At 55.5% G+C, this 57,671-nt stretch carries 34 protein-coding genes (1 of these 34 running past the window's edge); 22 read left to right on the top strand and 12 right to left on the bottom strand.

Annotation, left to right across the window (positions count from 1 at the left end):
* From HY011_07915 to HY011_07990, 16 genes are all read left to right on the top strand, one after another.
* The coding region (locus HY011_07915) for a transposase (GenBank protein ID MBI3422851.1) at window positions 1–244 on the top strand (244 nt) is incomplete at its 5' end.
* The gene (locus HY011_07920) at window positions 229–741 is read left to right on the top strand and encodes a transposase (GenBank protein MBI3422852.1); all 513 of its coding nucleotides are present in this window, start codon (window positions 229–231) and stop codon (window positions 739–741) included. The genes HY011_07915 and HY011_07920, both read left to right, overlap by 16 nt.
* Window positions 689–976 carry a transposase gene (locus HY011_07925; protein ID MBI3422853.1) on the top strand — a complete coding sequence of 96 codons (288 nt, stop codon included), beginning with the start codon at window positions 689–691 and terminating at the stop codon, window positions 974–976. The genes HY011_07920 and HY011_07925 overlap by 53 nt, the downstream gene beginning before the upstream one ends.
* Window positions 977–1,073: 97 nt before the next feature.
* Complete coding sequence (locus HY011_07930; protein MBI3422854.1) at window positions 1,074–2,504, top strand: ABC transporter substrate-binding protein; 1,431 nt, start codon at window positions 1,074–1,076, stop codon at window positions 2,502–2,504.
* A gap of 9 nt (window positions 2,505–2,513) precedes the next feature.
* Window positions 2,514–2,936: a TIGR03618 family F420-dependent PPOX class oxidoreductase gene (locus HY011_07935; GenBank protein ID MBI3422855.1), complete on the top strand. Its 423-nt coding sequence runs from the start codon at window positions 2,514–2,516 to the stop codon at window positions 2,934–2,936.
* Between the two features lie 95 nt (window positions 2,937–3,031).
* Window positions 3,032–4,246 carry an ROK family transcriptional regulator gene (locus tag HY011_07940; GenBank protein ID MBI3422856.1) on the top strand — a complete coding sequence of 405 codons (1,215 nt, stop codon included), beginning with the start codon at window positions 3,032–3,034 and terminating at the stop codon, window positions 4,244–4,246.
* Window positions 4,247–4,740: 494 nt separating this feature from the next.
* Complete coding sequence (locus tag HY011_07945; GenBank protein ID MBI3422857.1) at window positions 4,741–6,969, top strand: TonB-dependent receptor; 2,229 nt, start codon at window positions 4,741–4,743, stop codon at window positions 6,967–6,969.
* On the top strand, window positions 6,966–8,603 hold the full coding sequence (locus HY011_07950; GenBank protein ID MBI3422858.1) for a DUF5597 domain-containing protein: 1,638 nt from the start codon (window positions 6,966–6,968) through the stop codon (window positions 8,601–8,603). The genes HY011_07945 and HY011_07950 overlap by 4 nt, the downstream gene beginning before the upstream one ends.
* Window positions 8,604–8,751: 148 nt before the next feature.
* Window positions 8,752–10,872 (top strand): alpha-glucuronidase, encoded by a 2,121-nt coding sequence (locus tag HY011_07955; GenBank protein MBI3422859.1) that lies wholly within the window; start codon window positions 8,752–8,754, stop codon window positions 10,870–10,872.
* A gap of 256 nt (window positions 10,873–11,128) precedes the next feature.
* Window positions 11,129–12,373, top strand: coding sequence for a mandelate racemase (locus HY011_07960; GenBank protein ID MBI3422860.1), 1,245 nt, complete (start codon window positions 11,129–11,131; stop codon window positions 12,371–12,373).
* Between the two features lie 59 nt (window positions 12,374–12,432).
* Complete coding sequence (locus HY011_07965) at window positions 12,433–13,680, top strand: MFS transporter (protein ID MBI3422861.1); 1,248 nt, start codon at window positions 12,433–12,435, stop codon at window positions 13,678–13,680.
* A gap of 21 nt (window positions 13,681–13,701) precedes the next feature.
* Window positions 13,702–14,217: a GNAT family N-acetyltransferase gene (locus HY011_07970; protein ID MBI3422862.1), complete on the top strand. Its 516-nt coding sequence runs from the start codon at window positions 13,702–13,704 to the stop codon at window positions 14,215–14,217.
* A gap of 53 nt (window positions 14,218–14,270) precedes the next feature.
* Window positions 14,271–15,917: a glycoside hydrolase family 43 protein gene (locus HY011_07975; GenBank protein MBI3422863.1), complete on the top strand. Its 1,647-nt coding sequence runs from the start codon at window positions 14,271–14,273 to the stop codon at window positions 15,915–15,917.
* 15 nt (window positions 15,918–15,932) lie between these two features.
* Window positions 15,933–18,146 carry a glycoside hydrolase family 3 C-terminal domain-containing protein gene (locus HY011_07980; GenBank protein MBI3422864.1) on the top strand — a complete coding sequence of 738 codons (2,214 nt, stop codon included), beginning with the start codon at window positions 15,933–15,935 and terminating at the stop codon, window positions 18,144–18,146.
* Window positions 18,147–18,211: 65 nt separating this feature from the next.
* Window positions 18,212–19,105 (top strand): Nif3-like dinuclear metal center hexameric protein, encoded by an 894-nt coding sequence (locus HY011_07985; protein ID MBI3422865.1) that lies wholly within the window; start codon window positions 18,212–18,214, stop codon window positions 19,103–19,105.
* Window positions 19,106–19,324: 219 nt separating this feature from the next.
* Window positions 19,325–20,560, top strand: a complete 1,236-nt coding sequence (locus tag HY011_07990; GenBank protein MBI3422866.1) for an acetylxylan esterase — start codon at window positions 19,325–19,327, stop codon at window positions 20,558–20,560.
* Window positions 20,561–20,695: 135 nt separating this feature from the next.
* Here the strand turns inward: HY011_07990 and HY011_07995 are convergent, their stop codons facing one another.
* On the bottom strand, window positions 20,696–21,169 hold the full coding sequence (locus HY011_07995; protein ID MBI3422867.1) for a tRNA (cytidine(34)-2'-O)-methyltransferase: 474 nt from the start codon (window positions 21,167–21,169) through the stop codon (window positions 20,696–20,698).
* Window positions 21,170–21,231: 62 nt separating this feature from the next.
* Entirely contained in the window at window positions 21,232–24,111 is a 2,880-nt protein-coding gene (locus tag HY011_08000) for an aconitate hydratase (protein ID MBI3422868.1), read from the bottom strand.
* A gap of 64 nt (window positions 24,112–24,175) precedes the next feature.
* On the opposite strand from HY011_08000, the gene HY011_08005 reads away from it, so the two are divergent.
* The 3 genes from HY011_08005 to HY011_08015 all read left to right on the top strand — a co-directional run bounded on the left by HY011_08005 (window position 24,176) and on the right by HY011_08015 (window position 38,171).
* Window positions 24,176–24,409 carry a hypothetical protein gene (locus HY011_08005; GenBank protein MBI3422869.1) on the top strand — a complete coding sequence of 78 codons (234 nt, stop codon included), beginning with the start codon at window positions 24,176–24,178 and terminating at the stop codon, window positions 24,407–24,409.
* A gap of 549 nt (window positions 24,410–24,958) precedes the next feature.
* Entirely contained in the window at window positions 24,959–32,863 is a 7,905-nt protein-coding gene (locus HY011_08010; GenBank protein MBI3422870.1) for a putative Ig domain-containing protein, read from the top strand.
* Between the two features lie 316 nt (window positions 32,864–33,179).
* Window positions 33,180–38,171, top strand: coding sequence for an Ig-like domain repeat protein (locus HY011_08015; protein ID MBI3422871.1), 4,992 nt, complete (start codon window positions 33,180–33,182; stop codon window positions 38,169–38,171).
* Window positions 38,172–38,363: 192 nt separating this feature from the next.
* On the opposite strand, the gene HY011_08020 is transcribed toward HY011_08015, so the two are convergent.
* Window positions 38,364–40,487 (bottom strand): nitrite/sulfite reductase, encoded by a 2,124-nt coding sequence (locus HY011_08020; GenBank protein ID MBI3422872.1) that lies wholly within the window; start codon window positions 40,485–40,487, stop codon window positions 38,364–38,366.
* Between the two features lie 724 nt (window positions 40,488–41,211).
* Here HY011_08020 and HY011_08025 point away from each other — a divergent pair.
* Window positions 41,212–43,815, top strand: a complete 2,604-nt coding sequence (locus HY011_08025; protein ID MBI3422873.1) for a zinc-dependent metalloprotease — start codon at window positions 41,212–41,214, stop codon at window positions 43,813–43,815.
* A 133-nt stretch (window positions 43,816–43,948) separates the two neighbouring features.
* Here the strand turns inward: HY011_08025 and HY011_08030 are convergent, their stop codons facing one another.
* The 6 genes from HY011_08030 to recN form a co-directional block, all read right to left on the bottom strand.
* Window positions 43,949–44,830 (bottom strand): hypothetical protein, encoded by an 882-nt coding sequence (locus HY011_08030; GenBank protein MBI3422874.1) that lies wholly within the window; start codon window positions 44,828–44,830, stop codon window positions 43,949–43,951.
* 599 nt (window positions 44,831–45,429) lie between these two features.
* The gene (locus tag HY011_08035) at window positions 45,430–46,221 is read right to left on the bottom strand and encodes a ParB/RepB/Spo0J family partition protein (GenBank protein MBI3422875.1); all 792 of its coding nucleotides are present in this window, start codon (window positions 46,219–46,221) and stop codon (window positions 45,430–45,432) included.
* A 25-nt stretch (window positions 46,222–46,246) separates the two neighbouring features.
* Complete coding sequence (locus HY011_08040) at window positions 46,247–47,014, bottom strand: ParA family protein (protein MBI3422876.1); 768 nt, start codon at window positions 47,012–47,014, stop codon at window positions 46,247–46,249.
* A gap of 163 nt (window positions 47,015–47,177) precedes the next feature.
* Window positions 47,178–47,663 carry a bifunctional nuclease family protein gene (locus HY011_08045; GenBank protein MBI3422877.1) on the bottom strand — a complete coding sequence of 162 codons (486 nt, stop codon included), beginning with the start codon at window positions 47,661–47,663 and terminating at the stop codon, window positions 47,178–47,180.
* Between the two features lie 76 nt (window positions 47,664–47,739).
* Window positions 47,740–49,134 (bottom strand): tRNA (N6-isopentenyl adenosine(37)-C2)-methylthiotransferase MiaB, encoded by a 1,395-nt coding sequence (miaB, locus tag HY011_08050; GenBank protein ID MBI3422878.1) that lies wholly within the window; start codon window positions 49,132–49,134, stop codon window positions 47,740–47,742.
* Between the two features lie 80 nt (window positions 49,135–49,214).
* Window positions 49,215–50,933 (bottom strand): DNA repair protein RecN, encoded by a 1,719-nt coding sequence (gene recN / locus HY011_08055; GenBank protein MBI3422879.1) that lies wholly within the window; start codon window positions 50,931–50,933, stop codon window positions 49,215–49,217.
* Between the two features lie 224 nt (window positions 50,934–51,157).
* Between recN and HY011_08060 the strand changes: the two genes are divergently transcribed.
* Both HY011_08060 and HY011_08065 read left to right on the top strand, forming a co-directional pair.
* The gene (locus HY011_08060; protein ID MBI3422880.1) at window positions 51,158–52,075 is read left to right on the top strand and encodes a tetratricopeptide repeat protein; all 918 of its coding nucleotides are present in this window, start codon (window positions 51,158–51,160) and stop codon (window positions 52,073–52,075) included.
* A gap of 47 nt (window positions 52,076–52,122) precedes the next feature.
* Window positions 52,123–52,557, top strand: coding sequence for a single-stranded DNA-binding protein (locus HY011_08065; GenBank protein MBI3422881.1), 435 nt, complete (start codon window positions 52,123–52,125; stop codon window positions 52,555–52,557).
* Window positions 52,558–52,633: 76 nt separating this feature from the next.
* Here HY011_08065 and accA read toward each other — a convergent pair whose 3' ends face one another.
* The 3 genes from accA to guaA all read right to left on the bottom strand — a co-directional run.
* A complete protein-coding gene (gene accA, locus HY011_08070; GenBank protein MBI3422882.1) occupies window positions 52,634–53,422 on the bottom strand; it encodes an acetyl-CoA carboxylase carboxyl transferase subunit alpha in 789 nt (262 codons plus the stop codon).
* Between the two features lie 62 nt (window positions 53,423–53,484).
* Window positions 53,485–56,976 (bottom strand): DNA polymerase III subunit alpha, encoded by a 3,492-nt coding sequence (gene dnaE / locus HY011_08075; GenBank protein ID MBI3422883.1) that lies wholly within the window; start codon window positions 56,974–56,976, stop codon window positions 53,485–53,487.
* 101 nt (window positions 56,977–57,077) lie between these two features.
* Window positions 57,078–57,671: the final stretch of a glutamine-hydrolyzing GMP synthase gene (guaA, locus tag HY011_08080; protein MBI3422884.1), read on the bottom strand. It continues 948 nt past the right edge of the window; 594 of the gene's 1,542 nt are visible here — the last part of the coding sequence; its start codon lies off the right edge, out of view — the gene reads right to left on this strand; it ends in the stop codon at window positions 57,078–57,080.

The raw sequence follows: 57,671 nt of genomic DNA on the forward strand, positions 1-57,671 counted from the left end.
GCGGCGCAAGTATGAAGATGCCTACAAACAACAGGCCCTGGATTTGCTGCGGCTCGGCCAATCGGTGCCGACCGTCGCCCACGCCTTGGGGGTCGGGGAGGGCGTGCTCTACAAATGGAAGCAGGCGCAACGGCCGGCCGCGCTTGACCAGGAGTTGGAGCAACTGCGGCAGAAGCTCAAGCAGGTCGAGACCGAGCGGGACAGCTTAAAAAAAGCCTTGAGCATTTTTTGCCGTTCGACGTGAGCCAGGTCTACCAAGTGATCGCCACACAAGCCGCGGCTTTTGCGGTCGCCGATCTTTGGCAAAGCTTGGGGGTGAGCCGCCGCGGTTACTATGCTTGGCGGCAGCGCACGCCCGTGGTTGATCCGCTGACACCGCCGGTGCGCCAGGTGTTTCAGCGCCACGCGCGGCGTTATGGCGTGCGGCGCGTGACGGCGGAGTTGCAAGCGCAGGGCCACGCGATTGGGCGGCGGCGCGTGCGCCGGATGCTGCGGGCTGAGCAATTGCACGCGCTTCAACCCAAAAGCTTTGTGCCACGCACGACGGACTCACGCCACGGCGGGCGGCTGAGTCCGCCTCTGCTGGCGGGGCTAACGGACTCACGCCACGGCCAGGCGTTCGTAAGCGACCTCACGTACTGGCCGCTGCAAAATGGGGGCTGGGCCTTCCTGGCGACCGCGGGTCCTCTTGGCCGCCTGCGGCTGCCAACAGAGTCTGAGCCGCGCGGGCGAGACCTATGACAATGCGGTTGCCGAAAGCCTTTTCTCACGCTACAAAGCGGAGTTGCTGGAAGGCGGGGCCTTCCGCGACTTGGAGGAAGCACAACTGGAAACCTGCGCTTACATTGAAGGTTACTACAACCCCATCCGCCGTCACTCGGCGCTGGGTTATCTGAGCCCGGACGAATTCGCACGGGCTTATTTTCAAAGAGCGCAAACTGAACCGCGCCCTAACCAAAAAAGGATCGAGCGCTAAGAGAATTTGGTGTCCACGAAAACGTGACCACCTCAAACAATTACTTCTCGGAAGCAGCCTCGCCTGTAAAAAAAGCGTAGGCGAGAGTGAAATAACGGTGTTAATTGAAAAACGTGTTCCTAGTTTTGATCCACGCGCCAGTTCTGACTCTGCGGCGGAGCGCTTTCGGCAGCTGGTTTTTAATGGCCTCACCCGTAAGGGAGGCAACTTTGAGCCAATACCTGATTTAGCCGAGAGTTTCGAGTGCTCTCCTGATAATAAGGTTTTTACTTTTAAGTTACGCGACAAAATCAAATTTCATGACGGACGTTCCTTTTCTTCATTGGATGTCAAATACACCTTTGAAACTATGTTAAAAGATAAAAGTTTAATCAAAGGAGCTTCATTTGATCAAGATTTGTCGGCCATAGAGGTAGTTGACCCATTAACGATTCGCTTTCATTGTCGAAATCCATTTCCAAGCCTTCCAAACGATTTAATTGCAGTCGGTATTATTCCTGAAGGAACGTCTGGGCAGCAAGCTAAGCTGCCAGTAGGTACTGGCCCATTCAAATTTGATAGCTATATTGAAGAGCAAGAGATTGTCTTAAAAGCCAACGATCAATACTTTGAAGGCCGCCCAGCATTTGATCGGCTACGTATCAAAATTGTCCCTGATAACAGTACCCGCGAAGGGGAATTGCGAAAAGGCTCAGCAGATCTTGCCATAAACGCGGATCTCGACCCCGTTACTATTGAGTCACTGCAAAAAGCTTCGGGGCTAAAAGTGATCATAATAGATGGCACTAACTTAGCTCACCTAGGAATTAATCTGCTTGACCCTATTTTGAAGGACCAGCGCGTGCGCCAGGCTATTGCCTACGCGATTGACCGAGAAACTATCATTCGTGAAGTTTTTCGTGGGCAAGCAAAGCCCGCCGCAAGCTTGTTGCCAGTTACGCAATGGGCTTATGAGCAAAGCACACATGCCTATACACATGACGTGGCCCGAGCAACCCAGTTACTTGACGAAGCTGGTTATATATCTGTCAATGGTCAGCCTAGGCTTAAATTGACGCTCAAAACCTCAACTCTGTCCATTGCGCGTAAGGTTGGTGAAATTTTACAAGCACAACTTAAACAAGCTGGCATTAGCCTCGACTTGCAATCGCTAGAGCGACAGAAGCTGACCCAAGATATGACCGACGGCAATTTTCAGCTTTACTACAACATTATGGTAGGCGGTAATCAAAGTACTGACATGTTCCGCTTTGTGTATCATTCGCGTTCGATTCCGCCAAATGGTCAAAATCGGTCGCGTTATAAGAATCCGCAAGTTGACAAATTGATTGATGAAGCACAGACAGCAACGCGTGAGCGTCGCCAACAAATCTTTTCACAAATTCAAAAAACACTGGCGGACGAATTACCCCAAATTTACCTTTGGTATCAATCTGGCGTTATTGTGGAGAGCGAGCGTCTGTCCGAAATTAAACCTGACCCTTCTGGAGACTGGCGTATTGTAAGTCAGTTGAAAATATTGAAATGAGGCAAAACAATGGGGAAAAAGCTTAGCGGTAAATGGGCGGTTTACGTGGGGCTTGAGAAGCTCGGGCGCTTGGCGACTATTGCAGCGGATGGGATGCCACATAATACACCAGTTTACTACGCTCTTCTTGATGGTGAGATTTTCATTGGCACTCAACGCGGGCGTAAGAAGTTTCGCAACTTGCAACAGAACCCCAATGTTTGCCTTACCATTGATTCAACAGAGCAGCCCTATAGGGGAATCATGATTCAAGGCCAAGCTGAAATCATTACTGACGAGTTGCAGCATACCAGATTTCGGGAAGCCATCATTCATCGTTACTATGGCTCGTCCGACAACCCTGCCTGGCAATATGTGCAAAGCCTCGGTGCCTCGGTGGTATTCAAAATCAATGCCGGGAAGATTTACACCTGGGATTTTTCTCCAAACTAGATTCTTGCAGAAATTAGTATCAAAAGCTTGACGCCGACAGTTGCGAACCATATAGTTCGACCCTCAAACAAAGAATTTATGTTCGACAGTGGATGATGCGAAAGATTGATCTGACTAATTTTCAGATAGCCCGAAGTGAAACTGCGCGCCACATTAACCGTCGTGTTATGCTTAACCTAATCAGGCAGCATCAACCCGTCTCACGGGCTGATTTGGCGCGTCATTCGGGATTGCAGCGCAGTACGGTCTCCATCATTACTGAGCAATTAATCAAAGAACGGTGGGTTACTGAAGGTGCTATTGGCCACGCTTTACGGGGACGCAAACCGCGGTTCTTACATCTAAATAAAGAACGCGTTGGAATCTTCGGGGTCAATATTCGACCCGCCACGACAACGTTCGGCTTGGCTAACTTGGATGCGCATTTTCTTATGCAAGAGTCTATGCCAACGCTGGCAGACTCTCAGCAATTCATTAATGAATTGGGTAAGCGCATACGTCATGTGCTTCAGTCACATCCCGAAATTTCATACGAAGGCATAGGCGTGAGTTTACCTGGTCGAGTGAACTTGGCCACCCAGCAATTGGTCTTTGCTCCCAACTTAGGCTGGGGAACGGTTGATTTGAAAAAAGAGTTGGAATCGGCGACAGGCCTTCCGGTTGAATTGGAAAATGCTGCTAACGCGTGTGCCTTGGCTGAAATTTGGTTCGGTCATCATTCAGACCAAGTACAAGATCTAATTGCCGTCACAGTTTCTGAGGGAATTGGAGCTGGTATCATGGTTAATGGGCAGCTATTACTTGGTTCAAATGGCGCGGCTGGCGAATTTGGGCATGTTACCCTTATCGAAGATGGCTTAACCTGTCGCTGTGGCAATCGCGGCTGCTGGGAAATGTATGCGTCCAACTCTGCTGCCATACGTTATTACATGCAAGCCAATTCCCGTCCGCGCAATGGTAAAGCACACCTTGCTGATGTTGAAACAGTACCAACATTTGAAGACATTTTACGATTAGCTGAGCATGGCGCCCCTAAGGCGATCCAGGCGCTGGAAACAATGGCGAGGCATATCGGTATGGGACTCGCCATCTTAGTGACGGGATTAGCTCCAGATGCAATTGTTGTCGTCGGAGAGATAACACGCGCCTGGCAGCAAGTTGGCCCAATTATCGAAACGGAAATCAAACGGCGTTGTTTTACACACGCCAAGTTGCGTCTTCACCCAACCGATCCTGCCAGTCAGCCACGACTGAGAGGAACAATTGCCTTGGTTTTACAGAAGCATTTTGGGGCACCGTCTGTAGCTTGATTGATGATCCCTCAAAGCTTCTTTGACAAAAAGCCGTTAACCCACGGCATTTACTCGCTCTACCATTTCTAAGTGGGTTGAGTTTAGCCCGGTCTTTACCAAGACCGGGAAAGGGTATGCTTTGACACCGGGGTCGCCGCGAAACTTCTATCAGAAGACATTGATTGTGGTAACGCAGCGGCTCCGGTTTTGTTACAGCAACACTTACCCGATCTTGAAGGGCCAAGCTAAGGTCAACCAAACTGATTTCACCAGAGCGATGGATGTTGGCTATTTTGTTGCAGAGGCAAACTAATCAATTAACCTGCTGCTGCAAAAGCGCCTAAACAACAATTCAATTGCTGGTAGAAACACATTCCATACGAAGGGATGAAAAGAAGGCTGGCAGTACCGCTGACCGGCAAGCCAAAAAACGTCAAGATGAATAATCTGGGATGAATAATCAGGTTGGAGGCAACTGATTCATCGCCATTCCACCGTTCTGGAAGGAGAAAATGATGAAGATGCAATGGCAAAAGATGTTGTTTTTGATGGTTGCTTTGTCTTGCCTGGCCAAGGCGCAGGTTCTTTATGGCTCGCTCACAGGCAACATCACAGACCCGGCCGGAGCGGTCGTGGCAGGCGCCAAAATTGATGTATTGAATATCAGTACCGGTGTCTCACAAAGCGCAAGTACTGATGAGCGAGGCAGTTTTCAGTTCAATAACCTGCAAGCTGGTGTTTATAAGCTGACCGTAACAGCGCCGTCTTTTAAGACGATGGTGCAGGACAATCTTAAGATTGACGCGAATACCTCCCGACGGCTTGATACACAGTTAGAGGTCGGAGATGTGAGCAGTGCCGTTCAGATCAGCTCTGATGCACCTGTGCTACAAACTGAGCGCGCCGACATCAATGTTGTTCAAACGACGCGGCAGATCAATGACCTGCCCTTAACGGGCAGCGTCGGACGCAATTACCAAAGTCTGATGGGGCTGGTGCCAGGGGCGATTAATCAGGGGGAGCAAAACTCCGCAGCCGGTAGCCCGCAGCGTTCCATCTCATTTAATGTAAACGGTGTATCACGCCTGCAAAACAATACTCGTATTGATGGCTCTAGTGTCATCTATCCTTGGCTACCAACTAATACTGCTTATGTCCCGCCTGCCGAAGGCATTCAAGAAGTCAGCATTGTCACGAATTCTTTCGATGCCGAGCAAGGGCTTGCCGGCGGTGCGGCGGTCAACGTCACGATCAAGACCGGAACCAATGGCGTGCACGGCGCGGGCTGGGGGTACGACACCAATAGTGCGACGGCAGCGCGCAACTATTTTCAGACGACACCGCAAGTGCCCAAGAGTATCGTCGCACAATACGGCTATGCCGTGGGCGGGCCGATCATCAAGAACAAGTTGTTCTTTTTCACTGATCTAGAACGTAGCACTCAGCGGAATTTTGCGCGGGTTCTCTCTTACAGCCTGGCGCCAGCCAGCCTGCGCCCTGGTGCGTCGGGCGCGGTGGATTTCAGCAGTACCGGCGTGACGGTTTACGATCCGGCCTCCAATGCCGACCCCTCGAAGCGGACGCCGTTCGCTAACAACATCGTCCCAGCCAATCGCGTTGATCCGGCGGCGCTCGAATTCATCAAGCGGTTACCGCAACCCACCGGGTCGGGGTTTGTCAACAACTACACCCCGACCGGCGTGGCCGAATTCAACCGCACCAACATTGACAGCAAGGTCAATTACAACGCGGGCGGAAAGCTGACGGCGTTTGGGCGCTACAGCATCTCGCCGACCCTCATTATTGACCCGCCGATTCTGGGCGATGCGGGTGGCGACGCGCTCAACGGCGGTCAATTAGGCACCGCTCCCGGACGCGTACAAATTGCTGGCGCGGGCGGGACCTACACGTTCAGCCCGGCTTTGATTCTGGACGCGAACGTCGGCTACACGCGCCAGCGGCTGGGGGCAGAGGCTTTCGACATTAATTCAAACTTTGGTTTGGATGTATTGAAAATCCCCGGCACGAACGGCCCGGATCGGTTGCAGGGCGGCGCGCCGTTTTTCAACGTCAGTGGTTGGGCCAATATGGGCAATTCCAACACGGGCAATCCGTTCCTGTTCCGCGACAATCAATACGTGGGCACCGCGAACCTGTCGTGGTTTCGTGGCGCACACTCATTGCGCTTCGGCCTGGATTACCAGAATCAACAGATCAATCACTTCCAACCGCAGGGCGGCACGTTTCAGACGGTACGCGGCACGTTCCAATTCAACGGCAACGCTACCCGCTTGCAAAACGGTCCTACGCCGACAGACACACGCTATAACTCGTGGGCGGATTTCCTGCTCGGGTTGCCCAGCGGCGCGGGCAAGGTGGATCAACTGCGCAATCCGAATGCGCTGCGCATACTTTCGTATGCCTTGTATGCGCGCGATCACTGGCAGGTGAATCGCAAGCTGACCGTAACCTATGGCCTGCGTTGGGAGCGCTATCCGTTCCCCGACAAAGACAACACAGGCATCAATCGGTTTGACCCGGCGGACGGGAATGTATACACGGGCGGATTGAGTAACGTGCCGCGTAACACCGGCGCGAGTTCCGGGCCAGGCCACTTCCTGCCGCGCTTTGGCATTGCCTGGCGCGTGAATGACAAGTTGGTCGCGCGCGCAGGGTATGGGATGTCTACCGATCCGCGCCCATTCATTGATTTCCGCAACCCCACTTTTCAAGAATCATGACCAACACACTCTGGCGCAAGCCGCAGGTGATTGTTTTTGCCGCTGTTTGCCTGGCCCTCGCAACTTGTTTCAGCCTTGTCTGCCGCGCGCAATCATCTGCGCTGCCACACCTGCGCCAGCAAGGCACGGCAACGCAACTGATCGTGGATGACAAACCCTTTCTCGTGCGCGGCGGCGAATTGGGCAACTCGTCCTCGTCCAGCCTCGAATACATGCGCCCCATCTGGCCGAAACTCGCCGCCATGAAGCTCAACACCGTTCTCGTGCCGGTGTATTGGGAATTGCTCGAGCCGCTGGAGGGGCAATTCGATTTCACGCTAGTGGATGGCTTGCTGCAAGACGCGCGCAAGCACGGGCTGCGGCTGGTGCCGTTGTGGTTCGGCGCGTGGAAAAACAGCATGTCGTGTTACGCGCCGGCGTGGGTGAAAACCAATCAGCAGCGTTTCCCACGCGCCGAAGACAAAGCCGGCAGCGGCATGGAAATCCTTTCGCCGTTCAGTCAGGCAAACCTTGCTGCCGATGCGCGCGCCTTCGCCGCTTTCATGCGCCACCTGCGCGAAGTGGACAGCCGCGATTACACTGTCATCCTGGTGCAGGTCGAAAACGAGATCGGCATGATTCCCGACGCGCGTGACCGCAGCGCGCTTGCCAACAAGCTATTCAGCCAAGCCGTGCCGCTTGAATTGCTGGGCTACCTCGAACAACACCGCGAATCGCTGAGGCCCGAATTGCGCACCGCGTGGGGCAACTCGCAATTCAAAACGCGCGGCACTTGGGAAGAAGTGTTTGGCGCGGGCGCAGCGACTGACGAGCTTTTCATGGCTTGGCATTTTGCGCGTTACACCAATCGCGTGGCCGAACTCGGCAAGGCTGAATATCCCTTGCCAATGTATGTCAATGCCGCGCTGATTCGTCCGAATTACCAACCCGGGCAATATCCGAGCGCTGGGCCGCTGCCGCATCTGCTGGACGTTTGGCGTGCCGCCGCGCCGCAAATTGATTTCCTGTCGCCTGACATTTACTTCCCGAACTTCATGGAATGGGCGCGGAAATACGACCAGTCCGGCAACCCGCTTTTCATTCCAGAAGTAGGCCCCAGTCCACAGAACGCTGTCCAGGCGCTTTATGCCGTGGCGCAACACGATGCGCTGGGCTTCAGTCCCTTCAGCATCGAAAACCTCGCCGATCCAGCGCGCGGCCTGCTCGCGGGCGGTTACGATCTATTGGCGCAACTCACGCCGTTGCTTCTTGCGCATCAAGGAAAGAAGGAGATGGCCGGACTGTTGACGGAAAGCGCCGAGCAGCGCGTGCCGCAGCAAATACGCTTGGGTGGCTACACGCTGAACGTTACATACGAGCGGGCCTCTGCTGAGGCTATTTCCGGCGGGCTGGCAATCGCCCTAGCGCCCGACGAGTTTCTCTTTGCGGGAACAAGTCTGGTGGTTACGTTCGAGGCTCACACGCCTGGCGCGCCGCTGGTGGGTATTCTGTCCGCGCAGGAAGGCAAATATATCAGCGGTCAGTGGCAACCGGGGCGCTGGCTGAACGGCGATCAGACCCATCAAGGGCGGCATTTGCGGTTGCCGCCGGGCCGCTTCGACATTCAACGCATTAAGCTGTACCGCTACCGTTGAACAGGGCTTTTGCAAAGTCGCAGCGCGAGCGCTCGCGCTGCGACTTTGCAAAAGCCCTTTACCGTTGCTTCCCTCGTGAGTTTGCGGGGAACCAAAGCCCTTGGAAGGGAGAGTGAGAATGAGTCGAGAACAAGCTCGCCAACCGCGTATGTTGGCCACGAGTTTTACGATTGCCCTGTTGCTGCTCGCGGCAACGGCTGCGCGGGCTGAAGATGGCTATCGCCTGTGGTTGCGTTATGAACCGTTGCCCGCGCTGGCGCGCCCGCGCCTCACGGCCATCGTCGTGCCAGGCAATTCGGCCACGGCGCAAGCCACGCGCGCAGAACTGTTGGCCGGTTGCGGCGGATTGCTGGGCCAACCCGTGGCTGCAGCTGAACGCATCGAACGCGATGGCACGGTGCTCGCCGGGACGCCGCAAGCTTCCCTGCTGATTGCCGGTTTGAAATTGCCGCTGTCCCAACTCGGCACAGAGGGCTTTCTGCTGCGCACGGTGAAACTCAACGGTTACGTGGTAACCGTGATCGCGTCCAACAGCGAAATCGGCGTGCTTTACGGCGCCTTTCATTTCCTGCGGCTGCTGCAAACACAACAGCCCCTCGGCAAGTTGAAGGTGAGCCAGCAACCACGGCTGCAAATTCGTATGCTCAATCATTGGGACAATCTCAATGGCAGCATCGAACGCGGCTATGCGGGGCGCTCGTTGTGGGATTGGAACGCCTTGCCGGAAAAAATTGACCCGCGTTTGCATGATTATGCGCGGGCGAATGCTTCGCTTGGCATCAACGGCGCGGCGCTCAATAACGTCAACGCCAGTGCGCAAAGTTTAAGCACCGCGTATTTGCTCAAAGCCGCTGCGATTGCGAATGTTTTTCGCCCTTATGGCGTGCGCGTCTTTCTCTCGGCGCGCTTCTCTGCCCCCATCGAACTAGGCGGCCTAAAGACCGCCGATCCGTTTGATCCGGCGGTCGCGGCCTGGTGGAAGCAGAAGGCCACTGAGATTTACCAACTCATCCCGGATTTCGGGGGCTTCGTCGTCAAGGCCAACAGCGAGGGCCAGCCGGGGCCGCGCACTTACAATCGCAATCACGTGGACGGCGCGAATATGCTGGCCGCCGCCGTTGCGCCGCATCACGGGGTTGTCATCTGGCGCGCGTTTGTTTACGACGCCAAACCCGATTACGACCGCGCGGCGGCGGCCTATGACAACCTGCAACCTTTCGATGGGAAGTTCGCGCCGAACGTGTTGTTGCAGGTCAAAAACGGCCCGATTGATTTTCAGCCGCGCGAGCCGTTCCATCCGCTGTTTGGCGCGCTGCCGAAAACACAGGTGATGCCCGAATTTCAAATCACGCAAGAGTATCTAGGCCAGGCCAACAACTTTGTCTTTCTTGCCCCGCTGTGGCGCGAAGTTTTGGACGCTGACACTTATGCCAAGGGCCAAGGCTCGACGGTCGCCAAAGTCGTGGATGGCAGCTTATACAATCAAAAACTCACCGGCATTGCGGGCGTGGCAAACACCGGTTCCGACCGCAACTGGACGGGGCAGGACCTGACGCAGGCGAACTGGTACGCCTTCGGACGACTCGCCTGGAACCCCGGTCTTAGTTCCAAACAGATCGCTGACGAATGGATACGGATGACGCTGACGAACGATGCCAAAGCCGTCGCCACGCTCACGCGGATGTTCACGGAATCGCATGAAGCGGTAGTGGATTACATGACGCCGCTGGGGCTGCATCACATAATGTGGGGCGGGCATCACTACGGCCCCGCACCCTGGTGGAGCAAAGAGCCACGCCCGGATTGGAATCCGGTTTATTACCATCGTGCCGATGAAAAGGGGTTGGGGTTTGACCGCACGCCGGCCGGCAGTAATTCGGTCGCGCAATATCACGCGCCGGTGCGCGCTCAATTCGCCGAGCTGAAAACGTGCCCTGAAAAGTACCTGGTCTGGTTCCATCACGTGCCGTGGGACTACCGCATGAAATCAGGCCGTATCCTTTGGGATGAACTGGCGTTGCATTATCAACGCGGCGTGGCTTGGGTGCGGGCGGCGCGGCAGGATTGGGAGGCACTAGCCCACGTGATTGACGCGGAGCGTCACGCGGCAGTAACGAAGAAGCTGGCGCTTCAGGAACGCGACGCGGTCTATTGGCGCGATGCCTGTCTTTTATATTTTCAGACGTTTTCAAAACGCCCCTTGCCACCGGGTGTTGAGCAACCGCAAAAGACGCTCGATGAATACAAAGCAACAAGTCTGACTTGGTGAGGCTGCTGTAGCTGCAAATAATCTCAACAGGACTTACGCAAAGATTTGCCACAGAGGCACAGAGACACAGAGCTTTTTTACAGTGTTGGTGGAGTTCTCTGTTTTCCTCTGTGTCTCTGTGCCTCTGTGGCAATCTCGCTCGCGTTTTGCGTAAGTCCTACTCAAGATGCTTTTCTTTATTACCAGACTTCGATAATAAACTTCCCTGTCAGTAGCCCGCGCGTCTGACACGTCCCACCAGAGTCCTTTATCACAAATGAAAATCACCGACATCAAAGCGACCACTGTCACTGTCCCGCTCGAAGCCCCGCTGCGCCACGGCAATGGCTGTCACTGGGGCCGCTTCGTGCGCACGATTGTCGAGGTCGAAACCGATGAAGGCATCGTTGGCCTGGGCGAAATGGGCGGCGGCGGCGAATCGGCGGAAGCCGCCTTGCGCGCGTTGAAAGCTTATCTGGTCGGCCATGACCCGGCGCGGCTGGAAGAGATGCGCTTCCTGATCGCTAATCCGACGGCGTCGCTTTACAACAACCGCACGCAAATGCTGGCCGCACTCGAATTCGCCTGTCTCGACATCCTCGGTCAAAAGTGGGGCGTGCCGGTTTCTGAAATCCTCGGCGGACGGTTGCAGGAGCGCGTGCCCTTTGCCTCGTACTTGTTCTTTCGCTATCCAAATCCGCAAGACGGCAGCGGCGAAACGCGCACGGTCGAGCAACTCGTCGCGCACGCACGGGATTTGAAGGCGCGCCACGGCTTCACGTCGCACAAACTCAAAGGCGGCGTCTTTCACCCTGATTACGAATTGGAGTGTTACCGCGCGGTCGCTGAGAGTTTGCGGGGCGACCGTTTCCGTTACGATTGCAACGGTGTGATGTCCACGGAACAGGCGATTCGTTTTGGGCAAGCCATCGAAGACCTCAACAACGATTATCTGGAAGACCCCGTGTATGGGCTGCACGGTATGCGCCGCGTGCGCGAGAAAGTGCGCATGCCACTCTCGACCAATACCGTTGTCGTCAACTTTGAACAACTCGCCGCCAACATTCTCAACACTGCCGTAGATGTGATCCTGCTCGACACGACCTTCTGGGGCGGCATTCGACCTTGCGTTAAAGCGGCGGGCATTTGCGAGACGTTCCAATTGGGCGTGGCCGTGCATTCGTCAGGCGAACTCGGCATTCAATTGGCGACGATGCTGCATCTGGGCGCGGTGCTTCCGAATTTGTCCTTCGCAGCGGATGCGCATTATCACCATCTGGTGGACGACATCATCGTGGGCGGCAAGCTGAAATACGAAGGCGGTGCGATTGCAGTCCCGACCGCGCCGGGCCTGGGCGTCCAACTCAACCGCGAAAAGCTGGCCGAATACAGCGAACTGTACCAACGGCTGGGCGGCTATCCTTACGATCAAGACCCACTGCGGCCCGGCTGGGCACCGACGATTCCGAATCATCGCTGGGCTGATCCCAATGATGCGCGCAGGCCCGCAATACCTTTCTAAACGCGCTGGCGGCAGCAAAAGCTGGCAAGCAATCTCGTAACTAAAGGAACTCGTCCGGAATGCCCAAAATCAAAGGTCTCAGATGGTGGATGATTGGGCTGATTATGCTTGGCTCGATTATCAACTACCTCACTCGCAGTTCGCTGTCGGTGGCGGCGCCCACGCTGAAAACGCAGCTTGGCATTGACGAGCAACATTACTCGTGGATTGTCAGCACGTTTCAGGGCGCGATCATGTTGCAACCGTTATGCGGTTATGCGCTGGACGTGATCGGCTTGAAATACGGCTACGCGCTATTTGCCGTCGCCTGGTCAATCATCAGCATGTCGCACGGGCTGGCGAGCAATTGGCAAATGCTGGCGGGTTTGCGCGGGTTGCTGGGCTTGGCGGAAGGCTCGGCAAATCCGGCGGGCATGAAAGCCACGTCGGAATGGTTTCCGGCGCAGGAACGCGGTTTGGCGGGCGGTGTTTACAACATCGGCGCTTCGTTCGGTTCGATGCTGGCGCCGCCGCTCGTGGGCTGGGCGATTTTGGCGTACAACTGGCAAATGGCGTTTGTGATTACAGGCGCGCTGGGTTTCGTTTGGGTCGTGGCGTGGTTGTGGCTTTACGAGTCGCCAGAAAAACACAAAGCGCTTTCCGCTGAAGAGGCCGAATATATTTCTTCAGGACAGGAAAAGCATTTGCGGCACGATGGCACGCGGCCTTCGATCTTGGCAGTGCTCCGGCAGAGAAATTTCTGGGGTATCGCTTTGCCACGGTTTTTGGCTGACCCGACATGGGGCACGCTGACTTTTTGGATGCCGCTGTATCTGTCGCAAACGCGCGGCTGGGATTTGAAACAGATTGCGCTGTTCGCCTGGTTGCCCTTCCTGGCAGCGGACATCGGGTGCCTCTTTGGCGGGTCGTTCTCGCTGTGGTTGCAAAAACACTGGCAGATTAGCCTTATCAATGCGCGGCGGGCGGCCTTTACGCTGGGGGCTGTCACGATGTTGGGTGTCGGGTTTGTGGGCGTGGTGAAAAGCCCTTACGCCGCCATCGCACTGCTAAGTCTGGCGGGTTTCGCGCATCAAACGTTATCTGTCACTGTCATCACGATGTCGTCGGATTTATTCAAGAAAAACGAAGTCGCCACCGTCGCGGGAATGGCGGGAACCTTTGGTAATGCCGGTTTACTGATCTTTTCGCTGTTGATCGGCGCATTGGTCGTGAAGATCGGCTATACACCATTTTTTATATGCCTTGGCTTGTTGGACATCGTTGGCGCAACGATTTTGTGGACGGTGGTCAGAGAGCCGCACACTTGAAACCGCGCACTTGAAACAAGGATGCCTATGCCGGTACAGCTAGTCGTAGCCACCGCTGAACAGGAGCCCGTGGTTGCCAACTTGATGGAATTGTATGCGCACGATTTTAGCGAAATTGCCGATCTGCATCTGAACGCCAACGGACGCTTTGGCTATCCGCCGTTGCCGTTGTATTGGCAGGAGAGCAACCGTTACCCTTTTCTGATAACGGTTGACGGTCAACTCGCCGGGTTTGTGCTGGTGAAGCAGGGTTCAGAAGTTTCCGGCGACAAAGCGGTTTGGGATGTGGCCGAATTCTTTATTGCGCGGGGACACCGCCGGCACGGTGTTGGAATGAACGCCGCGCACGAAGTATGGCGGAAATTTCCGGGGCGATGGGAAGTCAGAGTTACACCACGCAATCAGGCGGGACGAGCGTTTTGGCAACGCGCGATAGCGGCCTTTATGGGCGTTACGGTTCAGTCTGCCGCGCGCCAGATCAAAGGTAAGAACTGGCACGTCTTTTCTTTCGATACAGCCTTGGCCAAGTCGCATTGAATGTGGTTCTTCAACGCGCCGAAATGCGCCGGCTGCATAAATCATTTCACGGTATGTCTGAAATCAGTCCTAAAATTCAAAACCCAATCCTGCGCGGCTTTAACCCTGATCCATCCATGGTGCGCGTAGGCGATGATTACTACATTGCCACTTCGACGTTTGAGTGGTTTCCCGGTGTGCAGATTCATCACTCGCGCGATCTGGCGCACTGGCGTTTGTTGACGCGCCCGCTAAACCGTCCAAGCCAGTTGAACATGCTTGGCGATCCTGACTCGTGCGGGGTTTGGGCACCCTGCCTGACGTATGACAAAGGGCTGTATTATCTGATTTATACGGATGTGAAGCGTTACGGGCGCACGTCGCAACCGGGCAGCGTGGGCGCGGGCTTGCGCGACATGCACAACTATCTGGTCACGAGTCCAACGATTGACGGCGCATGGTCAGACCCGATTTTTCTGAACAGCAGCGGCTTTGATCCATCGCTCTTTCACGATGATGACGGGCATAAATATCTGGTGAACATGCTCTGGGATCAGCGCCCGGGGCAGAATCGTTTTGGCGGCATCGCGTTGCAGGAATACTCGACTGCCGAAGGCAAACTCATTGGCCCGCGCCACAACATTTTTAAGGGCACGGCGCTTGGCTTCACCGAAGCGCCGCATTTGTACAAGCGTAACGGCTATTACTACCTGATAACAGCCGAAGGCGGCACCGGCTGGGGGCATGCCGTAACGATGGCGCGTTCGCGTGAGTTGTTAGGGCCGTATGAACTGCATCCTGACAAGTATGTTCTGACTTCGCGCCATCGCCCGGATGCCAAATTGCAACGTGCTGGACATGCCGATCTAGTTGAAACACAGAGCGGCGACACCTATCTGGTTTATCTGTGCGGACGCCCGCTGCCCAATCGTGGACGCTGCACGCTGGGGCGCGAGACGGCGATTCAACGGATGGTTTGGGGCACGGACGATTGGCTTTACACCGAACAGCGCGATGCGTTGCCAGCGGGTGAAACCGTTGCGCCTGATTTGCTGGCGCAGCCGTTTCCGCCAACTTCGACGCACGAAGATTTCGATAGTCTGAAGCTGCCGATTGATTTTCAATGGCTGCGCTCGCCGTGGCCGGACGAGTTGTTTAGCTTGACCGAGCGGCCTGGTTATTTGCGCCTGTTCGGACGCGAAACGCCGGGCAGTATGTTTCGCCAAGCTTTAGTCGCCCGACGGCAACAAGCGCATTGTTACAGCGCTGCTACCGTCGTCGAATTCGAGCCGCAGTATTATCAGCAGCAGGCCGGGTTGATTTGTTATTACAACGGCTCGAAGTTTCACTATCTCTACATTTCAACAGATGAAAGCATCGGTAAACACCTACGTGTGATGACCTGTCACCCCGAATTGTCAGATATGTTCACGGCTCCAGTCCCAATCGCCACGAAGGCTCCGGTGCAGTTGCGTGTGGAAGTAGATTACGAGCGGTTGCGCTTTGCCTATCGCGTTGGCAACACAGGCTGGCAATGGTTACCGGAGCAATTCGACGCCAGCATTTTGTCCGATGAAGCTGGCCCGCCCGGGCCGCCGAATTTTACGGGCGCATTTGTTGGGATGTGCTGTCAGGATTTGGCAGGCACGGCGCACCCGGCTGACTTTGATTACTTTGAATATCGTGAGCGGGAGTTTTGCACTGTCGTGGGTGGAGAGTAAGCAGAAGGAATGAAGATGAAAAATACAGCCCAACCCAATTTCACTCGTAAGTTCATGTTTTCTTTCATTGCCGTTACCCTGTTGTTGGCGGTTGGAGGCGCTTTGCGCAACAGCAGCGCGCAAGCACCTGATTATCGCAATGCCACTCTGCCCATTGAACGCCGTGTCGGCGATTTGCTCAGTCGCATGACTATCGAAGAGAAAGCCGCACAGATGCAGACGCTTTGGGTCAGGAAGCCGCAGCAGCGTCGTCCCAATGGCAACTTCGGTGATCGCGGCGACTTCTCGCCGGAAGAGGCCGCTATCGTGCTGAAAAACGGTATCGGCGAGATTGCCCGCCAACGTGAGCGCACCGATGCGCGACGCGGCGCTGAATACGCCAATGCCGTACAGAAGTGGCTGAAGGAAAACACACGTCTCGGCATCCCGGTGATGCTACACGATGAAATCTTGCATGGATTGATGGCGGTGGGCGGCACGAACTTCCCTACTCCAATCTCGCTGGCTTCCAGTTGGGATACGGAACTTATCACGAAAGTCTTCACTGCTGCCGCGCTCGAAACGCGCCTGCGCGGCAGTCAGCACGTGCTAGGACCAAACCTCGATCTGGCGCGTGATCCGCGCTGGGGCCGCACGGAAGAAACCTACGGTGAAGACCCCTATCTCGTTGCGCGCATGGGCGTCGCGGCGATCAAAGCGATTCAAGGGACTTCATTAGGAATTGGCGCGCCGATCATTGATGGCGAGCACGTCATGGCCACAGCCAAGCATTTCGCCGCGCACGGCCAGCCCGAAGGCGGCACGAACACCGCGCCCGGTAATTTCTCCGAACGTATCTTGCGCGAAGTCTTCTTGCCTTCGTTTGAGGCTGCCGTGAAAGAAGCGGGGGTGTTGAGCGTGATGCCCTCTTACAACGAGATTGATGGCGTGCCGTCGCATAAGAACACTTGGTTGATTGAAAAGCTGCTGCGTCAGGAATGGGGCTTTCGCGGTTTGGTCGCGGCGGATTACAACGGCATCTCAGAACTCGTCTCGCGTCACAGAGTCGCGGTAGATCGGGCCGATGCGGCACAGCAAGCCTTGCGTGCTGGCGTAGACATTGAATTGCCCGATCCGTCTTGTTACCCGCTGCTGCCGCAACTTATCAGCGAAGGCAAAGTTTCCCTCGCGGATATTGATAAATCTGTCGCTCGCGTGTTGCGCGCTAAATTCCAGCTTGGTTTATTCGAAAACCCTTTCGTGGAGGTCGAGCGCGCCATCAAACTGACCAACAGCCCGGCGCATCAGCAACTCGCGGCCGAGGCCGCGCGCCGTTCCATCGTACTGTTGAAAAACGTAGGTAATCTGTTGCCGCTGGATGTTGGTAAGCTACAGTCTTTTGCCGTTATCGGACCCAACGCAGCGGGGGTGCATTTAGGTGGTTACAGCGACGATCCGCAACACGGCGTCAGCGTATTGCAAGGCGTGCGTGACAAGGTCGGCAGCAAGCTCAAGATCAATTACGCCGAAGGCTGCAAGATCACCGAAGAGGATGGCAAGTGGTGGGACGATAAATCAAACCTTGCCGATCCAGTGGAAGACGCCAAGTTGATTGCCGAAGCCGTCGCCACGGCCAAAGCCTCTGATGTGGCCTTGCTGGTCGTAGGTGGCAACGAAGACACCAGCAAAGAAGCCTGGGCCGACAATCACATCGGCGACCGCGATACGCTGGATTTGGTGGGCCGCCAAAACGATCTGGTCAAAGCCATTGTCGAAACCGGTAAGCCGGTCGTCGTGCTGCTCATCAACAGCGCGCCGCTTTCGATCAACTACATTGCCGAAAATGTCCCGGCCATCTTGGAAGGCTTCTATCTAGGACAGGAAACGGGCGTGGCCGTCGCTGACGTCCTGTTCGGGGATACCAATCCGGCGGGCAAGCTGGCGGTCAGCATTCCGCGCTCGGTCGGGCAGTTGCCGATTTACTACAACCACAAACCGACGGCGCGCCGCGGCTATCTGTACACCAGCAAGGAGCCGCTGTTTCCGTTTGGTTTTGGGCTGAGTTACACGACGTTTGAATACTCCGATTTGAAAGTCGCGCCCACGCAGATCGGGCCGCATGGACAAGCCGAAGTCAGCGTGACGGTCAAAAACACCGGTAACCGCGCGGGCGATGAGATCGTCCAGCTTTATATCCGCGATGTAGTCAGTTCCGTCCACGAAGTCACACGAAGAGAACACGAAGAATAAGTGAAATCGCTTAACGGCCTCTTCGTGTTCTCTTCGTGTGACTTCGTGGGAAACGATTTCCATTTATGAACATCCACGATACATCACGCCGCAACTTCCTGCTTGCTTCAATAGGACTGGCAGCTTCAAAACTGGTGCGGGCACAAGCTGCACCGCTCACCGCCGGGCAAGTGCTTGAGCGCATCAAAGCCAACGTCGGCATCCCCTGGCGCGCGCAAACCGTAGACAACCTCATTGCCGGCGTGCCTGACACGCCCGTTAAAGGCATCGCGACGACAATGATGGCGACGCTCGACGTGGTGCAACGCGCCGCTGCCGCCGGCAGGAACATGATCATCACGCACGAGTCCACCTTCTTCTCACATCAGGATCGCACCGATAACATCCAGCAAGACCCGACGTATCAGTTCAAGCTCGACTTTCTCAACAAGAACAAAATGGCCGTGCTCCACTTCCACGATCATTGGCACGGACACAAGCCGGACGGCATCGCCGTAGGGATGATGCGCGAAGTCGGCTGGGAGAAATTCGCCGACCCGCAAAATCCGAAGAGCTTTACCTTCCCCGGCATCCCGCTCGCACGGCTAGCGAAAGAACTGGAAACCAAGTTGAAGATTCGCACGATGCGCGTCATCGGCGACCCGCAATTGCCGATCAAACACGCGCTGGCGAGTTGGGGCAATTGCAGCTTGATGCCGGGCATTCCCTTTCTCTCCCAACCCGGCGTGGACGTGCTGATTCTGGGTGAAACGCACGAATGGGAGTTGGTCGAGTACGTGCAAGACCAGATTGTTTCCGGCCAAAAGAAAGCCTTGATCGTGTTGGGCCACGTCGTATCAGAGCAAGCCGGGATGAAGTATTGCGCCGAATGGCTGAAAGGCTTCATCAACGAAGTGCCGATTGAATTCATCGCGGCGGCAGAACCGTTCTGGCGTCCTGACAAACCAGTCTCACGTTAATTGTGGTACGGAACAACTGGCAGTTCTGCACAACCAACCGTTAGTCAATAGAGGAACTCAACTATGAAACCATCACTCGCACTCAAGCTCGGTTTTGCGGCTGTCCTAATTTTAGGAGGCGGAGCCGTTTTCGCTCAACAACCCCAGCGGCAAATGACACCGGAGCAACAGGCCGCGCTGCAAGCCCAACAAGCCGCCACCAAAGCTGATCACCAGCGCATGTTGGAACTGCTCAACATCAAAGCGCTGCGGCCCGGCGCGAATGGCAGCAATAAGGACGCGCCGAATTTCGCCAACTATGACGAGTCAAAGGTAATTGCGTATCCGCCTTTGCCCGATCCGCTGGTGTTGAAGAACGGCAAGAAGGTGACTTCGGCCAAACAGTGGTGGGGGCAACGCCGCGCCGAGATCGTCGAGGATTTCGACCGCGAGATGTATGGCCGCGCGCCCAAGGTCACGCCGAAAGTGAATTGGGAAGTCGTCAGCACGATGAATGAAACGAAATACGACATGCCGGTCGTCACCAAACAACTCGTCGGCCACGTAGACAATTCGTCGTATCCGCAAGTCACCGTGGACATCAAGTTGACGCTGACGACGCCCGCCAATGCCAAGGCCGCCGTGCCCGTCGTGATGGAATTGAGTTTTCAATTTCCGCCGCGTCCGGCGAATGCGCCGCCACTTCCAGTACAGCCGGGCACACCGTGGCAGCAGCAAGTGTTGGAGAAAGGCTGGGGCTGCGCGACGCTTGTTCCGACCAGCATTCAGGCCGACAACGGCGCGGGGCTGACGGCGGGCATCATCGGCTTGGTCAACAAAGGGCAAGCGCGCAAGCCGGATGACTGGGGTGCGTTGCGCGCTTGGGCCTGGGGTGTGAGCCGCGCCATTGATTATTTTGAGACTGACAAAGCGGTGAATGCCAAGCAGGTCGCCCTCGAAGGCCATTCGCGTTATGGCAAGGCGACGCTGGTGGCGATGGCTTACGAGCCGCGCTTGGCGGTTGCGTTTGTCAGTTCGTCGGGCGCGGGCGGAGCCAAGATTCACCGGCGTAATAACTACGGCGAGATGGTCGAGAACGTGGCCGCGCCCAGCGAATACCACTGGATGGCGGGCAACTATTTGAAATACGCCGGGCCGCTGACGGCGAATGATTTGCCGGTGGATGCGCACGAATTGGTCGCGCTGTGCGCGCCGCGTCCGGTGTTCATCAGCGCCGGTTCGGTGGCGAATGGCGATGGTTGGGTGGATGCGAAAGGAATGTTTTTAGCGGGCGCGGGCGCGGGGCCGGTGTACAAGCTGCTCGGCAAAAAAGACATGGGCACGAGCGAGTTCCCTGCGATGGAAACGGGATTGATGGACGGCGATGTCGCATTTCGCCAACACAGCGCCGGACATACGCCAGGGCCGAACTGGCCGACCTTTCTGACGTTTGCCAGCCGTTACTTCAAGAAGTAGTCACAGCTATAGCTTTCAAGAAAAAGAAATTCTCCCACGAAGCTACACGAAGAAAACACGAAGCAGGATTGCTGGGTATTTCTTTCTTCGTGGAATCTTCGTGTGGCTTCGTGGGGAAAATCATTATCTTGAAATCTACAACTGGCGTAAGGCTTCGTAGAGCACGATGCCCGCCGAGGTCGCCAAGTTCAGCGAGCGAATGTTTGGGTTGGGCATGGGAATGCGCAGGCAGCGTTCCCGGTTCGCCCGCAACAACTCTTCGGGCAAGCCGCGCGTCTCGCGTCCGAAGACGAGGCAATCGTGCGGCTGATATTGCCAGTCGGTGTAAACGCGCTCGGCTTTGGTGGAGAAATAAAGAAAGCGGCTGTCTGGAAGGCTTTCTTGCAATGCTTCGAGCGAGCGATGGTGAATGATCTCGACGTGTTCCCAATAATCCAGCCCGGCGCGCCGCACATATTTGTCATCGGTGCGAAAGCCGAGTCTGCCGACCAGGTGCAGCGTCGTGTAGGTCGCTCCACACAGGCGGGCGATGTTGCCGGTATTGGGTGGAATTTCAGGTTCGATCAGTGCGATGTGCAGGCGGGAATGTAACTCTGGCGGATAAAGCATCTGATGCAAAAGGCAGAGAGCGGATGGAACACAGCAGTTCCATCTGCTCTTTTTTTGATTGTCTAGTTCTGGGTGATTAACTGGCGCAACACATAAGGCAGGATGCCGCCGTGCTGGTAATAGTCAACTTCGATAGGCGTATCAATACGCAAGATCAATAGGACTTCCTGCTGGCTGCCGTCCTGCCGATGGATGGTCAGCGTGACTTCCAGGCGCGGCTTGAGGCCGGCCTCCAGCCCTGTGATGTCAAACGCTTCGGAGCCATCCAGACCCAATGATTGCGCGTTCGTGCCTTCTTTGAATTGCAAAGGCAAGACACCCATGCCGACCAGGTTGCTGCGGTGTATGCGTTCGAAGCTTTGCGCGACAACTGCTTTGACGCCGAGCAAGGCAGTGCCCTTCGCCGCCCAATCGCGCGAACTGCCCGTGCCATATTCCTGTCCGGCAAAGATCACCAAGGGCGTGCCCGACTCTTTGTACTGCATCGCGGCATCGTAAATCGCCATCAGTTCGCCGCTGGGTTGCAACTTGGTGACGCCGCCTTCGGTGCCTGGCGCCATCAGGTTTTTGATACGGACGTTGGCAAAGGTGCCGCGCGTCATCACCCGGTCATTGCCGCGCCGCGAGCCGTAGCTATTGAAGTCAGCGGGCGCAACGCCGTGCGCTTGCAGATATAAACCCGCCGGTGAAGAAGCTTTGATCGAACCGGCAGGGCTGATGTGATCTGTGGTTACAGAGTCGCCAAAGATGCCCAACGCGCGCGCTTGCAGAATGTTGGCGGCGCTGCCTGCCTCCATCGAGAAGTTTTCAAAGAATGGCGGCGGCTGGATGTAAGTTGAAGATTCATCCCATTCGTAGACATTGCCGACGCTCGCCGGAATGTCGTTCCAGAGCGGGTTCTCAGCGGTGAAATCCGAGTAAAGCCGTTCATAAGTGGCGGCATTCGTCGCGGCGTCCAAAACAGCGGCGATCTCTTGCGAAGATGGCCAGATGTCCTTGAGGAAAACTTCCTGATCTCCCCGGCCAATGCCGAGCGGCTCTTGCGTCATATCAATGTTGACGCGCCCGGCCAGCGCAAAGGCGACAACCAGTGGCGGACTCATCAGGAAATTCGCCTTGATGTTCTGGTGCACCCGCGCCTCGAAGTTGCGATTGCCCGAAAGCACACTGGCGGCGATCAAGTCATTTTGGGTTACAACTTCTTCAATCTTCGGATCGAGCGGGCCGGAGTTGCCGATGCAGGTCGTGCAGCCGTACCCGACAACTTGGAAGCCGAGTTGATCGAGGTATTCTTGCAGCCCTGTTTCATGCAAATACTCCGTGACAACGCGTGAACCGGGGCCGAGCGAAGTCTTGACTTGCGGCTTTACCCGCAGTCCCTTTTCGACAGCTTTCTTGGCCAGCAATCCGGCGGCAAGCATGACGCTGGGATTTGAAGTGTTAGTGCAGGAAGTAATGGCCGCGATCAATACGTCGCCGTGACCAAGTGTCGCCGAAGCGGCAGGAAACGCCTGCGGCGGAACATCCTCCACGCGGTCAGGCGTGGGGCGGTTGTTCATCATTTCGACTTCAGATTGCGTGCTGGTATTTTTTGGACTGAGGTCATTGCCCTTTGCGTGGGGTGCTGTCGCGGGTTCCTGTTCCCCACCTCCGGTCAAGGGTTCAGCAACGCGCCCACGCACACCGATGATCGCTTCGTAACGCTGGTCGAGATCGGCGGCAGATTTGGCGTAGCCGTTTTCTGAGACAGGGCGTTGGAACAGGTCGAGAAACTTTTCTTTGAGCTTAGCCAACTCGATGCGGTCTTGCGGGCGTTTGGGGCCAGCCACGTTCGGCGTGATGGAAGAAAGATCGAGTTCGAGCACTTGGCTGTATTCGATTTGGCCTTGCTTGGGAATGCCAAATAGCCCTTGCGCCTTGAAGTAATTGCGGAAGGCCTCCACCTGCGCCTGCGTGCGTCCGGTGGCTGTGAGGTAGTTGCAAGTCTCTTCATCCACACCAAAGAAACCCATCGTGGCGCCGTATTCAGGAGCCATATTCGCGATGGTTGCGCGATCCGTCAGCGAAAGCGAGGCCGCACCTTCCCCGAAGTATTCAACGAATTTGCCGACGACTTTGGCTTTGCGCAGCAGTTCGGTGCAATGCAAAACGAGATCGGTAGCAGTTACACCTTCTTTCAGTGTACCCGTCATGTGGACACCAACAACATCAGGGGTCAGGAAATAAACTGGCTGCCCTAACATTCCAGCCTCGGCTTCGATACCGCCGACACCCCAGCCAACTACGCCCAGGCCGTTGATCATCGTTGTGTGGGAATCTGTTCCGACTAAGGTATCGGGATAATAAACGCCATCTTTCTCGAGCACGCCTTTGGCGAGGTATTCGAGATTCACTTGATGAACGATGCCGATGCCGGGCGGAACGACTTTGAAGGTATCGAAGGCTTGCATGCCCCATTTTAGGAATTCATAGCGCTGGCGGTTGCGCATGAATTCAATCTCCATGTTTTTCTGCAAGGCGTCGGCGGTTCCCGCGATGTCTACTTGGACAGAGTGGTCTACCACCAAGTCAACGGGCACGAGCGGCTCGATCATTTTCGGGTTCTTCCCCAACGTCGCGACGGTCGAACGCATAGCCGCGAGGTCAACCAGCAAGGGGACGCCGGTGAAATCCTGCAAGACAATTCTGGCGACGACAAAAGGGATTTCGGCGGTGCGCTCAGCCTGCGATCTCCAATTGGCAAGCGCTCGCACATCTTCTTCGCGGACTTTTTTGCCGTCAAAGTTGCGGAGGACTGATTCGAGCACAATACGAATGCTAATGGGCAATTTCGAGATGGGGCCAATGCCTGCCTGTTCGAGTTGCGGGAGTGAGTAATAATGGCCTTGTGAGCCGTTACCCAGCTCAAAGCTTTGTAAAGTGTCAAAGAGATTGTGTGGCATAGATGGGGTTCACCTGATGAATTGTTGATTTGATGGCGGTAAGCCGGGAGTTTACGTGTCGTTCATGGGGAACGTCAAGGTGGTTGGGCGGGTGGGTGTGCGTCAAAGTTTTGCGCAGGCGGAAACGAACGTTTCAGCGCGCGTAGCGCAACCTGCCGAGTTGCGCGGTGTCGCACGTGAAGCCTGGGCCGTAGCTATGACACCGCGCAACTCGGCAGGTTGCGCTACGCGCGCCGCCGCCGCCCGGCTGGCCTTTGTACCAAACTTTGACGCACAGCCGGGGCGGGCCGGACAGTGAAGGTTGTTGTGTGTGAATGATTCCTGGGCTGCTTTCGGTTTTCATCGAGCTTCAATTTTGCGTGAACAATGATGCTAGATTTGTTATCAGCCGCAAGTCTATTCCGCAAGAGGAGCCGGGTTGTTGCACTGAATGTGAGCAACATTATGTTCAGCGTTTTGGGCCGTTGCGCTAGACGAATGGATTCAAAATCCGTACACTCCGTTTGCTTGTTCGACGACCCGGCTAAGTCTTGTGCGAACAACACGCCCGATAACGTGCATTGCCTTTCACTGGAATTTCGCGGCGCGGCACACTTTAACCAAAACAGCAATTACAGGTTGATGAAATTGAAATCAGTTCAGCCATGGGCAGGCGGTTTCTTTCGCAACGGCTGAGTTGAGAGCGCGGGTTGTTCTAGATCAGCGCACATCTAAACTACACATCCGAGGATTGACCATGTTTTTTCGCATCCTTCTATCGTCAATAAATCGCTCGCGCTCACTTGGCCAGACTTATCTACACACGAGCCAGCGGCGTTCACGTGCCGTGTTAGCAGTGGCATGTGTATTGACGACTCTTTTCGCTTGGCACTTGGCAGCGGCATGGGCCGCCTCGGGTACGCCAGTCAGCTTAACCGTCATCAACTCTGCTTATACACAAAACTTCGATACGCTGGCCAATACAGGCACGTCCAGCACAGTGCCGACGGGTTGGGCCTTCAGCGAGTCGGGCACGAATGCCAATACCACCTACACGGCGGGGACAGGCTCAAGCACGACCGGCGACACTTATAGTTTCGGCGCGGCGGCCAGCACTGAGCGCGCGTTCGGCGGGTTGCAGAGCGGTAGTTTAGTGCCGACCATCGGCGCGTGCTTCACCAATAACACGGGCACGACGGTCACCAGCCTGCTCATCAGCTACACCGGCGAGCAATGGCGTTTGGGCACAGCGGGGCGCGCCGACCGCTTGGATTTTCAGTACAGTCTGGACGCGACGAGTTTGACCACGGGCACGTGGACGGATGTGGACGCGCTGGATTTCAACTCGCCGTTCACGACCACGATTGGCGCGCTGGATGGCAACGCGGCAGCCAACCGCACCGCCATCAGTTCTACCATTACCGGACTGAGCATCGCCAATGGCGCGACCTTCTTCATCCGCTGGAACAGCTTCGACGCGACCGGCGCGGATGATGGCCTGAGCGTTGATGATTTCTCGCTCACGCCGCAGGGCGCGGGCGGCGGCGGCAATACGCTCACGCTCACCTGCACGCCTGCAACGTTCTCCGAAGCCGCTGGCGCGAGCGCTTCAACTTGCACGGTCACGCGCACGGGCAGCACGGCCGCGTTGCTGGTGGTCAACCTGGCGAGCAATGACACGAGCGAAGCAACTGTCTCTGCCCCTGACATCGGGATTCCAGTGGGACAGGCGAGCACGACGTTCACCCTCGATGCCGTGGACGATCTGATTTTTGATGGCACGCAAACCGTGACAATCACGGCTGCGGCCAGCGGCTTTACCAGCGGCACCTTCCAGGTGATGGTGACGGATAACGAAACCTTTGCTTGCACGCCGACGCACACGATCGCGCAGATTCAGGGCAGCGGGACGGCTTCGCCCGTGGCCGCGCAATCCGTCACCACCAGCGGCATCGTGACCGGCCTCAGGTCGAATGGCTTTTTCATGCAGATGCCCGCGCCCGGCGATGGCAATGCGGCGACTTCGGACGGCATCTTTGTCTTTACTTCCAGCGCCCCCCCGGCGGCGGCGGCGCTCGGCAACAGCGTTTGCGTCAGTGGGACGGTGCAGGAGTTCGTGCCTTCGGCGGATCCGCTCAGTCCACCGATCACCGAAATTTCAGGCACACCCGTAGTGAATCTGCTTTCCACCGGCAACGCGCTGCCGACGCCGATCACGCTGACTTCCACGGATACGGGCACGGGCGGCGTCAATGTGGGTTCGATTGAAAATCTGGAAAAGTATGAAGGTATGCGCGTCGCAGTTGCCTCGCTCACCGTGGTGGCGCCGACAGGCGGCACGGTCAGCGAAGCCAATGCGACTTCGACCTCGAGCGGCACCTTTTACGGCGTCATTACAGGCGTGGCGCGTCCCTTCCGCGAAGCGGGCATTCAGGCTAATGATCCTGTGCCGGCGGGCAGCGGCGTGACGATTCCGCCGGTGCCGCGCTTCGATTTCAATCCGGAACGCATTCGCGTCAACAGTTTTGGGCAAACCGGCGGCGCGGCGATTGATGTGACCACCGGCGCGACGGTCACGAATCTGGTTGGCCCGCTCGATTATTCCTTCCGCACCTACACGATTCTGCCCGATCCGGGGTCGCCGCCCACCGTCGCGGGCAACGTCACGTTCAGCGCCGTGCCTGCGCCGTTATCGAACGAGTTCACCGTCGCCTCATTCAACCTGGAACGCTTCTTCGATACGGTGGATGATGCGGGCGTCAGCGATGTCGCGCTGACCACGACGGCCTTCAACAATCGTTTGAACAAGGCCTCGCTGGCGATTCGCAATGTGCTACGCGCGCCCGACATCATCGGCGTCGAAGAGATGGAGAACCTCACGACGCTGCAAGCGCTCGCCACCAAGATCAACAACGACGCGGTAGCGGCCAGCCAGCCCAATCCGAATTACACCGCGTTCCTGGTCGAAGGCAACGATGTCGGCGGCATTGATGTTGGCTTCCTGGTCAAAACAGCTTTTGTGGTCGGCAGCACGCCGCGCGTGACCGTCGTGGATGTAACGCAGGAAGGCAAGACCACGACTTACACGAATCCCAACAATGGCGCGCAGGAAACACTGAATGACAGGCCGCCGCTGCGCTTAAGTGCCGTGGTCAATCATGCCGATGGCCGCACGTTCCCCATCACGGTCATCGTCGTGCACCAGCGTTCGCTGAATGGGATTGATGATGAAACGGTGGACGGCACGGGCACAGCGGGCGGGCGTGTGCGCGCCAAACGCCGCGCGCAAGCCGAGTTCCTGGCGAATCTGATTCAGGCACGCCAGGTAGCCACGCCCACCGAACGCATCATTTGCGTCGGTGATTACAACGCCTTCGAGTTCAATGACGGCTTTGTAGACGTCATCGGCACGGTCAAAGGCGCGCCGACGCCCGCCAATCAGGTGGTGCTGGCGAGCAGCGATTTGGTCAATCCCGATCTGACCGATTTGGTTGCGCTGGCGGCGGTGGGGCAAAACTATTCATACAGTTTCGACGGCGATGCGCAGGCGATTGACCACGAATTGGTGAATGCAGCCTTGATGACTTACTTCAGCCACATCAACTTCGGGCGCAACAACGCTGACTTCCCCGAAATCTATCGCAGCGATTCCACGCGCCCCGAACGCATTTCGGATCACGATCCGGCGGTCGCGTACTTCACCTTCCCTGCCGCGTGCCCAACGATCACGGTCACGCCGAGCACCGTTCCGGCGGGCACGGCGGGTTTGGCTTATGGCCCGGTGAATTTCATGCAAACGGGCGGCAGCGGCACGATCACCTGGAGCGTGAGCAGCAATAACCTGCCCGCCGGATTGATGCTCAATTCGTCCACGGGCGTGCTCAGCGGCACGCCAACCATCGCGGCGGGCGTCAACGTGACCATCCGCGCCACCGACGTGAACAACTGCTTTGGCGAAGTCATCGTCACTTTGCAGATCAGTTGTCCGACCATCACGCTCAGCCCATCGAGCGGCTCGCCCACCACATTGAGCAGCGGAACCGTCGGACAGATGTACAGCCAGACGTTCACCGCCGCGCCCGCTGGCGGCAGTTACACCTACTCAATTCCGCTGGCAGCGATCCCGCCGGGCTTGACGTTCAACACTGCCACCGGCGTATTGAGCGGCACGCCAACCACCAGCGGCACGTTCGGTTTCACGGTCACGGCTACTAATTTTGGTACTTGCACCGGACAGCAGACGTATGCACTGCCGATCATTCCAGGTTGCCCCAGCAGCTTCACGGTCAACGATCTGGGCGATGCGCCTGATCAGACACCGGGAGACTTTCTTTGCCAGGCGGCCAGCGGCGCTTGCACCTTGCGCGCGGCAATTCAGGAAGCCAACGCCATTACAGCCTGCACGCCGTTGACGATCAACTTCAGCGTGACGGGCACGATCAATTTGGCGACGGCGCTACCCGCGCTAAATCATCCGAATCTGACCATCAACGGCAATGGCGCGGCGAACAGCATCATCAGCGGCAATGATGCCGTGCAAGTGTTCAGTGTGAATGCGGGCGCGAATGCGACGCTCAGCGGACTGGCCATCACTCATGGGCGAGCCAGCGTTGGCGGTGGCATCCTGAACAACGGCACGCTGACGGTGACCAACTCCACGATCAGCAATAATGCGGCGACCTCATCTGGCGGCGGCTTCGCTAACGACAACAACGCGACGCTGACGGTCACGAACAGTACGATCAGCGGCAATACGGCGGTTTTCGGAGCCGGTGGTATCTATCACTTCTCAGGTACGCTGATCTTGACCAATAGCACGGTCAGCGGAAACACCGCTTCCACCAGTGGAGGCGGCATCTACAATGCCTTTGGGATGGTGACGGCGACCAACAGCACGATCAGCGGCAACTCCTCTGCCACGAGTGGCGGCGGCATCTATAACGACTCAGGCACGTATAATCTCAGTAACACCATCGTTGCAAACAGTGCCAGCGGCATGGACTGCAGTAGATTCGGTGGCACGCTCAACGCCCAGTTCAGCTTGATCAAAGATGGCTTGGGCTGCGTCAACGGAACGAACCTCAATAACCTGACGGGCGACCCTAGACTAAGCCCGCTTGGCAATTTCGGCGGCCCAACCCAAACGCACGCGCTGCTGCCCGGCAGTCCGGCGATCAATGCAGGCACGAACACCGGCGCGCCAGCGACAGACCAACGCGGCATCGCGCGCCCGCAGCAAACGATGGTGGACATCGGCGCGTTTGAATCACGCGGCTTCACGCTCGCCCTTGCGGGCGGCAACAACCAGAGTGCTTTCGTCAATACGGCCTTCGCCAACCCGCTCGCGGTGACGGTCACGGCGATTGATCCGAGTGAACCAGTCAATGGCGGCAAAGTCACCTTCACCCCGCCGGGCAGCGGCGCGAGCGCCAGCATCGCGGGCAATCCGGTCACGATCAGCGGCGGCACGGCATCCGGAACCGCGACCGCGAATGGCACAGTCGGCGGGCCTTACACGGTCGCGGCCAGCGCTAACGGCGCTTCGCCTACGGTCAACTTCACGCTCACCAACACCAACCCGCCGCCGATGATTACGGCGGGCGCGGCACTGACGCGGCAACAAGGCACGGCGGCTGCCAATTCAACGATTGCCACGGTCAGCGATGCCAACCAGACGGCGGGCACGCTGACCGTCACAGCCACGACGGTTCCGGCGGGCCTCACGGTGACGAACATCGTCAATACCAGCGGCACGATCACCGCCAACGTGGCTGCTGCTTGCAATGCCACCGTGGGCGCAAACACCGTCGTGCTGACGGTGACGGATAGCTTCGGCGCAACGGCGACCGCCAATCTGACGGTCAATGTCACGGCGAACACCGCGCCGACTGTGGTATACGCCACACCTCAAAGCGTAACGGCGGGCGGTTCGCTCAACGTCACGCCGACGACCACAACCGACAACGGCTCAATTACCGGCTACACCATCTTCAGCGTCTCGCCCGCGCTGACCAACGCGCCGACGGTCAATGGCAGCGGTGTCGTTTCGATCACCAGCGCCGCCCCAGCAGGCAGTCACACCATCACGACACGTGCGACCGACAATTGCGGAGCGACTGCCGATGCGACGTTCACGCTCAATGTTACTTGCCCGACGATCAGCATCACTACCAATCTGCCGGGCGGCACGGTGGGCACGAGTTACAACCAAACGCTGGGCGCCAGCGGCGGCAGCGGCGCTTACACCTTCGCGGTCACAGCGGGCAGCTTGCTGCCAGGTTTAATGCTGACCAGCGGCGGCGTATTGAGCGGCACACCGACGACGCCAGGCGGTTTCAACTTCACCGTCACGGCGACCGACAGCACCACGAATTGCACGGGCACGCGCGAATACGGCGTGATCATCAGTTGCCCGACCGTGACGCTGGCCCCCGCGAGCTTGCCAAGCGGGCAATTCGGCGTGGCTTATAGTCAAACGATTTCGGCTTCGGCAACGGGGCTGACCGGCGCGTACACCTTCGCAACGGGGGCGAATCTGCCGCCCGGCTTGATGCTGGCGGCCAACGGCACGCTCAGCGGCATGCCTACGCAACCGGGCACCTTCACCTTCACCGTCACCGCCACGCACACGGCGAGCGGCTGCACTGGCAACGGCACCTATACCATCGGCATTCAGTGTCCAACCATCAACATCGCGCCCGTCACTTTGCCGAATCCGGTAGCGGGCGTGGCTTACAATCAAACGCTGACGGGCAGTGGCGGCGTGGGGCCGTACAGCTTCGCGCTGGCGAGCGGTTCGTCGTTGCCTGCCGGGTTGACGCTCTCAGCGGCGGGCGTCATCAGCGGCACGCCCACCACGACAGGCAGCGTGACTTTCACCGTCAATGTGACCGACACCATGCTGGCGGCAGGCCCGACCAATTGCGCTGGCAATCGCACCTACACCGTCAACGTCACTTGCCCGACGATCGCCGTTAACGGCCCGCTACCAACAGGCACAGTGGGCGCGAGTTACAACCAAACGCTGAGCGCCAGCGGCGGCTCTGGCACCTATACCTTTGCGGTCACGGTGGGCAGCTTGCCGCCCGGTTTAGCGCTGGCGAGCAGCGGCGTTGTGAGCGGCACCCCAACAACAGCAGGCAATTTCAATATCACCGTCACGGCGACCGACAGCGCCACGAATTGCACAGGCACACGGCAATATGCCGTACTCATTGCCAATAACTGCGCTTCCTTCACTTTCGCGCCTGCCAGCTTGCCGGTGGGCATGAAAAATACTCCCTACAGCGCCAGCTTTACGGCAACGGGTGCCAATGGCGCAGTGAGCTATGCGCGCACGGCTGGGGCGCTGCCAGCCGGATTGACCCTCAATAGCAATGGCACGCTGAGCGGCACGCCGACCGTAGCGGGCAGTTTCGATTTCACTATCACCGCGACCGATGCGCAGGGCTGCACCTTCAGCCGCAGCTTCACGCTGGTGATTGACACCATCGCGGGTAGCATTGGCGACCCGCTGGTCTGTTTGGGGCCGGGCGGTGTGGTCGCCGTCGAAGCGACCGTGACCAACGGCGGCGCAACGCCACAAACTGCCAGCTTCACCGCTGCCCTGCCGCCGGCCTTGCTGGCGCTGAATAACACCTGCACCGCCAACACCGGCGTCTGCGCCGTGGACACCGTCAACAATCGTGTCAACTGGAACGGCACTCTCAATGCGAACCAAACCGTGACCATTCGTTATCAGTCTCAAGCGACGGATGGCGCGGCGGCGGGGGCGCAGCTTTGCATCAACTCGACGGCGACGATTGGCGGCGCGGGGCCGTTCACGGTGCAAGCCTGCACGCTCATCAACTGCCCACCCGTCGCGCCCGGCGCGGCCTATCCGTTCGCCTCGCCAATCAGCGATCAGAAGGCGGGTTCCGTATTGATCTTCAACCTTTACACTTCGGATGCGGGCGCGCCCAGTCGCCAGAACACGCGCATCTCACTGACGAACATTGATGTCTCGCGCACGGCGTATCTGCATCTGTTCTTCGTGGACGGCGCAAGCTGTGCGATTGCCGATTCGGTCGTGTGTCTGACGCCGAATCAGACTTCGACCTTCTTTGCGTCGGATGTTGATCCGGGCACGACGGGCTATCTGATCGCCGTGGCCACGGATCGCAATGGCTGCCCGATCAATTTCAATTATTTGATCGGCGACGCCTTTGTGAAACTCAGCAGCGGCCACGCGGCCAATCTAGCGGCTGAAGCAGTGGCGGCCATCCCTGGCGGCTTTGTGCCCTGCGACCCGCAGGCGGCAGCAGTGGAATTGCGCTTTGACGACAAGATGTACAACGCCTTGCCGCGCGTGCTGGCGCTCTCGAACATCGGCAGCCGGGCGGATGGCAACAGCACCTTGCTCGTCGTCAATCGCATTGGTGGCAATCTGGCGACGGGTGCCAGCACGCTGGTCAATGTGTTTGGGGTGCTCTATGACGACGCGGAATCGCCCTACAGCTTCAGTTTCTCGCCCGGCGTCTGTCAGTTCCGCAGCGTGATTTCCAATGCCTTCCCGCGCACCACACCGCGCTTTGAACAAGTGATTCCAGGTGGGCGCAGCGGCTGGCTGAAGCTGGGGCTGCAAGCGGATGGCGCGCTGTCAGGCGCGGCGTTGAACTTCAACGCGAATGCCGCGACGAGTTCGAACGCTTTCAATCAAGGGCACAACTTGCACAAGCTGACGCTGACGACGGCGGCCAGCGTGACGGTGCCGGTGTTTCCGCCGAGTTGCTAACGATTGTTTGGCGCAGACTGGCTCAACTTGTCTGAACGCGCCTGCTACGATACATTACGTGGCATTACAGGTTTTACATCGCTTATTGTTTTTGCCCCAAATAACATTTCGGATAGCACACGGCCGCAGACAAAGGTTCGAGTTGCACGCCAACTCGGCCGCCGTCTGGCAGGTCTTTTCGGATAACAACAAAAATAGTTTGAGGCCCTCTGGCTCGGCCTGAAACGACCTTCATCACGCACAACCGTTTCACCAGCAAGTTGATCCTGAGCATCAACCTGGTCTTTGCCAATCAGTAAAGGAAGAAAGGAAAGCAATGCACAAACTACACACACGAACCTGGCGTTGGCTGACACCGATCATCATCGCACTAGCCCTGGTTGTTTCCCTGGCCGGTTCGAATCGCTTTGTCAGTTGGGCCGCGCGTGCCACCGCCGCAGCCAAGACTCAAGCGCAATCAGCGGCCAAGCTGGCGCAACAAATCGTGAAGCAAGGCCCGGCCAAAAATGCCGCCGCCGCGAAAGGCGAAGAGGAAGACGAAGCCGATCTTCCCCCCTTTGCGCGTGGCACGATTGAAAAAGACGAATACTTGAGCGCACGCGATGAATACATTCGCATGGTGCGCGGTCTGCCTTATCCCGAAGGCGCCAACCCGCGTATCGCGGCGATCAATCAAGCAAAAATACAAGAACAAGCGCGCCCCGGTTCACTGTTGGCGGCCTGGACGCCCATCGGCCCCGCGCCCATTCCCAACGGCCAAACCACGCCGGTCGTGCCGGTCAGCGGGCGCGTCACGGCGATTGACGTGCATCCGACCAATCCCAACATCGTGTATGTCGGCACCGCGCAAGGCGGCGTTTACCGCTCGCTCAATGGCGGCACAACGTGGACGCCGTTGATGGATGATGCGTTGTCACTAGCCATCGGCGCCGTGACCATCAGCCCCTCTGATCCCACCACTGTTTTTGTCGGCACGGGTGAGGGCAATTTTTCGGGGGACAGCTTTTTCGGCGTGGGCGTCTATGTCATCAAAAACGCTGACAGCGCCACGCCGCAATTGGTAGGCCCGCTGAACAAAGACACCAGTAACGCCGATGTCATGACCGGGCGTTCTATCGGCAAGATTCTGGTGCATCCGACCGATCCCAACATCATCTTTGTCGCGACGACTTCCGGCACCGCTGGCAATGGCGGCGGCACCACCGGTCTGACTGTCCCGGCGCGCGGCCTTTATCGCAGCGTCAATGCGTTGGCGGCCAATCCCACCTTCAGCAAGCTGACGGTCAACACGTCCAATGGCGGCGACCGCAGCATTCCCGACGCCGTCTTTGAGCCGGGCAATCCCAACAACATCGTTTGCACAGTCCTGGGCTTCAACGGCGCGGGCGATGGCGGCATTTATCGTTCGACCAATGCGCTTGATCCGACGCCCGCCAGTGTCGTTTTCACGCGCAACTTGACGCTCGGCACGGCAACGGCGACACAGCGTTGCGATCTGGCGATCAACAAAGTCGGAGCAACGGTGACGGTCATCGCCGCCACCGCCGAAAGCAGCACGGGCCGCATGCGCATCTCGACGGATGGTGGTGCTACTTTTGGCGCAACGGTGCCGGCAGCCAACGGATTCTGCGGCGGGCAATGCTTCTACGACAACGAGCCAGCGCTTCACCCGGCCAATGCCAACATCATTCTGCTCGGCGGCGCGACCACCTTCATCCGCTCGACCAATGGCGGCACCACCTTCGCCTCAAGCGGCGCCGGTTTGCACGCCGATCATCACGCCATCGTCTTTGCCCCGTCTGATCCCACGATTTTGTACGAAGGCAACGACGGCGGCATTTTTAAATCCACGGATACGGGCGCAACCTGGAGCAGTCTTAACAACGCCGGCTTCAGCGCCACCCAGTTTCAATCTATCACCGTCCATCCGCGCGACCGTAACTTCTCAATGGGCGGCACGCAGGATAACGGCACGAATTTCTACCAACCCAATGCGACCTGGATACGGGCTGATTTCGGCGACGGCGGTTATGCGTTAATTGATCAGAACTCTTATGACAACACGTCGGTGACGGCCTATCACACCTATTTCAATCAGACCAATGCGATGGGCTATGGCCGCATTACCAACACGGCCAACGCGCAGGAAAACGGCTGGACGTTCTTTGGCTGCGGCTTCTCCGGCACACCGAACGGGATGACCTGCGCGGCCACCAATATCCTCTTTTATGCGCCGATGACCTTAGGGCCAGGCAATCCAAATACGTTGTATTTTGGCTCGGACGTGCTTTATCGCTCATCGAATAACGGCGCGACGATGACGAAAGTCAGCCAGGAACCGATTGTCTCCGGCGTGGCAATTTCGACTATCGGCATTTCACCGCAGAACGACAATGTACGCGTGGTCGGATTGACCAACGGCAGGGTTTACGCCACGACGACCGGCGCGACCACCCTGACCAACGTCACCTCGGCTTCGTTCCCGGTGCGCGGCGTCGGGCGCGTGGCGGTGGATCCGGCCAACAGCAATACGGCCTATGTCACCTTCCTGGGTTTCGGCGTCACGGCGGGACAGCACATCTGGAAAACAACCGATCTGAATTCCGCCACACCCACTTGGGCGCCAGCGGGCAGCGGGATTCCGGATGTCCCCGTTGACGCCTTCGTGATTGACCGGCAAAACCCGAGCAATCTTTTTGCAGGCACGGATATTGGCGTTTACGCTTCGACCGACGGCGGCGCGAGTTGGCTGCCCTTTGGGACGGGGATGCCGCGCGTGGCGGTGTTCGATCTGGCGATTCAATCCAACAATCGCCTCCTGCGCGCGGCCACACACGGGCGCGGCATTTTCGAAATCAATATCCCTGGCACGACGACGCAACTCGCCACGCTGGCCAAAGGCACCGAGACGATTACCCCCATTGTTGACAATGGCAATGGCGTGCTTGATCCGGGCGAAGACGGCTCAGTCGTGGTGCCCTTCACCAATATCGGGCAAGCGGTGGCAACGGGCATCAGTGCGACGCTGACCACCTCCACGCCCAATGTCACGATTCTCAATGGCACATCGGCATACCCGAACATCGCGGTGAACGCGACACAAACCAACACCACGCCGTTCACTTTCCGGGTGGGCGCCGGCTTCCTATGCGGCAGCAAGATCACCTTGACGTTGACCGTTACCTATAACGATCCGGCCAGCCCTAGGGTCTATACGATCATCGTACCAACCGGAGTGCCGGGCATGACGCCAAGCACTTTCACCTACGCGGGCGCGCCTGCGGCAATTCCTGACAACAGCGGCACCGGCGTCTCAGTACCGCTGAACGTCAGCGGATTGACGAGCGCTGTTTCCAAAGTCAAATTCACGATCGGCGGAACAAGTTGTAATACGACACCTGGTTCGACGACTGTGGGGATTGACCATACCTATGTTGGCGATTTGGCGATCTTCCTGGTTTCGCCTGCTGGCACGGCCGTTCAACTGACCCCGGTCAATGGAAACAATGCCGGCGTGAATATGTGCCAGACTGTCTTTGACGACAGCGCGGCCACGGCTTTCTCAAGTGTCACGTCCGGCCAGAACCCCTTCACTGGCTCGTTCCGCCCAATTCAGCCACTCTCGGCATACACCGGCGAGAACGGCAACGGTCAATGGCAAGTGGTGATCTTCGATTTAGGCCCTGGCGACGTCGGCAGTTTGCGCGCCTTCTCGCTGGAAATTACTCCGGCTGTCTGTACGAAGGCGAATTCAGCAACGACCCTGGCCTCATCGTCAAATCCCTCCATCCGCGGGCAAGCCGTCACGTTCACAGCGACTGTCGCTCCGGTGGGAGCGACAACTGGAACAGTGCTCTTTAAGATTGATGGCGTAGCAGTAGGCGCGCCTGTGGCATTGAATGGGGCCACCGGCACGGCGAGCTTCACTACATCAACACTTACCTTGGGGGTGCACACGATCACGGCTGAATATAGCGGCGATGCGAACTACAACCCCAGCGTGGGCACGCTCACGCAGATCGTTGACAACCTCACGGTCGGCGTCAGCGATCCCCTCGTCTGCACCGGCCCAGGCAATCTGGTGAACGTGACAGCGGTCGTTTCCAACACGGCCAATGTCCCACAAGCCGTGGCCTTCACCGCGAATATTCCTTCGCCCACGCAATTGCTAGGCGTAAGCGGCAGTTGCAATCTGGCGAATTGCACCGTGACAAGCAGCACTGTCACTTGGAGCGGCACTATCGCGGCGAATCAATCAGTGACGATTACCTACCGCGTGCAAGTGGCTGATGGAGTAGTTTCCGGCACAAACCTGTGCATCACTTCTTCAGTCAGCTTCGCAGGTGGACCGCCCGCGACGGTGACGGCTTGTGCAGTAGTCAACTGCCCACTGGCGGGTCCGGGTCTGGCGCAGCCGGCTGCGACGGCAATCAGCGATCAAAAACCCGGCTCCATTCTGGTTTACAACCTTTACGCCTCTGACGCGGCCAATCCGAACCGGCAAAACACGCGCTTGGCTATCACCAACACCGATGCGATACGCACGATTTATGTGCACCTCTTCTTTGTGGATGGCGCTTCATGTTCGATTGCCGATTCCATCATCTGTCTTACACCGAATCAGACGGGGGCCTTCTTCGCCTCCGACATTGATCCGGGCACGACAGGTTACCTAATCGCGGTCGCGGTGGATCGGCTGGGTTGCCCCGTCAGTCACAACTTCCTGATCGGCGACGAATTTGTGAAGCTAAGTTCGGGCCACGAGGCCAACCTGGCGGCGGAGGCCATCGCAGCTTTGCCGAATTCAGGTGCGGCCTGCGACCCGAATGCGCCAACGGCCACGCTGAATTTCGATGGGGTGATGTACAACGCCCTGCCGCGCACACTGGCGCTCTCGAACATCGGCAGCCGTGCCGACGGCAACAACACCTTGCTCGTCGTCAACCGCCTCGGCGGCAATCTGGCGACGGGCGCGAACACGCTCGTGGGCGTTTTCGGCGTGCTGTATGACGATGCCGAATCGCCGTTCAGCTTCAGCTTCTCGCCCGGCGTCTGTCAGTTCCGCAGCGTGATTTCGAGCGCTTTCCCGCGCACGACGCCACGCTTTGAACAGGTCATCCCGGCGGGACGCAGCGGCTGGCTCAAGATTGGCACGCAAGCGGATGGAGCCATTTCAGGGGCGGCCTTGAATCTCAACCCGAATGCGGCGACCAGTTCCAACGCCTTCAATCAAGGACACAATTTGCACAAGCTGACGCTGACGACGGGGGCGAGTGTGACGGTCCCGATCTTCCCGCCAAGCTGTTAGCAGGTTGGGAATCCCACCAAAGGAAAGAGGGGCTGGAAGATGATCTTCCAGCCCCTCTTTCCTTTTCGGCTGTCAAGCTTGCCCACAGGGGCTGACAACTACAACCCCATTGGCACAAGTCTCTCAATTCAGGTGTAAACCAAATGCCGAACACTGTGCGGCGACAATCCGCTATCCAGCTAAAAACCACCTTCAACCGGCAGCGAATTTTTCGCAGTAACTGACAAATTCCTGCGCCTGCTCCAACGCCGCGTTCGCGCTGAGTTCAGCGGGGCTGTCGGTTTTCAGGCTCTCGAAGCTGGCGGACAAGGCGTGCCAGGAACCGCCGGTTTGACCGGAAAGCACGAACAGGTTTTCAAATTCCCACAAGGCTTCCAACGAAGTGAACGGGTCAACCAGCTTTTGATAGAGCGGCACGCGGGCGGCGGCGGCGGCGGCTTCATAAGCTTCGAGCAAGGCTTGTTCGTAGTTGCCGTGTTGAATATACGCCGCCGTCTGCGCCAGCCGCGTGTGGGCTTTGTCGAAGGTGGGAACGACTTCGGCAATGGTCGTGCCAGCGCATTCGCCGCGCACGCCGGAGCGCACGGTGAAGCGCTCATTCTCATGCCCATAATCGTCATAAAACTGTGGATCGTCCTCAAAGGCCGGGATCGCTTTGTGCGGCTCAAGCGCTTCTTTCACACGCTGATCGCCGATGCGCGCGAGGAAGGCGTTGAAATCCTCGCCCGGTTGCTTTTCGGTGTCGTGCAAAGTCAGCAAGGCTTCGACGACGTTGATGGCATTGCGGGCTGGGAAGCGGCCAAAGACTTTGGCCGCGCGCGGCTTGCCGTGATTGGCTTGGCCGCCCAGGAAAAGCAGATGCGCGGGCAGATTGTGTCCGTTCTGTGTGACGGCAGCGGCGTGAAAGCCGATGTTGGCCACGGCGTGTTGTGCGCAACCATTCGGGCAGCCGGAGATTTTGATGCGCAAGTCGCGGTGCGCTTCAAAATGCGGCGCGAGCTTGCCGTTGAAAAACGAATCGGAAATAGCTGTACCCAGCCCTTTGGCCGAGGCGATGCCCAGGCGGCAGGTGTCAGCGCCGGGGCAAGCCGTCACATCGGCGATGGTTTCGGCTCCGGCATCCGCCAGCGCAACGGTTTTGAGCGCGGCGTACAATCCCGGCAAGTCAGTCACACGCACCCAGGGCAGAAATAGATTTTGTTCAATCGAAACGCGCAGTTCGCCAGCGCTGTATCGGCGCGCGAGGTCAGCTAATGCACGGGCGTTATCAGACGTAAGGTCACCGAACTTGGTGCGCACGTGCACGCCGCGCAGGTTTTCGACGCGATGGGCGATGACCGAATCGCGCGCCCATTGCTGATACTGCAGGTCATTCGTCAGTGGGTTCAGCACGTTGAGCGAGGTCGCAGTTTCGGCCAGCACCGGTGTGGTGGCTGCTTCCAAAAAATCTGTCAACGGCGGCAGCGGATCGAGGGCCGCACGTTCGGCATCCACCGCCGCGCGAAACTTTTCCCAGCCCATGGATTGCACCAGAAACTTCAGGCGCGCTTTCATCCGCTGCTTGCGCTCGCCGTAGCGATCGAAGATGCGAATCACCGCCGTCGTGAAATTGAACAGCTCTTCGACCGGCAGGAAGTCGCTGTAAATGTGCGCAAGGTGCGGGCCGCTGCCCATGCCGCCGCCGACGTGCACGCGGAAGCCGCGTTGCACCTGCCCGTTCTCTTCGCGGATGACGGCGTGAAAACCCAGATCGTGAAAGGCCAGCGCGGAGTGGTCCGCGGCGCAACCTTCAAAGGCGAATTTCATTTTGCGCCCCATGTTCTGGTTGTGTTTGTTGCGCAGCAAAAACTTAAACAACGCTTGGGCGTAGGGGTAAACGTTGAAGACTTCGTCGTGCGCAACGCCTGCGCGGTAACAGGCCGTGATGTTGCGCACGGTATTGCCGCAAGCCTCGCGCGTGGTGATCCCGACTTCGGCGAGTTCGCGCAGCAAGGCGGGCGCGTCTTCTAATTGCAAGTAATAAAGCTGGGCGTCTTCGCGCGTGGTGAAATGGATAAAACCGCTGGCATAGCGGTCGGCGGTATCGGCCAGGCGCGTCAATTGGTCGGCATTCAAATAACCGCCCGGGATTTTGATGCGTTGCATCTGCACGCCATCTTGCCGTTGGGCATAGGTACCGAACTGTAGGCGGAACTTTTGCATCTTGGTTTCACCCAGTTCACCGGCGCGGTATTTTTTGATTTGCTTTTGGTACAGCGCCAACTCTGCTTCGATGGTGGGAGAGAGCGGTTGCACAGCGAGAGGTTGGACTGCCAATGAGGGGGCGCTTGATTTTTCTGCCTTAACTGAAATCGCGTTCATGATGCTCCTGAAAGTGTGATTGCCCTGCGCACAAAGCAAAGCGCCCCGGCTCCTGTGGTTGGAACCGGGGCGCTTTTGCTAAATCCGTGCGGCATCTCAATTCTGCGTGATGCGGCGCTTAGGCGACCAGTTCCACTTGGCTTTAGCCTTACAACAACAACACATCGTCAATGCGCGGCATTTGGCGCTTGGTTGTTCGGACGTATGTGGAAAGGAAAAGTAAAGGTTCACGATCTGCCTACCGATAAATTGAGAATTGGACTGACCGAAAATACTGGCGCGTCGCAGGATTGTCAAAGGGGCGCGCACAAAAGGATGTTCGTCAATCTTTTCTTTGAAGTTGCGACACAACGAATCAATAGACGGCACGGTGTCAGTAGCGCAACCCTGCCGAGGTTGCGCGGCTTCCGCGCTTACTTAACTGACAGTTCAACTGGCGGCTCAGGTAGAAGTGCCTGAAGCCGCGCAACCTCGGCAGGGTTGCGCTACACCAGCGAATGTCGCACGTCCTTCTAAGAACACCTGTTGCAACCTTAGACGTTACACGAAATTTTGTAGGAGTTGCCATCCTTCAGCCGTTGGCGTGCTTTCCCTCTTACGCTTGTATCAAGTATGCTGCGCGCGTTCGCATGGACTTTCACTAACAACTCTCAAACAAATTCGAAGAAGGAATTCACCTATGAAAAAGATTGCCAGGCAATGTTATGCGTTACTGCTCGGCGGGGCCATCGGCATGGCACTCGCGGGCGGCGCGGGCGTTTTGGCGCAAGACCCACCCGCAGGCGGCGGCCAGGAACGCCCGGCTGGCGCGGCGGGCGGCGGTTTCGGCCAGCAACGTGAACCGGAAATCAAACCCTATGACAAGGTCATCACTAAAGAGGCCAAATCGGATGAAGGCGTCTTCACCGTGCATCGCATCAAGGACAAGCTCTATTACGAAATCCCCAAGCAGGAACTGGGCAAGGAATTTTTGTGGGTCAGCCAGATCGCGCGCACAACGTTGGGTGTGGGCTATGGCGGCCAGGCGATGGGCAATCGCGTCGTCAAATGGGAGCGTCGCGACAATCGTGTGCTGTTGCGCAGCGTTTCGTATGAAGTGGTCGCCGACCCGAAAGAGCCGGTAGCCAAGGCCGTGCAGGCGGCCAATAACAACGCCATCATCATGTCGTTCTTTGTCGAAGCCCTCGGCAAAGATGATGCGCCAGTGATTGAAGTGACGCGGCTTTTCACGACTGAAGTCACCGAATTCAACGCGAAAGCACGCTTGCGCGCGCGCGTGTTCGACGCCTCCCGTTCATTCCTCGAACGCACCGTTTCCTTCCCCACCAACATCGAGATCGAAGCGACGCATACGTTCAGCAATCCAGCCGATGCCACACCCGCAGGCCCCGCCGCGCCGCCCAACCCCTTTCAAGGCGCAGGCATGGGCACGGGCAGCGCTTCGGTGGTGATGCATTACTCGATGGTCAAACTGCCTGAGAAGCCGATGCAGCCACGCCTGTTCGATGAGCGCGTCGGCTACTTCACGACACGGCAGATGGATTACAGCAAAGACGAACATCGTGCGCCGCAACGCACCTTCATTACGCGCTGGCGTTTGGAAAAGAAAGACCCAAGCCTAGCGTTATCAGAACCAGTTAAACCGATCATCTATTACATTGACCCGGCCACGCCGACGAAATGGGTTCCCTACTTGAAAAAAGGCATCGAGGATTGGCAACCGGCCTTTGAAGAAGCCGGATTCAAACGCGCCATCATCGCAATGGAGGCACCCAAAGATGATCCCGATTGGAGCCCTGAAGATGCGCGTTACTCGGTGATTCGCTGGCTGCCGTCCACGATTGAAAACGCTTCAGGGCCGCACATTCACGACCCGCGCACGGGCGAGATTTTGGAATCGGACATCCAGTTCTATCACAACGTGATGAACCTGGCGCGCGACTGGTACTTCACGCAGGTTGGCCCACTCGATCCGCGCGCGCAGAAACTTCCCTTCCCGGATGACCTGATGGGCGAGTTGATCCGTTATGTCGTCGCGCACGAAGTCGGGCACACGCTCGGGTTTCAACACAATATGAAAGCCAGTTCGCTGTATCCAATTGAAAAAGTCCACGACCGCGAATGGGTCAAGAAAATGGGCCACACGCCGACGTTGATGGATTACTCCCGCTTCAATTATGTCGCGCAACCCGAAGACAAAATTGCCGTCGAAGACCTGATCCCCAAAATCGGGCCGTATGACAAATGGGCGACGATGTGGGGTTACAAACCCATCCCCGAAGCCGGTTCCGCCGACGCCGAGAAAAAGACGCTGGATCAATGGGCGTGTGCGCAAGACAGTACGCCCTGGCTGCGTTTCTCGACAGCTAAATCGCGCGGTGCCGACCCAGGCGAAAATACCGAAGCAGTGGGCGATGCCGACGCCGTCAAAGCCACTGAATTCGGCGTGAAGAATCTGAAGCGCGTGGCGAATATGCTGCTGGCCGCTTCTTCGACTGAAACGGGCGAACCATACGATGAGCTGGATGAATTGTATGGCCGGATGCTCGGCCAATGGCGGTTGGAGATGGGACACGTCACCCAGTTAGTGGGCGGGTTCTGGTCACAGCAAAAACACATCGGTCAGCAAGGTGTGTTGTTCACGCCAGTGCCCAAAGAGAAACAAGCCGAAGCCGTGCGTTTCCTGAATGACAATGCTTTCACCACGCCAATGTGGATGGTCAAGCCTGAAATTTTGCGGCGCATTGAAACCAACGGCGTCACAGATCGCCTCAAGACCGCACAGCAGGGCTTACTCAATCAATTACTGAGTTCTGCGCGCTTTGCCCGGTTAACCGAGCAAGAGGCGTTGGACGGTAACAAGGCTTATCGCGCTGTTGATATGCTGGCCGATCTGCGCAAAGGCGTGTGGAGCGAGTTGAACGGCACAGGCGCGTTGAAAGTTGAGGTGTTCCGCCGCAATTTGCAACGCACCTACCTGGAAGTCTTGGCCGAAAAACTAAATGGTCGTAACGCGGTGACCGACGAACAACGCCCGCTCATTCGCGGTGAGTTGCGCGCGCTAAGCGCCGAAGTTACACGGGCCATCCCCCGTGCCACCGAACGCGCGACACGCGCGCATTTGGAAGACGCGCGTGATCAAATTGCCAAAATTCTCGATCCCAAATTTGCCCAGCCAGCGCCAACTACGCCGGCCTTGGGTGGATTTGGGCGCGGCGGGTTTGAGGATTGGAACGACCTGCAATGCTGGCCGGATTATTCAATTCGTAATCCGCGTCAGTAACAAGTCGTGGGGTCATCGGAAAAGCGGCAGCGCCAGAACATCTGGCGCTGCCGCTTTTCATTTGGAGCCTACTTGCCGCCAATATTCATATTCCCAATCGACTTGATCTGTAGCACGGCTTGCGGCAGGCCTTTCAGGGCGTTTGGTAGGTAAACACTTGGCCTTTCTCACTGCAACGATCTGCATCATCGGAACCAGTGCAGATATGAATCGAGACAAGCTGCCCGGCGCTCAGTGGCAAATATGGCACCGCAAAATTTACTTGATCCACGCCGACCAGCCCCGGCATACGCCCGGCAAACAGATACCCGGCGCGCAACAGACGCGCACCGCTGCTGTTACGATACTCGACGTAAGTCAGATACGGCGTCGTCCACGGTGGTGTCGGCGCAGCATAGCCCTCAGGTTCATGATCGGAGATTTTGCCGAGACCGGTGAGCGTCGCCACCATCACTTGGCCCGGCTTGACCAGCGCCGGGGTCTGCCAGCCAGGATATTCAACCAACCCGTTCGTAAAGAATTCCGGCGCATGCGAATTGACCTTTAGCTTAAACGTGTTCGAGCTAACTTTGGTCACGCCATCACGCAACACAGCCAACACAATAAATTCGTAATCGCGGCCTTCAAAGTTGGCAAACCGGCTGTAACCATTGCCGTCTTCTTCGCTGAACGGCTTATAAAAAAACATCGGCACCTGAAAATTGATCTGATTGGGACCGACATACAACAACGGCGCCGCCCGCCAACCACAACGATTCTGCGAACCGGAGATGGTGCTGTCCCAATCCGCCGCGCGCCACAAAACCTGCACCCTGCCCAGCAAGCGCGCCAGCGGCGTGCTAGTGGCTGCATACTCTTCTCCAATTTCGGTAAAACGTGTTCCCCATAAAACCGCCAACCCGCCTGGAGCAATGCGATTGGTAAAGTCGGCGGCATTGGTGATGGCAGCGAGTTCGGGGCGAACACCGCTGCTGCCTTTCTTGATTTCGACACAAGACTCGGTACCGTCCAGCACAAATTCATTTAGCCGGCCAGCATAAGCATCTGCGGCTGTGCCAGGGTCTTGCGTTGGTTCTATTTGGAAATGGCCGGGCCGAACATCACTGTCCGGGTAACGGGAAGTGGCCCATGTAACTGCAACAAGGCTGAGAACAGCACTAATCGCCCAAAGGAAAAGTCGAGAGAAACGCATCGTTGAACCTCCTATGACTAGCGGCCATTATAGGGATGATGCGTGACAGGTAAAAGCAAAGCTCGCCCTCTCAGGTACCTGAATATGAAAAGCATATGCGTCAAGTAACGGCACCGACGTGAGCTTAAATGATTGGAGTGAATCAACTGTGGCTGTCAGGACAAATCAAGACGTTATGCTATCGAGTAGTGTCCTGATAAAAAGTTGCAATTCAGTGAAGACTTCAAATCAGCCACAGAGGCACAGAGTATTTTTGAGCAATCTCGCCAATCCTTGTGCTTCGCCTCTGTGCCTCTGTGCCTCTGTGCCTCTGTGCCTCTGTGCCTCTGTGGCTGATTTTGTAAACGCAACTTGCTAGTAGGACATCACCTGCTATCGGCTGTAGCAACATAATAGAACAGCCCTTGCAGTTTTTGCAGTTGTCATTCAGTGCGCTGCTCGGCATCTTCCAATGCAACTTGCATTGCCTTCATCAATTCGTCACGAGATACACTGGAACGCTTGAACTTTACTTCCAACACGAATTCCCGATTGGCAGCTTGGTAGCGGTAAACAAATGGTTGTGAGCGGGGCTGTTTTTTTGAACGGGCTTTGCGCGCCTCATCACGCGTCAAACCTTGCTCGGCAATGCGCGTGACAAATTGGCGCATAATTTCTATATTCGGCTGGCGAACTACTTGTAAGAGCAGCGACTTAGAGCTAATGTCGGCACGACGACATTGCTCCTTTACATCGTTCGGCAGGGTGGCAATGGTAAGCGCTTCAGTGACCGTCGAACGCGACTTGCCAATTTTTTTGGCAATTTCGTCATGGGTGTAGTCAAAGCGCTCAGCCAATACCTGTAAGCCCTCAGCTTCTTCAAAGGCGGTGAGGTCCTTACGTTGCAGGTTCTCAATGAGCGCAATCTCGGCGACGGCGCGGTCGTCTACGTCCATTTCGATACAGGGGAGTTCGGTCAAGCCGACTTCCCGCGCTGCCCGAAAGCGCCGCTCGCCTGAAATGATCATGAACCGCCCGCCGACTTGCGAGGGACGCACCAACAATGGTTCCAAAACGCCTTTTTCACGGATCGAAGCAATCAATTCTTCGAGGTCGCCGAATTCAATCCTTGGCTGTTGCGGATTTGGTTCAAGCCGGTCAATCGGAATCATGCGACCAATCGGCGCTCCCCGTAAGGAAGCCAACTCTTCCACATAATGGCGATCGTGCCGCATCTTTAAAGTCGTTGGCAATCCTCGTTTAACTGACACGACGTAATACCTCTTCGCAAAGTTTAGCGTATTCGATAGCACCACTGGAGTTGGGTGCGAAGGTGAAAATGGATTCGCGGTACGCAGGGCTCTCTTCCAATCTCACGGAACGTGAGATGGTAGTCTCAAATACTTTATCTCCGAACACCTGGCAGATTTGATCGAAAATGTCTTTTGATAGTGTCGTTCGCTTATCATGCAAAGTCACTAGCACACCTAAGACTTCTAGCTGCGGATTTGGGCGCGCTTTAATGCGCTCTACTGTTTCCAACAGATCGTCTGTTCCTTCAAGTGCAAAGTAGGACGACTGAATCGGGATAATAAGATGCGTGGAGGCCACTAATGCATTCACCGTGATGAGACCAAGAGTGGGCGGGGTATCAATCACGACGACATCATAATTGCGCGTGACCGGGTCAAGCCGATCTTTGAGCCGGAAAGGTGCATCAAGTTCCCCAACCAATTTGCCTTCGAGTTTAGCTAGGCTGATCCGAGCCGGCAATATATCAAGGGTCTCGATTTTGGTGCGCTTGACGACTTCGGAAAAAGGTAATGAAGGCTCAGTCAATAAATCATAAGCTGAGAGATCAACTTCCTGTAAGTCAAGGAAAGAAATGGTACTGTTGGCCTGAGGATCAAGATCAGCCAAAAGCACTCGCTTCCCTTTTTGAGCCATAGCGGCCGCCAAATTAAGCGCGGTTGTGGTTTTCCCAACACCGCCTTTTTGGTTGGCAATGGCAATCTTTAATCCTTGCAACGGCTTGCTCCCCCGCTACCTAATAAAGACGGGCCTATTGAAATCTGCTTTAACTGCTAAATGCTAATAAAAGGGTGGAATTCAAACTGCGGCATAATCCTATGTCATCCTGGAGAGTGCTGTCAACTGCCCTTCGAGTTACTCATCTTATCTCTATGAAATACTACATCTTATAATCGCTAATATCACCTATTTCCTCAGGCCATTCGACCTCTTCATCGGCGTCTAAATCTTCATCTGAATTCTCAGCTTGGGCGTGATGTGACGCTTGAATTACTTCTTCGCGCACAAAAATAGGACAATCGGCCCGCAAAGCCAGCGCGATTGCGTCACTGGGACGAGAGTCAATAAAAACGTCTGAATCGTTTACCGCAACTTCGATTACCGCATAAAAGGTGTTGTCTTTTAATTCAGTTACGATTACACGCTTAATATAGCCACCCAGTTCAGTGATGACATTCTTTAAAAGGTCGTGCGTCATCGGGCGTTGAGGGGCTATTTTCTCTATCTCAGAAGCGATTGAATTCGCCTCAAAGGGGCCAACCCAAATAGGCAGCATCATTTCGCTTTCCAGGTCCTTGAGCAGAACGATTGGCGAGTTGGTGGTCGGGTCCATCAATAAGCCGCGTATCTTCATCTCTCTTTCCATATCAGATACTCCTTTTCTCCATCGCATCCAACACTGCCTGCTTAACCCTAGGTTGCTCTATGGTCATAATTGCGCCTTAGATAATTTCTTTGGCTTCACTGTTCAGGGTAATTACGCCCCGCAAACTATTTGCGCTGACACCATCAATCACAACCTGTACCAATTCCCCAAGAGCACCGGCAGTTTTAGGGAAATTAACCACCTTATTACAGCGGGTATGTCCTGTGTATTCATTGTCAGAACGCACGCTTTCTCCTTCAACTAGAACTTCAACTACTTTGCCTAAATACCTGGCATAGCGCTGCTTTTGAATACGAGATTGTAACTCCTGCAAGCGCACGAAGCGATCTGTCTTCGTTTCCTCTGCAACGGTGTCAGTATAGGTAGCTGCCGGGGTTTTTGGCCGGGGCGAATATTTAAAGATATATAAGCCATCATATTCAACCTCGGCCACAAGGCTCAAGGTTTGCTGAAAATCCTCTTCTGTTTCACCTGGAAAGCCAATGATAATGTCACCGGTAATTGAAAAATCGAGCTTGGAGTTCCGCATCAAGGCGATTTTTTCTAAATAATCCTTACGCGTATAGCCACGCCGCATAGCTCGTAGCACACGATCACTACCGGATTGCACAGGCAGATGTACCCATGCGCAAAGGTTATGGTGCTTCTCAATTGCCGAAACTATATCAGCGCCAAAATCACGCGGGTAAGACGTCGTGAACTTAATACGAGGAACGCCGCTTTCAAGGGCGACACGTTCTAGCAAGCGAGCGAAGGTGACCTGATCTGGTGGTAGTGCCTGATTCTTCTGGGACAAGGAACTGGTCAAGCGCCCGCTTAAACCGTAGCTATTCACGTTTTGACCAAGCAAGTGAATTTCTTTGTACCCTTGTCCAGCCAAGCGCGACGCTTCCTCAACGATGCTGTCAGCCGACCGGCTGCGCTCACGCCCGCGCGTAAACGGCACGATGCAGAACGAGCAAAATTTATTGCACCCTTCGGTTATCGTGAGGTACGCGATGTGTTCGGTAAGACGTGAATCAGCCTGCAATTCAAAAAACTCAGCGTCTTTACTCAATCGCACATCAATCGCTCGTGGAAATCCTTGTTCTAACTGCCCGACTAATTCAGGCAATTTACTGATAGCTTGAGTGCCGAGGACCAAGCGCACATCCTGGCTACGCGCAAATAAACGATCTGCCTCGGCTTGTGCCACACATCCCATTACGCCAAAAATCGGGAGAGGCTTTTTCGTTCCTTGCTTTCGCCGCGCAGACTTAAATTCCCCAATACGGCTATATACTTTACGTGCGGCCTTTTCCCTGACCATACACGTATTGAGCAAGATCAAATCGGCTTCGGCAGACTGCTCAGTCAACTCATATCCGGCTTCACCTAAGATAAAGGCTGCTTTTTCGCTATCGTGCACGTTCATTTGGCAGCCGAATGTTTCCAGGTATAGCTTCTTCATAGTTCAGACCCACAGACTTTATCAGACCAGCATAGATTGATTATGCAAAACGAAATCCGATCTGGCAACGAGGCTAAGTCTTAACGTGATTTCAATAGCTCACGCGCATGTTTCTTCGCGGTCACAGTGATTTCAGTACCCGCCAACATGCGTGCCAGTTCTTCGATCTTTCCTTGCTGACCTAAAGCCTCTACAAAAGTCTTTGTACGTTTTTCTCCCACTTCTTTACTGACCAGAAAATGCGTGTCAGCATAGCGGGCAATTTGCGCTTGGTGCGTAACACAAAGAACCTGATTTGTCGCCGCAAGTTTCTTCAGGCGCATCCCAACAGCATCCGCTACGCGCCCCCCAATCCCCGTGTCAATTTCATCAAATATCAATGTGCGGGGAAACTGAGTAGGGGCAATGATGGTTTTTAACACCAACATCAACCGCGACAACTCGCCGCCTGAAGCAACATCACGAATTGGCCTTAATTCTTCACCCGTATTCGCTGAAAAATAAAATTCAATGGCTTCTTGCCCAAACCGACCAATTGCACCTTTTGCGTGCAATTCGACTGAAAAGCGACTGAGGCGGTCTCTCATGTCAGAAGGAAAGGAGTGCTCAAAATTGACCTTAAAACGTGCGTGTTCAAGCGCAACTTGAGCTAGTTCACTAGCCGATAATTTCTCAAATTTCTTACTGTTAGCCTTACGTTGTTCACTTAGCTGATTAGCAACTGAAGCATACGATGCCAAGGCCGACTTAATCTCGTCAATTAGCCTTTGCGCTCTAACATCGTTATTTTTCAACGCATCATATTTAAGCTCCAAAGTGCTAAATGTTTCAAGTATTGACTCGATTGAACCGCCATACTTCTTTTTTAACCGTTCAATTTCAACAAGACGGTCCTCAACTATTCGCAATCTCTCAGGTGAAGCTTCAACTGACTCAGCATAATTCCTAATAAAATAAGCAATATCTTCTAAGGTGTATTTTATGCTTGCTAGTTGCTCACGATATTGTTCAAAGGTTATATCTACTTGTGCCAACTCATCTAAGCGTCGCTGAGCCTGGCTTATTTGAGAAAGTGCAGATTCTTCATTGTCATAAAGAATGCTATATGACTCATCGCAAAGCATAGCTAGGCGTTCAGCATTAGCCAGGATATTGCGCTCTTGCCCTAAAGAATCATCTTCATTTCGGATGAGACTGGCCTTCTTAATTTCTTTCAGTTGATACTCAAGCAGGTCGAGCAATTGCAAGCGCTCAGATTCGGAGCGTTGTGAAGACTCCAGTTCACCAACCAGGCCAAAGATTTGCTCATAAGCAGCTTCTACTGTATGCCTTAGCGTTGTTACGTTAATAAATGAATCAAAGATTCTCAGGTGGTTTTCAGATGCAAGCAGACTCTGTTGGTCACCTTGGCCATGAATGTCTATGATATGGGGTTGTACCTGCTTTAACAGCGAAAGAGTTGCAGACTGATTATTTACGAAGACACGCCCGCGACCGCTAGTAGATATCTCGCGTTTAATGACAATCTCATCGCTGTCAACCTCGATCCCGGCGTCTGCGAGTAATGCAAACAAGGGTGTATTACCTGCAATGTCAATGACCCCTTCCACAAACGCCTTTTCTTCGCCAGTACGAATAAGCTCTTGCGTTACCCGATTACCAGAAAGGATACCTAAGGCATCAACGACAATAGATTTGCCAGAGCCGGTTTCCCCACTCAAAATGTTAAGGCCGGAGCCGAATTCGATTTGCAAGCTATCAACGACTGCGAGGTTAGAGATATTCAGTAGTTTGAGCATGGTTAGATTTCGTGGAAGTTCTCCTTTGTTGATCTGCACCACTAACCAAGTCCGCACAATTCCATTTCATCAGTTGTCACTTTCGGTAGGTTCTTTTGATAAACGAGACAAACCATTTACGCAACCCTTCGGAGCGATTATACTAACCAGCGTCTGGCAAAATCTTTTACCCCTTGTTTAGAGACAGTCCAACAACCACATTTTTACTACAGGAGTGAGGGAATATGAAAGAACACGCGCCTTGGATCATAGTATCGGCCTTGGTCGTCCTCTTGGGTGCCAGTTCTCCGGCCAGCGGAGAGAAAGAATTGATTATCCGGCTACAGGGCGAAGTGCTCGTATTGCAGCGGCAGTTGAGAGATTTACAAGAGTCTTTCGATAAGGCACAAGGCCAATCTAACGCATCCTTACAAAAGCTTGCCGATTCATCGGAAGGTTCACAACGCATCTTAGCTGGCATTGAGGAAAGTTTTAAGACGACCCAAACCTCACAAACCAACAATCTTGCCGGCACAAACGCCCGATTGAATAAAATCATTGATCAGTTGACTACCAATGAGCAGAAGTTCAATCAACTAGGCCAGCAGGTTCAGGGGCTTAAAAGCACTGTCGAGCAGTACCAGCACCGGTTGGACACAGTAAATGAGGAACAACGCGAACGTGAGAAGAAACAGGCTGACGCGGTTCCGACTATTACTGGGCCTGAACAACTTTACTCATTCGCCTACAACCAATTTAGTCAGGGTAAATACGATCAGGCAATTGCCAATTTCCGCCGCTACCTCAATGGCTATGGTCAAACGGAAGCTGCCGACAATGCGCTCTTTTGGATAGCCGAGAGCCTGACTGCACAAGGCAAAATCGCTGAGGCATTACGTGAATACGAGCGCTTGCTGATTGATTACCCTAACTCTGATCGCGGGGCATCAACCACATTCAAAAAAGGCGTCTTACTACTACAACTTGAACGGCGTGAAGAGGGTGTAGGCGCTTTACGTTCGGTTATTGCCCGATACCCCGCATCACCAGAAGCTAGCCAGGCAACGCAAGAATTAACACGGCTGGGGGAGAGCCTTACGCCTCCAGCACAACCGGCAACCAAACCAAACACCCGCATCAGGAGTGGGAAACCCACGCCCTAACAACTTGGCGGAAACCTTCAACCCCAAATATGATCGGAGAGTAACCAATGGCATCCTTCAATAAAATTACCATCGTAGGGTATTTAGGGCGCGACCCCGAGATTCGCTATACCCCCAGCGGTGAAGCGGTCTGTAACTTCTCGGTCGCTACGACCGAGCGGCGTAAAGATGCTTCCGGCGAATTTCAGGACCTAACGACCTGGTTCAAGATTACCGTATGGCGCAGGCAAGCAGAAATTGCCAACCAATATCTTTCAAAAGGCAAGCAAGTCTATGTTGAAGGCCGCTTGCGTCAGACTGAATATACTGACCGCGATGGCAACCGTCGCACAGCTTTGGAAGTAACGGCTTCGGACATTCAATTCCTCGGAGCCAAGGGCGAGGAGAGCGGAACGCCTTCAACTGTCAAGCCAGTCGCCCGCTCAGCTACCCCCGACAGTGGCTTCGACGCGCCCGTCAACGACGACGAAATACCATTCTAGTTTCAAGAAATTAGGCTGTATGTCGGCGTGCCGACATACAGCCTAATCAGCCCGAACCAGCGTCTGTTCAGCCCGACTAAATCTCTAAAAACTGCCCCATGTAGCGAAACTTTTTATAGCGAAGAGCGTTTCGCTCCGCTACGCTCAATTCTTCCACTTCACTAAGTGACTGTCGCAGGCTTACCGCAAGGAAGGACGCTGCCGCATCCCAATCTTCGTGTGCGCCTCCAGCAGGTTCTTGAATAATCTCATCAACAATCCCGGCTTCAGCCAAGTCGGGGGCAGTCATTTTCATTCCCGCCGCCGCATGCGCCGACTGTCCAGCATCTTTCCATAGAATCGCGGCACAGCCTTCCGGGGTAATAACGGAATAGACCGCGTTTTCCAGAATGTTCACCCGGTCGCCCACGCCTATTGCCAACGCACCGCCAGAACCGCCCTCACCTGTTATGGTGACAATCACCGGAACCTTGAGCTTGGACATCTCGCGCAAGTTCAACGCGATGGCCTCCCCTTGCCCGCGCTCTTCGGCGTCCAAACCAGGAAAAGCGCCGGGCGTGTCAATCAGAGTAAAGATCGGGCGATTGAACTTTTCAGCCAGCTTCATCACACGCAAGGCCTTGCGGTAGCCATCCGGTTTGGGCATACCGAAATTGCGTTCTTGCCGTTCTTTAACGTGGCGGCCTTTCTGATGCGCAATGATGGCGACCGGGCGGCCATCAAGTTTGGCCATCCCCGCGACAATCGCAGCATCATCCAGGCACTTTCGGTCACCGTGCACTTCCTGAAAATCGGTAAAGATGCGTTCGATAAAATCCAACGCATAGGGGCGACGCTCGTGGCGGGCTAACTGCACCCGTTGCATCGGTTCTTGATTCAAAGGCTCAACGACTTGTAAGCTCACTCGCACTCCTTCGCTTTGACAATTTACTCAAGCACGACTTCCCATTTCGAACAGATTTGCCCAATGCCCTCGATCAACTTTGGGGTCACCTGCACTCGTAAAAACTGATTTGCCCGCACGCGAATCAGCGACTGTTCTGCCGTTTTCAGATCAAAGAAAACGGGCGTAGGGCCTTGGCGCGCACCTAGCAATTCGCCCAACTCGGCCAACAAATCATCGCCAACTGTCTCTTCTGGCAGCTTAACCACAAAGGCTTTGGCCACCCCAGCCCGCGCGTTTTCCAATTGTTGAATCTCTTGGGCAAAAATGGTTGCCGCACCTTCGTCAGTCAATTCCAACTTCCCTTTCACGAGCAACACCATGTCTGTTTGCAATAAGGTCTTGTACCTGTTGAAAGATTCTGGCCAGCAAACAATCTTGATCGAACCGAATTGATCTTCAATGCGAAACAATGCAAAGCGGTCACCCTTCTTGGTGGTCTTGATCGCCAAATCAACAACCATGCCGCCCAACGCGATGATCTCGCCATCTTCACGCTCGGTGAGGTTTCCAGCATCCGTGTTCGTCAGGCTTTGGATGGATTCGGAGTAGTCTTCTAAGGGGTGCCCACTGGCATAGAATCCTAGTGCATCTTTTTCGTATGCCAGCAGCTCCCTACGGCTCCAGGGCTTGACTTCAGTCAATGGTGGATCAACTGATTCAGGATTATCAGCCTCGGTAAAAACAGCGAATAATCCTGTTTGCCCGGAGGCCTTATCCTTTTGTGCCCGAGTGCCATTTTCAATCGCACGATCCACTGCGGCCAACATCGCCGCACGATTGGCCGCTTGAAAATCGAAGGCCCCCGCTTTGATTAGCGATTCAAAGACGCGCTTGTTCGCAGCCCGTGAATCAACACGTTCAGCAAAATCAAAAATTGAGCGGAATGGCCCATCGGCGCGTGCCTGAATAATCATCTGCACAGCACTGGAACCGATGCCCTTGATCGCCGCCAACCCGAACCGAACGGCATTGCCGACCGCCGTAAAGCCTTCGTGACTGGTATTGACATCCGGTGGCAGAACCTGAATTCCAAAGGACTTCATCTCACTGATATAACGCGATAATTTCTCGGTGTTCGAGGCTTCGTTGGAGAGCACTGCCGCGTAAAAATGAGTAGGGTAGTGGGCTTTGAGAAAGGCTGTTTGATAGGCAAGGTATGCGTAAGCAAACGAATGCGAGCGGTTAAATCCATAATCGGCAAACTGCGCCATCAAGTTAAAGACAGTGGCGGCTTTCTCCTTGGCAATCCCACGCTCAATGGTGCCATTGATAAATTTCTCTTCGTGGGCCGCCATCTCTTCCTTCTTCTTTTTGCCCATGGCCCGGCGCATCAGGTCAGCTTCGCCTAGCGAGTAGCCTGCCAGCTTTTGCGCCAACTGCATGATCTGTTCCTGGTAAACGAGAATGCCATAGGTATTTTCCAGGATGTCCTTCATTTGCGGCACAATATAGGTAACTTTTTTGCGTCCGTGCCGACGGTCAATGTAATCGTCCACCATGCCACCATCGAGTGGGCCAGGGCGATAAAGCGCGTTGAGCGCAGAAAGATCCTCCAATCCTTGCGGACGCATCTTCCGGCAAATTTCGACCATGCCGGAGCTTTCAAACTGGAACACCGCATTCAGCAATCCGTCAGAGAATAGCTTCAGGGACTTTTCATCATTTAAGGGTATCTTGGCCAAGTCTGGCCGATGTCCATGCTCCCGTTCAATCGAGCGCAGACAGTCTTCGATAATCGTCAACGTCGTCAACGCCAAAAAGTCCATCTTGAGCATGCCCGTCTTTTCAAGATCGGACATGACAAATTGCGTGGTGAGCTCGTCGTTCTGCCCTTTGCAGACCGGGATCAATTCATGAATAGGCCTAGGGGAGATGACCACGCCGGCAGCGTGAACGGAGGTGTGCCGCGCGTTACCTTCCAACTTACGCGCTACTTCAATCAACTCAGCAACCTTCTCGTTGGTTTCAATGGCCTGCTTCAAGTCAGGATTTTGAGCAATCGCATCCTCAATAGAAACGTTCCGACCACGTACAGGTGGTGGGATCATCTTGGCGACTTTTTCCACCTCGCCATAATCCATTCCCAAAACCCGACCAACATCCTTAACGACTGCGCGTGATGCCATTGTCCCAAAAGTGATGATTTGAGCTACATTTTGACGCCCGTAAAGGTCGCTCACGTAATTTATGACTTCAGCGCGCCCTCGCACACAGAAATCAACGTCAACGTCTGGCATACTTACGCGCTCCGGATTCAGAAATCGCTCGAAGAGTAGATCATACTGAAGCGGGTCAACGTCCGTGATCTTCATGCAATACGCGACCAAGCTGCCAGCAGCAGAACCTCTTCCTGGTCCTACAGGTATTCCATTTTTCTTCGCGTAGTTTATGAAGTCCCAGACAATCAGAAAATATCCGGGAAACCCCATCTTTTTAATCGTAGCGATCTCGTGGGCCAAGCGCTCCTTATATTTCGTCACGGAGTAGCGCAACGACCCGGCACCCTCTAAAGCCAGCCAAACCTCTTGATACCTTGTTTCGAATCCATCCCAAGCAGTCTTCTCAAAATAGCTTTCAATGGTGAACCCTTCCGGTACGGGGTAAACAGGAACCTGATCAATGGTTTTCGGAAATTCCAAGTTGCATTTTTCGGCGATCTCCAAGGTATTCTGTAAAAGCTGAGGTTCTTCGCCAAAAAGTCCCCACATCTCGTCCGCGCTAGTGAAGTAAAAATTGGGAGTCCCATATATCGGGGTACTGATTTCGCTGATCTTTTTGCCACGGCCAATACAAAGCAGCGCATCGTGCGCCTTCACATCCGCCGCATTTAAGTAATGGGAGTCGTTCGTGCCAACCAACGGCACACCCGTCTTCTTTGATAACTCAACCATGGGCTTTCGGATACGGCGCTGTGCATCAAGCCCATGCTCCTGAATTTCCAAGTAGTAATTTCCTTTGCCGAGGATGTCTTGAAATTCAGTCGCAGCAGCCACGGCCTCATCAAATTTGTCGCGTAAAAGAAGGGCTGGCGGGACACCGCTAATACAGGCTGACAATCCAATCAGGCCAGCGCTGTGCTGAGCCAACAATTCCTTATCAATCCTTGGCTTGCGCCAGAAACCTTCAGTAAAAGCGAAGGAAGAAAGCTTGACTAAATTGTGATACCCCTCAAGGTCTTTGGCCAAAAGCACAATATGATTCGTGCCTTTTTCGCCTGGCTGTAAATTATCGTTACCACGATCATGCCTGCTACCTCGTGTGATATAGGCTTCAATTCCAATAATGGGCTTCACACCCACAGCTTTCATTTTGTGGTAAAAGGAGAGTGAGCCATAAAGATTCCCGTGGTCGGTAATCGCCACTGCGGGCATTTGCATCTCTGCCGCTCGCTTAGCAAGCGGACCGATCTTGATGGCCCCATCAAGCAAGCTATAATCAGTGTGCAGATGTAGGTGGACAAACTGTTTAGTCATAACTCTTAAATTTGGCAGGGGAACAGCTTAAGCAAAGCGCGTTTTAATGCCCTACCTGCTTAACTCTTTAACCTTAACGCTTAAGCAAGCTAAGCGTTCGCCTATTCCCACTCAATCGTACTCGGAGGCTTTGAACTAATATCGTAAACAACTCGATTAACCCCCCGCACCTCACTGATAATCCTTTGACTAAGCCGCGCGAGCAAGTCATAAGGTAAGCGCGACCAGTCTGCCGTCATTCCATCTTGGCTTTCAACTGCGCGGATGGCGATAACGTTTTCATAGGTGCGCTGATCTCCCATAACGCCAACCGTGCGTACTGGCAACAAAACAGCAAACACTTGCCATAGTTTATGATAGAGGCCAGCATCACACACTTCTTCCTGAATTATCTGATCCGCATCTTGTAAGACCCGAACTTTATCCGCGTCAATATCGCCCAATATTCTTACGGCTAAGCCTGGGCCTGGAAAAGGGTGACGATCTACCAAATCAGAAGAAAGCCCCAGCGCACGACCAACAGCCCTGACCTCATCCTTAAACAGTTCGCGTAATGGTTCTATAAGTTTAAGGTGCATCTTTTCAGGCAAACCGCCCACATTGTGATGACTCTTGATCACTGCCGACGGCCCTTTAACCGATTGTGACTCAATCACATCGGGATAGAGCGTTCCTTGCACCAAAAAATCAACCTC

The sequence above is a fragment of the Acidobacteriota bacterium genome (genome assembly GCA_016196035.1).
In the GTDB taxonomy this organism is placed as follows: Bacteria; Acidobacteriota; Blastocatellia; order RBC074; family RBC074; genus JACPYM01.

Excerpts from the sequence above, each read along its gene's own strand:
- HY011_08015 (MBI3422871.1), top strand. The coding sequence starts at position 33,180 with ATGCACAAACTACACACACGAACCTGGCGTTGGCTGACACCGATCATC.
- HY011_08035 (MBI3422875.1), bottom strand. The coding sequence starts at position 46,221 with ATGCGGCACGATCGCCATTATGTGGAAGAGTTGGCTTCCTTACGGGGA.
- HY011_07945 (MBI3422857.1), top strand. The coding sequence starts at position 4,741 with ATGATGAAGATGCAATGGCAAAAGATGTTGTTTTTGATGGTTGCTTTG.
- HY011_07980 (MBI3422864.1), top strand. The coding sequence starts at position 15,933 with ATGAAAAATACAGCCCAACCCAATTTCACTCGTAAGTTCATGTTTTCT.
- HY011_07995 (MBI3422867.1), bottom strand. The coding sequence starts at position 21,169 with ATGCTTTATCCGCCAGAGTTACATTCCCGCCTGCACATCGCACTGATC.
- HY011_07960 (MBI3422860.1), top strand. The coding sequence starts at position 11,129 with ATGAAAATCACCGACATCAAAGCGACCACTGTCACTGTCCCGCTCGAA.
- HY011_07975 (MBI3422863.1), top strand. The coding sequence starts at position 14,271 with ATGTCTGAAATCAGTCCTAAAATTCAAAACCCAATCCTGCGCGGCTTT.
- dnaE (MBI3422883.1), bottom strand. The coding sequence starts at position 56,976 with ATGACTAAACAGTTTGTCCACCTACATCTGCACACTGATTATAGCTTG.
- HY011_07965 (MBI3422861.1), top strand. The coding sequence starts at position 12,433 with ATGCCCAAAATCAAAGGTCTCAGATGGTGGATGATTGGGCTGATTATG.
- HY011_08000 (MBI3422868.1), bottom strand. The coding sequence starts at position 24,111 with ATGCCACACAATCTCTTTGACACTTTACAAAGCTTTGAGCTGGGTAAC.
- HY011_07940 (MBI3422856.1), top strand. The coding sequence starts at position 3,032 with ATGCGAAAGATTGATCTGACTAATTTTCAGATAGCCCGAAGTGAAACT.
- accA (MBI3422882.1), bottom strand. The coding sequence starts at position 53,422 with ATGCAACGGGTGCAGTTAGCCCGCCACGAGCGTCGCCCCTATGCGTTG.
- HY011_07970 (MBI3422862.1), top strand. The coding sequence starts at position 13,702 with ATGCCTATGCCGGTACAGCTAGTCGTAGCCACCGCTGAACAGGAGCCC.
- HY011_07985 (MBI3422865.1), top strand. The coding sequence starts at position 18,212 with ATGAACATCCACGATACATCACGCCGCAACTTCCTGCTTGCTTCAATA.
- HY011_08005 (MBI3422869.1), top strand. The coding sequence starts at position 24,176 with ATGGGGAACGTCAAGGTGGTTGGGCGGGTGGGTGTGCGTCAAAGTTTT.
- miaB (MBI3422878.1), bottom strand. The coding sequence starts at position 49,134 with ATGAAGAAGCTATACCTGGAAACATTCGGCTGCCAAATGAACGTGCAC.
- HY011_08065 (MBI3422881.1), top strand. The coding sequence starts at position 52,123 with ATGGCATCCTTCAATAAAATTACCATCGTAGGGTATTTAGGGCGCGAC.
- HY011_08060 (MBI3422880.1), top strand. The coding sequence starts at position 51,158 with ATGAAAGAACACGCGCCTTGGATCATAGTATCGGCCTTGGTCGTCCTC.
- HY011_07955 (MBI3422859.1), top strand. The coding sequence starts at position 8,752 with ATGTTGGCCACGAGTTTTACGATTGCCCTGTTGCTGCTCGCGGCAACG.
- recN (MBI3422879.1), bottom strand. The coding sequence starts at position 50,933 with ATGCTCAAACTACTGAATATCTCTAACCTCGCAGTCGTTGATAGCTTG.
- HY011_08025 (MBI3422873.1), top strand. The coding sequence starts at position 41,212 with ATGAAAAAGATTGCCAGGCAATGTTATGCGTTACTGCTCGGCGGGGCC.
- HY011_07935 (MBI3422855.1), top strand. The coding sequence starts at position 2,514 with ATGGGGAAAAAGCTTAGCGGTAAATGGGCGGTTTACGTGGGGCTTGAG.
- HY011_07950 (MBI3422858.1), top strand. The coding sequence starts at position 6,966 with ATGACCAACACACTCTGGCGCAAGCCGCAGGTGATTGTTTTTGCCGCT.
- HY011_08045 (MBI3422877.1), bottom strand. The coding sequence starts at position 47,663 with ATGGAAAGAGAGATGAAGATACGCGGCTTATTGATGGACCCGACCACC.
- HY011_07990 (MBI3422866.1), top strand. The coding sequence starts at position 19,325 with ATGTTGGAACTGCTCAACATCAAAGCGCTGCGGCCCGGCGCGAATGGC.